Origin of the sequence: Amycolatopsis sp. NPDC021455, assembly GCF_040640995.1 — a bacterium.
In the GTDB taxonomy this organism is placed as follows: Bacteria; Actinomycetota; Actinomycetes; order Mycobacteriales; family Pseudonocardiaceae; genus Amycolatopsis.
In genome coordinates, this window is the sequence record NZ_JBFACT010000008.1 from 1 (window position 1) to 55546 (window position 55546).

General features: G+C 70.9%; 54 protein-coding genes, 1 tRNA gene and 1 pseudogene (1 of these 56 cut by a window edge). 23 read left to right on the forward strand and 33 right to left on the reverse strand.

The window, feature by feature from the left end:
* Positions 1 to 117: 117 nt before the first annotated feature.
* From AB0G28_RS13285 to AB0G28_RS13295, 3 genes are read left to right on the forward strand one after another with little or no spacing between them, the layout of a single operon-like run.
* Complete coding sequence (locus AB0G28_RS13285) at positions 118 to 366, forward strand: hypothetical protein (RefSeq protein ID WP_361087475.1); 249 nt, start codon at positions 118 to 120, stop codon at positions 364 to 366.
* A gap of 21 nt (positions 367 to 387) precedes the next feature.
* Positions 388 to 1395: an ArsA-related P-loop ATPase gene (locus AB0G28_RS13290; RefSeq protein ID WP_361087477.1), complete on the forward strand. Its 1008-nt coding sequence runs from the start codon at positions 388 to 390 to the stop codon at positions 1393 to 1395.
* Positions 1392 to 2501, forward strand: coding sequence for an ArsA family ATPase (locus AB0G28_RS13295; protein ID WP_361087480.1), 1110 nt, complete (start codon positions 1392 to 1394; stop codon positions 2499 to 2501). The genes AB0G28_RS13290 and AB0G28_RS13295 overlap by 4 nt, the downstream gene beginning before the upstream one ends.
* Before the next feature lie 74 nt (positions 2502 to 2575).
* Here the strand turns inward: AB0G28_RS13295 and AB0G28_RS13300 are convergent, their stop codons facing one another.
* Entirely contained in the window at positions 2576 to 2872 is a 297-nt protein-coding gene (locus AB0G28_RS13300; protein WP_361087482.1) for a WhiB family transcriptional regulator, read from the reverse strand.
* 343 nt (positions 2873 to 3215) lie between these two features.
* On the opposite strand from AB0G28_RS13300, the gene AB0G28_RS13305 reads away from it, so the two are divergent.
* A complete protein-coding gene (locus tag AB0G28_RS13305; protein ID WP_361087485.1) occupies positions 3216 to 5396 on the forward strand; it encodes a transglycosylase domain-containing protein in 2181 nt (726 codons plus the stop codon).
* Positions 5397 to 5445: 49 nt separating this feature from the next.
* Here AB0G28_RS13305 and AB0G28_RS13310 read toward each other — a convergent pair whose 3' ends face one another.
* Positions 5446 to 7050, reverse strand: a complete 1605-nt coding sequence (locus AB0G28_RS13310) for a serine/threonine-protein kinase (protein WP_361087487.1) — start codon at positions 7048 to 7050, stop codon at positions 5446 to 5448.
* Positions 7051 to 7168: 118 nt separating this feature from the next.
* Between AB0G28_RS13310 and AB0G28_RS13315 the strand changes: the two genes are divergently transcribed.
* Positions 7169 to 8149 carry a metallophosphoesterase gene (locus AB0G28_RS13315; RefSeq protein ID WP_361087490.1) on the forward strand — a complete coding sequence of 327 codons (981 nt, stop codon included), beginning with the start codon at positions 7169 to 7171 and terminating at the stop codon, positions 8147 to 8149.
* 29 nt (positions 8150 to 8178) lie between these two features.
* Positions 8179 to 8252, forward strand: a tRNA-Pro gene (locus AB0G28_RS13320).
* A gap of 140 nt (positions 8253 to 8392) precedes the next feature.
* On the opposite strand, the gene AB0G28_RS13325 is transcribed toward AB0G28_RS13320, so the two are convergent.
* Positions 8393 to 9166 carry a methyltransferase domain-containing protein gene (locus tag AB0G28_RS13325; RefSeq protein WP_361087493.1) on the reverse strand — a complete coding sequence of 258 codons (774 nt, stop codon included), beginning with the start codon at positions 9164 to 9166 and terminating at the stop codon, positions 8393 to 8395.
* Positions 9167 to 9205: 39 nt separating this feature from the next.
* Between AB0G28_RS13325 and AB0G28_RS13330 the strand changes: the two genes are divergently transcribed.
* The gene (locus AB0G28_RS13330; RefSeq protein WP_361087496.1) at positions 9206 to 11056 is read left to right on the forward strand and encodes a prolyl oligopeptidase family serine peptidase; all 1851 of its coding nucleotides are present in this window, start codon (positions 9206 to 9208) and stop codon (positions 11054 to 11056) included.
* A 64-nt stretch (positions 11057 to 11120) separates the two neighbouring features.
* Here the strand turns inward: AB0G28_RS13330 and AB0G28_RS13335 are convergent, their stop codons facing one another.
* Genes AB0G28_RS13335 through AB0G28_RS13360 form a run of 6 tightly spaced genes read right to left on the reverse strand, consistent with a single transcriptional unit; the run spans position 11121 to position 16204 of the window.
* Positions 11121 to 11306: a tautomerase family protein gene (locus tag AB0G28_RS13335; protein WP_013230573.1), complete on the reverse strand. Its 186-nt coding sequence runs from the start codon at positions 11304 to 11306 to the stop codon at positions 11121 to 11123.
* Positions 11307 to 11321: 15 nt separating this feature from the next.
* Positions 11322 to 12359 carry a GNAT family N-acetyltransferase gene (locus AB0G28_RS13340; protein ID WP_361087498.1) on the reverse strand — a complete coding sequence of 346 codons (1038 nt, stop codon included), beginning with the start codon at positions 12357 to 12359 and terminating at the stop codon, positions 11322 to 11324.
* Positions 12353 to 13393: a GNAT family N-acetyltransferase gene (locus tag AB0G28_RS13345; RefSeq protein WP_361087501.1), complete on the reverse strand. Its 1041-nt coding sequence runs from the start codon at positions 13391 to 13393 to the stop codon at positions 12353 to 12355. The genes AB0G28_RS13340 and AB0G28_RS13345 overlap by 7 nt, the downstream gene beginning before the upstream one ends.
* Complete coding sequence (locus AB0G28_RS13350) at positions 13390 to 14454, reverse strand: hypothetical protein (protein ID WP_361087503.1); 1065 nt, start codon at positions 14452 to 14454, stop codon at positions 13390 to 13392. Before AB0G28_RS13350 ends, AB0G28_RS13345 begins: the two co-directional genes overlap by 4 nt.
* Entirely contained in the window at positions 14451 to 15482 is a 1032-nt protein-coding gene (locus AB0G28_RS13355) for a GNAT family N-acetyltransferase (protein ID WP_361087506.1), read from the reverse strand. Before AB0G28_RS13355 ends, AB0G28_RS13350 begins: the two co-directional genes overlap by 4 nt.
* Positions 15479 to 16204, reverse strand: coding sequence for a hypothetical protein (locus AB0G28_RS13360; protein WP_361088002.1), 726 nt, complete (start codon positions 16202 to 16204; stop codon positions 15479 to 15481). The genes AB0G28_RS13355 and AB0G28_RS13360 overlap by 4 nt, the downstream gene beginning before the upstream one ends.
* A gap of 309 nt (positions 16205 to 16513) precedes the next feature.
* On the opposite strand from AB0G28_RS13360, the gene AB0G28_RS13365 reads away from it, so the two are divergent.
* The 5 genes from AB0G28_RS13365 to AB0G28_RS13385 are packed head-to-tail and all read left to right on the forward strand — an operon-like array spanning position 16514 to position 22531.
* Positions 16514 to 17524 (forward strand): glycosyltransferase family 2 protein, encoded by a 1011-nt coding sequence (locus tag AB0G28_RS13365; RefSeq protein WP_361087509.1) that lies wholly within the window; start codon positions 16514 to 16516, stop codon positions 17522 to 17524.
* Positions 17521 to 18762, forward strand: a complete 1242-nt coding sequence (locus tag AB0G28_RS13370; protein ID WP_361087512.1) for an ATP-grasp domain-containing protein — start codon at positions 17521 to 17523, stop codon at positions 18760 to 18762. Before AB0G28_RS13365 ends, AB0G28_RS13370 begins: the two co-directional genes overlap by 4 nt.
* Positions 18759 to 20006 carry a hypothetical protein gene (locus AB0G28_RS13375; protein WP_361087514.1) on the forward strand — a complete coding sequence of 416 codons (1248 nt, stop codon included), beginning with the start codon at positions 18759 to 18761 and terminating at the stop codon, positions 20004 to 20006. The genes AB0G28_RS13370 and AB0G28_RS13375 overlap by 4 nt, the downstream gene beginning before the upstream one ends.
* 24 nt (positions 20007 to 20030) lie before the next feature.
* Complete coding sequence (locus tag AB0G28_RS13380) at positions 20031 to 21842, forward strand: carbamoyltransferase C-terminal domain-containing protein (RefSeq protein WP_361087515.1); 1812 nt, start codon at positions 20031 to 20033, stop codon at positions 21840 to 21842.
* On the forward strand, positions 21839 to 22531 hold the full coding sequence (locus AB0G28_RS13385) for a hypothetical protein (RefSeq protein ID WP_361087518.1): 693 nt from the start codon (positions 21839 to 21841) through the stop codon (positions 22529 to 22531). The genes AB0G28_RS13380 and AB0G28_RS13385 overlap by 4 nt, the downstream gene beginning before the upstream one ends.
* Here AB0G28_RS13385 and AB0G28_RS13390 read toward each other — a convergent pair.
* From AB0G28_RS13390 to AB0G28_RS13410, 5 genes are all read right to left on the reverse strand, one after another.
* Positions 22497 to 23123 (reverse strand): TIGR03085 family metal-binding protein, encoded by a 627-nt coding sequence (locus tag AB0G28_RS13390; protein ID WP_361087521.1) that lies wholly within the window; start codon positions 23121 to 23123, stop codon positions 22497 to 22499. The genes AB0G28_RS13385 and AB0G28_RS13390 overlap by 35 nt on opposite strands.
* Before the next feature lie 84 nt (positions 23124 to 23207).
* A complete protein-coding gene (locus AB0G28_RS13395; protein WP_361087523.1) occupies positions 23208 to 24596 on the reverse strand; it encodes a glutamate decarboxylase in 1389 nt (462 codons plus the stop codon).
* Between the two features lie 85 nt (positions 24597 to 24681).
* Positions 24682 to 25158 (reverse strand): DNA starvation/stationary phase protection protein, encoded by a 477-nt coding sequence (locus AB0G28_RS13400; RefSeq protein WP_361087527.1) that lies wholly within the window; start codon positions 25156 to 25158, stop codon positions 24682 to 24684.
* A gap of 44 nt (positions 25159 to 25202) precedes the next feature.
* On the reverse strand, positions 25203 to 25625 hold the full coding sequence (locus AB0G28_RS13405; RefSeq protein ID WP_361087530.1) for an organic hydroperoxide resistance protein: 423 nt from the start codon (positions 25623 to 25625) through the stop codon (positions 25203 to 25205).
* 135 nt (positions 25626 to 25760) lie between these two features.
* A complete protein-coding gene (locus tag AB0G28_RS13410) occupies positions 25761 to 26333 on the reverse strand; it encodes an NADPH-dependent FMN reductase (RefSeq protein WP_361087533.1) in 573 nt (190 codons plus the stop codon).
* Positions 26334 to 26460: 127 nt separating this feature from the next.
* On the opposite strand from AB0G28_RS13410, the gene AB0G28_RS13415 reads away from it, so the two are divergent.
* Complete coding sequence (locus AB0G28_RS13415) at positions 26461 to 27513, forward strand: alpha/beta hydrolase (protein ID WP_361087535.1); 1053 nt, start codon at positions 26461 to 26463, stop codon at positions 27511 to 27513.
* 153 nt (positions 27514 to 27666) lie between these two features.
* Here AB0G28_RS13415 and AB0G28_RS13420 read toward each other — a convergent pair whose 3' ends face one another.
* The 3 genes from AB0G28_RS13420 to AB0G28_RS13430 form a co-directional block, all read right to left on the reverse strand.
* Positions 27667 to 28191, reverse strand: a complete 525-nt coding sequence (locus tag AB0G28_RS13420; protein ID WP_361087538.1) for a hypothetical protein — start codon at positions 28189 to 28191, stop codon at positions 27667 to 27669.
* A gap of 393 nt (positions 28192 to 28584) precedes the next feature.
* Positions 28585 to 29184 carry a TetR family transcriptional regulator gene (locus AB0G28_RS13425; protein ID WP_361087541.1) on the reverse strand — a complete coding sequence of 200 codons (600 nt, stop codon included), beginning with the start codon at positions 29182 to 29184 and terminating at the stop codon, positions 28585 to 28587.
* Positions 29165 to 30691 carry a DHA2 family efflux MFS transporter permease subunit gene (locus AB0G28_RS13430; RefSeq protein ID WP_361087544.1) on the reverse strand — a complete coding sequence of 509 codons (1527 nt, stop codon included), beginning with the start codon at positions 30689 to 30691 and terminating at the stop codon, positions 29165 to 29167. Before AB0G28_RS13430 ends, AB0G28_RS13425 begins: the two co-directional genes overlap by 20 nt.
* 125 nt (positions 30692 to 30816) lie before the next feature.
* Between AB0G28_RS13430 and AB0G28_RS13435 the strand changes: the two genes are divergently transcribed.
* A complete protein-coding gene (locus tag AB0G28_RS13435; protein ID WP_361088005.1) occupies positions 30817 to 32013 on the forward strand; it encodes an MFS transporter in 1197 nt (398 codons plus the stop codon).
* A 126-nt stretch (positions 32014 to 32139) separates the two neighbouring features.
* Here the strand turns inward: AB0G28_RS13435 and AB0G28_RS13440 are convergent, their stop codons facing one another.
* Together AB0G28_RS13440 and AB0G28_RS13445 are read right to left on the reverse strand one after the other, a co-directional pair.
* Complete coding sequence (locus AB0G28_RS13440) at positions 32140 to 32520, reverse strand: hypothetical protein (protein WP_361087547.1); 381 nt, start codon at positions 32518 to 32520, stop codon at positions 32140 to 32142.
* A gap of 16 nt (positions 32521 to 32536) precedes the next feature.
* Positions 32537 to 33727 (reverse strand): RtcB family protein, encoded by a 1191-nt coding sequence (locus tag AB0G28_RS13445; protein WP_361087550.1) that lies wholly within the window; start codon positions 33725 to 33727, stop codon positions 32537 to 32539.
* A 345-nt stretch (positions 33728 to 34072) separates the two neighbouring features.
* Between AB0G28_RS13445 and AB0G28_RS13450 the strand changes: the two genes are divergently transcribed.
* Both AB0G28_RS13450 and AB0G28_RS13455 read left to right on the forward strand, forming a co-directional pair.
* Positions 34073 to 35554, forward strand: coding sequence for a M48 family metallopeptidase (locus tag AB0G28_RS13450; protein ID WP_361087553.1), 1482 nt, complete (start codon positions 34073 to 34075; stop codon positions 35552 to 35554).
* Between the two features lie 9 nt (positions 35555 to 35563).
* Entirely contained in the window at positions 35564 to 36661 is a 1098-nt protein-coding gene (locus AB0G28_RS13455) for a DUF4034 domain-containing protein (protein WP_361087556.1), read from the forward strand.
* A gap of 52 nt (positions 36662 to 36713) precedes the next feature.
* On the opposite strand, the gene AB0G28_RS13460 is transcribed toward AB0G28_RS13455, so the two are convergent.
* Positions 36714 to 37754 carry an aspartate-semialdehyde dehydrogenase gene (locus AB0G28_RS13460; RefSeq protein WP_361087559.1) on the reverse strand — a complete coding sequence of 347 codons (1041 nt, stop codon included), beginning with the start codon at positions 37752 to 37754 and terminating at the stop codon, positions 36714 to 36716.
* Positions 37754 to 39019 carry an aspartate kinase gene (locus AB0G28_RS13465; protein ID WP_361087562.1) on the reverse strand — a complete coding sequence of 422 codons (1266 nt, stop codon included), beginning with the start codon at positions 39017 to 39019 and terminating at the stop codon, positions 37754 to 37756. Before AB0G28_RS13465 ends, AB0G28_RS13460 begins: the two co-directional genes overlap by 1 nt.
* A 228-nt stretch (positions 39020 to 39247) precedes the next feature.
* Here AB0G28_RS13465 and AB0G28_RS13470 point away from each other — a divergent pair, with 228 nt between their 5' ends.
* Positions 39248 to 39838 carry a nitroreductase family protein gene (locus AB0G28_RS13470; RefSeq protein ID WP_361087565.1) on the forward strand — a complete coding sequence of 197 codons (591 nt, stop codon included), beginning with the start codon at positions 39248 to 39250 and terminating at the stop codon, positions 39836 to 39838.
* Positions 39839 to 39901: 63 nt separating this feature from the next.
* Here AB0G28_RS13470 and AB0G28_RS13475 read toward each other — a convergent pair whose 3' ends face one another.
* Positions 39902 to 40267 carry a hypothetical protein gene (locus AB0G28_RS13475; RefSeq protein WP_361087568.1) on the reverse strand — a complete coding sequence of 122 codons (366 nt, stop codon included), beginning with the start codon at positions 40265 to 40267 and terminating at the stop codon, positions 39902 to 39904.
* A 273-nt stretch (positions 40268 to 40540) separates the two neighbouring features.
* On the opposite strand from AB0G28_RS13475, the gene leuA reads away from it, so the two are divergent.
* Both leuA and AB0G28_RS13485 read left to right on the forward strand, forming a co-directional pair.
* Positions 40541 to 42301: a 2-isopropylmalate synthase gene (leuA, locus tag AB0G28_RS13480; RefSeq protein ID WP_361087571.1), complete on the forward strand. Its 1761-nt coding sequence runs from the start codon at positions 40541 to 40543 to the stop codon at positions 42299 to 42301.
* On the forward strand, positions 42298 to 43275 hold the full coding sequence (locus AB0G28_RS13485; RefSeq protein WP_361087573.1) for a YafY family protein: 978 nt from the start codon (positions 42298 to 42300) through the stop codon (positions 43273 to 43275). The genes leuA and AB0G28_RS13485 overlap by 4 nt, the downstream gene beginning before the upstream one ends.
* Here the strand turns inward: AB0G28_RS13485 and AB0G28_RS13490 are convergent.
* Entirely contained in the window at positions 43266 to 44168 is a 903-nt protein-coding gene (locus tag AB0G28_RS13490; RefSeq protein WP_361087576.1) for an SDR family oxidoreductase, read from the reverse strand. The two genes, AB0G28_RS13485 and AB0G28_RS13490, sit on opposite strands and share 10 nt — an antisense overlap.
* A gap of 130 nt (positions 44169 to 44298) precedes the next feature.
* Between AB0G28_RS13490 and AB0G28_RS13495 the strand changes: the two are divergent.
* Positions 44299 to 44912 (forward strand): annotated as a pseudogene (locus AB0G28_RS13495) (DedA family protein).
* On the opposite strand, the gene AB0G28_RS13500 reads toward AB0G28_RS13495, so the two are convergent.
* Positions 44899 to 45540, reverse strand: a complete 642-nt coding sequence (locus tag AB0G28_RS13500) for a peroxiredoxin-like family protein (protein ID WP_361087579.1) — start codon at positions 45538 to 45540, stop codon at positions 44899 to 44901. The pseudogene AB0G28_RS13495 and the gene AB0G28_RS13500 sit on opposite strands and share 14 nt — an antisense overlap.
* A gap of 59 nt (positions 45541 to 45599) precedes the next feature.
* Here AB0G28_RS13500 and AB0G28_RS13505 point away from each other — a divergent pair, with 59 nt between their 5' ends.
* On the forward strand, positions 45600 to 46205 hold the full coding sequence (locus tag AB0G28_RS13505; protein ID WP_361087580.1) for a TetR/AcrR family transcriptional regulator: 606 nt from the start codon (positions 45600 to 45602) through the stop codon (positions 46203 to 46205).
* Here the strand turns inward: AB0G28_RS13505 and AB0G28_RS13510 are convergent.
* Together AB0G28_RS13510 and AB0G28_RS13515 are read right to left on the reverse strand one after the other, a co-directional pair.
* Complete coding sequence (locus AB0G28_RS13510; RefSeq protein ID WP_361087584.1) at positions 46195 to 47100, reverse strand: LysR family transcriptional regulator; 906 nt, start codon at positions 47098 to 47100, stop codon at positions 46195 to 46197. The genes AB0G28_RS13505 and AB0G28_RS13510 overlap by 11 nt on opposite strands.
* A gap of 84 nt (positions 47101 to 47184) precedes the next feature.
* Positions 47185 to 47853, reverse strand: coding sequence for a TIR domain-containing protein (locus AB0G28_RS13515; RefSeq protein WP_361087586.1), 669 nt, complete (start codon positions 47851 to 47853; stop codon positions 47185 to 47187).
* Between the two features lie 154 nt (positions 47854 to 48007).
* Here AB0G28_RS13515 and AB0G28_RS13520 point away from each other — a divergent pair, with 154 nt between their 5' ends.
* Complete coding sequence (locus AB0G28_RS13520; RefSeq protein ID WP_361087589.1) at positions 48008 to 48898, forward strand: EamA family transporter; 891 nt, start codon at positions 48008 to 48010, stop codon at positions 48896 to 48898.
* On the opposite strand, the gene AB0G28_RS13525 is transcribed toward AB0G28_RS13520, so the two are convergent.
* The 3 genes from AB0G28_RS13525 to AB0G28_RS13535 form a co-directional block, all read right to left on the reverse strand.
* Positions 48895 to 49542 carry a DedA family protein gene (locus AB0G28_RS13525; RefSeq protein WP_361087592.1) on the reverse strand — a complete coding sequence of 216 codons (648 nt, stop codon included), beginning with the start codon at positions 49540 to 49542 and terminating at the stop codon, positions 48895 to 48897. The genes AB0G28_RS13520 and AB0G28_RS13525 overlap by 4 nt on opposite strands.
* 150 nt (positions 49543 to 49692) lie before the next feature.
* Positions 49693 to 50877 carry a DUF6596 domain-containing protein gene (locus tag AB0G28_RS13530; RefSeq protein WP_361087594.1) on the reverse strand — a complete coding sequence of 395 codons (1185 nt, stop codon included), beginning with the start codon at positions 50875 to 50877 and terminating at the stop codon, positions 49693 to 49695.
* A complete protein-coding gene (locus tag AB0G28_RS13535; protein WP_361087597.1) occupies positions 50874 to 51245 on the reverse strand; it encodes a YciI family protein in 372 nt (123 codons plus the stop codon). The genes AB0G28_RS13530 and AB0G28_RS13535 overlap by 4 nt, the downstream gene beginning before the upstream one ends.
* Before the next feature lie 26 nt (positions 51246 to 51271).
* Between AB0G28_RS13535 and AB0G28_RS13540 the strand changes: the two genes are divergently transcribed.
* Positions 51272 to 51466 (forward strand): hypothetical protein, encoded by a 195-nt coding sequence (locus tag AB0G28_RS13540; RefSeq protein ID WP_361087600.1) that lies wholly within the window; start codon positions 51272 to 51274, stop codon positions 51464 to 51466.
* A 66-nt stretch (positions 51467 to 51532) separates the two neighbouring features.
* Here AB0G28_RS13540 and AB0G28_RS13545 read toward each other — a convergent pair whose 3' ends face one another.
* The 4 genes in view from AB0G28_RS13545 to AB0G28_RS13560 are tightly spaced (at most 7 nt apart) and all read right to left on the reverse strand, a layout consistent with a single transcriptional unit that may run on beyond the window.
* Positions 51533 to 52645: an oligopeptide/dipeptide ABC transporter ATP-binding protein gene (locus AB0G28_RS13545; RefSeq protein WP_361087603.1), complete on the reverse strand. Its 1113-nt coding sequence runs from the start codon at positions 52643 to 52645 to the stop codon at positions 51533 to 51535.
* Positions 52642 to 53637 (reverse strand): ABC transporter ATP-binding protein, encoded by a 996-nt coding sequence (locus tag AB0G28_RS13550; protein ID WP_361087606.1) that lies wholly within the window; start codon positions 53635 to 53637, stop codon positions 52642 to 52644. Before AB0G28_RS13550 ends, AB0G28_RS13545 begins: the two co-directional genes overlap by 4 nt.
* Before the next feature lie 7 nt (positions 53638 to 53644).
* Entirely contained in the window at positions 53645 to 54568 is a 924-nt protein-coding gene (locus AB0G28_RS13555) for an ABC transporter permease (RefSeq protein ID WP_361087609.1), read from the reverse strand.
* Positions 54565 to 55546: the 3' portion of an ABC transporter permease gene (locus AB0G28_RS13560; protein ID WP_361087611.1), read on the reverse strand. The gene runs 20 nt beyond the window's last position; 982 of the gene's 1002 nt are visible here — the last part of the coding sequence; its start codon lies off the right edge, out of view — the gene reads right to left on this strand; its stop codon occupies positions 54565 to 54567. The genes AB0G28_RS13555 and AB0G28_RS13560 overlap by 4 nt, the downstream gene beginning before the upstream one ends.

Sequence of the window (55546 nt, forward strand, 5' to 3'; positions counted from 1 at the left end):
CGCCTTTGGCCCACTTCTGGGGGTTTGGTTGGTTTGGCCCCCCATTTGGTGTGTTTGGGTGCGCGCCCCCCCCCCCACGCCACATTGGGGCGCTTCGGGACGGCTAGCGTGAGCGGGGTGGAAACGTGGCGCGTGATCGCGACGGCGCTGCTCGCGGCGGCCGGGCTGCCGCTGGTGCTCGTCGTGATGGCCAAGGTGCGCGACCGGACGCAGAGCTCCGGCCAGGTCGCCCTCGGCGGGGTCATCACCTTCACCCTGCTGGTCGTGGTGGGCGTGCTCACCCTCACCGTGCTGCCCGGCGTCGTGAGCTGGGTGCTCGTCGCGGCGGTCGCGGCTGCGGTCAGCGTCATGCTGCTGGCCAGCTGAGCGCTGATTTAGGGTGAAGAAGTGACCATTCCCCATGCCGGCTGGACCGACGAGCTTGCCCGCGCCCGGCTGCACTTCGTCACCGGCAAGGGCGGGACCGGCAAGACGACGCTGGCCGCCGCGCTCGGCCTCGCGCTCGCCCGCGAAGGCCGTCGCGTGCTGCTCATCGAGGTCGAAGGCCGCCAGGGCATCGCCCAGCTCTTCGACACCGAGCCGCTGCCCTACGCCGAGCAGCGCATCGCGTCCGTCCCCGGCGGGGGCGAGCTGCGCGCGCTGCACGTCGACGTCGAAGCCGCGTTGCTCGAGTACTTCGAGATGTTCTACAACCTCGGCTTCGCCGGCCGGACGCTGCGGCGGATGGGCGCGATCGAGTTCGCGACCACCCTGGCCCCGGGCCTGCGGGACGTCCTGCTCACGGGGAAGATCAAGGAGTGCGTCGGCCGGACCGAGTCCGACGGGCGGCACACCTACGACGCCGTCGTCGTCGACTCGCCGCCGACCGGCCGGGTCGTCAAGTTCCTCGACGTCACCAAGGCTTTGACGGACCTCGCGAAGACGGGCCCGATCCGCGGCCAGGCCGAGGGCGTCGTGCGGCTGCTGCACTCCGGCGAGACCGTGATCCACCTGGCCACGCTGCTGGAGGAGATGCCGGTCCGGGAGACCGTCGAGGCCGTGGCCGAGCTGGACGGCGCCGACCTGCGCCCGGGCGCGGTGCTGGTCAACCGGGTCCGGCCGCCGCGGCTGCCCGCCCGGTCGGTGACCGCCGCCGCGGACGGCCGCGTCGACGCCTCCCGCGTCCGCTCCGGGCTCGCGTCGGCCGGCCTGAAGCTGCCGCAGGAGACCCTGGACGCGCTGGTCGACGAGACCGTCGAGCACGCCGTGCGGGTCGCGGCCGAGCAGCGGGCGCGCGAGCAGCTCGCCGAAGCCGACCTGCCCACCCTCGAGCTGCCGGACCTGACCGACGGCGTCGACGTCGCCGCCCTGTACGACCTGGCCGAGGCCCTGACCGACCAGGGGGTGCGGTTGTGACCACCATCGACATCGACGCGCTGCTCGACGACCCGGAAAGCCGCGTGATCGTCTGCTGCGGCTCCGGCGGCGTCGGGAAGACGACCACGGCGGCGGCGCTGGCTCTGCGCGCGGCCGAGCGCGGCCGCCAGACCGTGGTGCTGACGATCGACCCCGCCCGGCGGCTGGCGCAGGCCCTGGGGCTCCGCGAGCTGGGCAACCACCCGAAGCAGGTGCAGGTCGAAGGGTTCGAGCCCAAGGGCGAGCTGTGGGCGATGATGCTCGACATGCGCCGCACCTTCGACGACATGGTGCGCGTGCACGCCGGCCCGGAACGCGCCGAGCAGCTGCTGCAGAACCCCTTCTACCAGACCATTTCCACGTCGTTCTCCGGCACGCAGGAGTACATGGCGATGGAGAAGCTGGGCCAGCTCGCGGCCACCGGCGACTGGGACCTGATCGTCGTCGACACCCCGCCGAGCCGGTCCGCGCTGGACTTCCTGGACGCGCCGACGCGGCTTTCGTCCGCTTTGGACGGCCGGATGATCCGGCTGCTGACGGGCCCGGCCAAGGCCGGCGGCTGGGGCCTGCGCAAGGTCGTCAACGCCGGGTTCTCGATGTTCGCCAAGGCCGTGTCGACGATCATCGGCGGCCAGCTGCTGACCGACGCGTCGGCGTTCATGCAGGCCTTCGACAGCATGTTCGGCGGCTTCCGCGAGCGCGCCCGCAAGACCGCGGAGCTGCTGCGCTCGTCCGGGACGTCGTTCCTGGTCGTGGCCGCCCCGGAGCCGGACGCGCTGCGTGAGGCGTCCTACTTCGTCGAACGGCTGTCGGCGGAGTCGATGCCGCTGGCCGGGCTGATCGCGAACCGGACGCACCCGGTGCTCGCGAAGCTGTCGGGGGCAGAGGCGCTGGCCGCGGCGGAGTCCCTGCAGAACGCGCCCCTGGCCGAGGCCGTGCTGCGGCTGCACGCGGACCGCGTCGACCTGGCGGCCCGCGAAGAACGGCTGCTGGCCCGGTTCACCCGGGCCCACCCCGAGGTGGCGCTGGCGAAGGTGCCGGCACTGGCCGGCGACGTCCACGACCTCGACGGCCTGCGCGACATCGGCACCAAGCTCGCCGGCTGAAGCCGAGCTTTCACGTGAAAGCTCGGCCCGCAGGTGGGAGCTTTCACGTGAAAGCTCCGCTACCGCCGCTCGGGTCAGCCGACCTTGACCCGTTCCGTCGCGTCGCGCTTGGCCGCTTCGAGCAGGTCGGCCCAGCTCTCCACGTCGGGACGGCGGCGCAGCAGCGCGCGCCGCTCCCGTTCGGTCATGCCTCCCCACACGCCGAAGTTGATCCGGCCGTCGAGTGCTTCGGCGAGGCATTCCGTGCGGACCGGGCAGCCCATGCAGACGGCTTTCGCCCGGTTCTGCTCCGCACCCCGGACGAACAGGCCGTCCGGATCGGCGTCCCGGCAGGACGCGTTGATTCGCCAGCTCGACTGGTTGGTTTCCATACCCCCAGCTCCCTACCCTGGTGATCGACGCACCAGCGGGGAAAGGCACTGCGCTCCCTGCCCCCGCGAGCGTGTCTCCCTCAGCTCACGTCGGTTACCCGGGCACCTCCCCGGTGCCGGTGCCGCCGTTCGGACCAAGCGGACTCCCACCCGCGTTGATCCATCCGTCGGCTTTTCTTCGTGAGACGTTGACGGACTGTAGGGGCCTTCGGTTCCCCCCGCCAAGCCCAGAATGCCTTCCGTCACCAGTTGTCACCAAAGGGGGTCGGTTTTGTCACTGATCCCACACCTCCGGGGACACGGCGTCACCGGCGCCCGATTCACTCCGGGTAGCCTGGCCCTCGTGCGAAAAGCGGATGGTTTGTTCAAGCTCATCGGCCTCTGTCTGCTCGCGGGGGTGCTCGTCGCCGGCATGCTCTTCCCGGTCGTGGGGGCCGCCGGTGTCATGTCCAACCAGGCCAGCGAGACGGTGGAGAAGACGTCGTCCGACCTCGCCGACATCCCGCCGCCGCTGGTCACGACGGTCACCGACAACACCGGCCAGGCGATCGCGACCCTCTACGACCAGTACCGGCTGCCGATCAACGAGACCCAGATCAACGAGGCCATGAAATGGGCCCTGGTCTCGGTCGAGGACAAGCGGTTCTACGAGCACCACGGCGTCGACTGGCAGGGCACGCTGCGCGCGGCCGTCAGCAACAGCGCCGGCGCCGACACCCAGGGCGCCTCGACGCTGACCCAGCAGTACGTGAAGAACTACCTGATCAACGTCGTCTACCGGAACGACCAGATCGGCCAGAAGAAGGCTCAGGAGCAGTCGATCGCCCGCAAGCTCAAGGAAGCGCGGATCGCGATCCAGCTCGAGACGAAGCTGACCAAGCAGCAGATCCTGGCCGGCTACCTGAACATCGTCGAGTTCTCCCGGCAGATCTACGGCATCGGCGCGGCGGCGCACGCGTACTTCGACACGACTCCGGAGAAGCTCACCGTCCCGCAGGCCGCGCTGCTGGCCGGCCTGGTGAACAACCCGATCAACAACGACCCGTGGAAGCACGCGGACAAGGCCACCGCGCGCCGCAACCTGGTGCTCGACCGGATGGTGGAGAACAAGAAGCTGGCCAAGGCCGACGCCGACCGCTTCAAGGGCGAGCCGCTGGGCGTCGTGGCGGACGGCCCGAAGAAGGGCGCGGCCAACTGCATCGGCGCGGGCGCCGAGGACGGGTTCTTCTGCCAGTACGTCGAGGACTACCTGATCAAGGCCGGGTTCTCCAAGGACCAGCTCTACACCGGCGGCTACACGATCAAGACCACGCTCGACCGGCGCGCCAACCACGAGGCGAAGGCCTCGGCCGAGGCGCAGGTCGACAAGACCCAGCCGTACATCGCGAACACGTTGTCGCTGGTCAAACCGGGTAGGGACCGGCACGAAGTGGTCGCGCTGGCGTCGAACCGCGACTACGGCCAGAACCCGGACGCCGGCCAGACGACGTACACCCTGCCCGCCGGCGTCTACAACTCCGGCGGCGCCGGCTCGTCGTACAAGGTCTTCACCACCGCCGCGGCGATGGAGAAGGGGCTCGTCGGGATCTACACGCCGGTCGACGTGCCGGACACCTACGTGTCGCACGTGTTCACCGGTGGTGGCGACAGCTGCCCGCAGACCGGGCCGCCGCTGCGCTCGCGCTGGTACTGCGTGGGCAACGCCGGTGACTACAGCCGGGTCGCCCAGGGGGCGACGATCCAGACCGCGCTCGCTACGTCGCCGAACACCACGTTCGTCGAGCTGGAGGACCGGCTCGGCAGCACGGCGCCAGCCATCGACATCGCCCGGCGCCTCGGCATGCGCGACACGATGGCGAGCACGATCGGCGGTGGCACGGTCGACCCGAAGTCCCCGGACGAGAAGAAGCGGCTCAGCCAGGCGCAGGTCTACGGGCCCAACGGCAACAACCCGGGCTACGGCGCCTTCACCCTCGGCTTCAGCCCGCTCAGCGGCCTGGAGCTGGGCAACGTCGCGGCGACCATCCTGTCCGGCGGCGTCTGGTGCCCGCCGACGCCGATCGGCGGGGTGACCGACCGCAACGGCAAGCCGGTGCCGGTCAAGGAAGCGCCGTGCGAACAGGCCGTGCCCGAGGGCCTGGCGAACACCCTGGCCGTCGGCATGTCGAAGGACGACCAGCCGGGTGGCACCTCGTACAAGGCGGCCAGCGGCGCCGGCTGGAACCGGCCGAGCATCGGCAAGACGGGCACGACGCAGGCCAACGTGTCGGGTGCCTTCTTCGGTGGCACCCCGCAGCTGGCGGGGGCGGCGATGACCTTCAAGTTCGGCGGTGGCCGGGGTGGTATCTGCGACAGCGGGCCCGGCAACGTCAGCCTCTGCCCCGGCGGGCGTGACGGCAACATCTTCGGTGGTCACGCGCCGGCCCGCACGTTCTTCGGCGCGATGACGAAGATCCTGGAAGGCCAGCCGCCGGCGGAACTCCCGCAGCCGGACCCGCAGTACATGGGCGGCGGCGCCCGCTAGCCGTTTCATCCGAAGGCCCTCGCGCTCCGGCGCGGGGGCCTTCGTCGTGTCAGGCGCCCGGCATGGCGGACAGGATCTGTTCGTTCCACCAGTAGTAGAGGTCTTCCAGCTCGTCGGCGTTGGTCACCTTCGCCGACTTCAGCAGGCCCGCCATCAGGTTCCGCTTGTCCGTCCACACGAGCATCGCCGGGTCGCCGAGGTAGCACGTCAGGTACTCGCCGTCGACCGGGTGCCGCGTCTCGGCGCGGTAGTAGGTGCCCCAGATCTTCGGTGCCTTCGTCGGGTGGCACGCGCCCCGGGCGTCGTTCCTCGTCAGTCCCTGCGCCTTGACGATGCCCTGGAAGAACGCGTCCATCGCCGCGGCGTCGGGGAACCGCAGGAACCGCGCGCCGGTCGGCTGCTTGAAGACGACGTTGCCGGACGGGGTGTCGCCGACGTTCGAGTCCACGCACTCCACCGCCGCCACGGCGCCCGCGTCCGGTGGCGCGTCGCCGCAGGTGGCGTTGCCCTTGTAGGCCGCGGGAATCGCGTCGTTCAGTTTCGCGTCATGCGGCGTCTTCGATTCCGAAGTGGACGGTCGTTCCGTCGATGTCTCCGTCGCGGGTGCCGGAGAGGACGTGGTAGGCAGCGTGGTCTGCGGGCCGGGCCCGGCCGTCTGCCCTGTGTGGCCTTTCGTGATCAGGTACGTGACCAGCAACGCGACCACGACGACACCCGCGAGCGCGGCGCACAGCACGATCCACCGGTTCCGCTGAGGTGACGGCTGAGGTGACGGCTGGGGCGGGCGCGGCGGGGCCGCCACGGTGTGCTGCCACGTCGGGATCGGCGGAGGCGGCGGAGGCGGCGCGGTCACGGCCGCGCGGACGGCGTCGGCGAACGCGCCGGCCGTCGGGTACCGGCCGGCCGGGTTCTTCGCCATGCCGCGCGCCACGACGGCGTCCAGGGCCGTCGGCAGGCCCGGCCGCACCTGGGACGGCCGCGGCGGCGGCGCGGCCAGGTGCGCGCCCATTTGCGCGGCCGCGCCCTCGGCGGGGAACGGGCGGCGTCCGGTGAGGCACTCGAAGAGCACGCACGCGAGCGCGTAGACGTCGACGAGACCGGTGATCGGGGCGTCGCCGAAGCGTTCCGGCGCCATGTAGTCGAGGGTGCCGATCACGTTGCCGGTGCCGGTGATCGACGTCCCTTCGGCGGTCATCGACCGCGCGATGCCGAAGTCGACGAGGTACACGAAATCCGAGCTCGTGACGAGGATGTTCGACGGCTTGACGTCGCGGTGCACCAGCCCGTCGGCGTGGGCGGCGTCGAGCGCGCCCGCGACCTGGGCGACGATCCCGGCGGCCCGTACGGGGTCGAGCGGCCCGTGCGCCAGGAGTTCCTTGAGGTCGCGGCCTTCGACGAGCCGCATGTCGAGGTACAGGCGGCCGTCGATCTCGCCGTAGGCGTGGATCGGGATGACGTGCGGTTCCCGCAGCCGCGCGACGATCTGCGACTCGCGGCGAAAGCGCGCGCGGAACGCCTCGTCGGAGCCGAACGGGTCGGACAACAGCTTCAGCGCGACGACGCGGTCGTGCGCGGTGTCGTAGGCGCGGTGGACCTCACCCATCCCGCCGCGGCCGAGCAGGCCCTCGATCCGGTACGGCCCGAACTGCTCCATCGTTCTCCCCAAGCCCCCCGGCCTGTTTCCCGTCTCCGGGCCGACGCAGATGCTAAGCGGCAGGTTCCCCGGAACGGGGGCGAAGTCACCCAACCGTTGAGCACGTATCCTGGGTTTCGTGAGCACGCTCAGTAACACACGCACGTCGGGGGCGACCGCGAAGCGCCTCGCCGCGGGGACGCTGGCGCTCGGCGCCGCGACCCTCGGTTACGCCGTCGGCATCGAACGGCGCCACTGGACCCTCCGCACCGCCGAACTCCCGGTGCTGGCGCCCGGGTCGCGGCCGTTCACCATCCTGCACATTTCGGACCTGCACATGCTGCCCGGCCACCACAGCAAGCAGCGCTGGGTGGCCGCGCTCGACGAGCTGAACCCGGACCTCGTCGTCAACACCGGCGACAACCTGTCGCACCGGACGGCCGTCCCGGCGGTGCTGCGCGCGCTGGGCCCGCTGCTCGACCGGCCCGGCGTGTTCGTCTTCGGCAGCAACGACTACTACGCGCCCAAGCCGAAGAACCCGGCCCGCTACCTGATGCCGCAGGGCAAGAAGAAGCGCATCCACGGCGTCCAGCTGCCGTGGCGCGACCTGCGCGCGGCGTTCGTCGAGCACGGCTGGACCGACCTGACGCACGTCCGCCGCACGATCGACGTCGGCGGGCAGCGCGTGTTCGCGGCCGGCGTCGACGACCCGCACCTGCGCCGCGACCGCTACGCCGACATCGCGGGCCCGGCCGACAGCGGCGCGGCCGTCCGCATCGGCGTCACGCACTCGCCGGAGCCACGGGTGCTGGACACGTTCGCCACGGACGGTTACGACCTGGTCCTGGCCGGCCACACCCACGGCGGCCAGCTCCGCCTCCCGGGCTACGGCGCGATCGTCACCAACTGTGAGCTGGACCGCAGCCGGGCGCGGGGGGCCTCCCGGTGGGGGGCGCACATGTGGCTGCACGTGTCGGCCGGGTTGGGGACGTCGCCGTGGGCGCCCGCGCGGTTCGCCTGCCCGCCCGAGGCGAGCCTGTTGACGCTGGTCCCGCGCGGATCGGGGTCCGACGAACCCCATAAGTCGGCCCCCCGTAAAGCCCGCGACAGCGTCCGCTAGACTTCTCCACGACCCGTTAAGCAGTACCTCGGGGTGTGGCGCAGCTTGGTAGCGTGCCTCGTTCGGGTCGAGGAGGTCGTGGGTTCAAATCCCGCCACCCCGACGAGATGGTCCTTGGGGGCCGCGTGTTCGCAATTGCGCGAACCTACGCGGCCCCCTCGGTATTTTCTGGGGGTCGAACCCCCAGGCCCCCGCCAGGGGGCTTCGCCGCCCTGGACCCCCTGCGCGGCCGCGCGTTCTCACTCAGGGCCGGGTGGCGGTCACCTCGACCCAGCACTGGCTGAAATCACCGTCGCCACCGCGGGTCCAGACCCACGCCGAACGCGCCGCGCTCGCCAGCTGGTCGCGGTCGCGCCCGAACTCCGGGTCCGCGATCGCCGCGTCCAGGCGGGATTCCACGTACTTCGCCAGGTCGCGGTAACTCATGTCCTCGCGGTACCGCACCCGCGAAACCACCTCCGTGAAGCCCGCCCGCGCGCACTCGTCCGCGATGTGGCGGCCCGCGAACGGGTCACCGCCCGCGCGGCGGCGCAGCAGGTAGTGCCCTCTCAACGCCGCGTCGACGTTCGCCGTCTTCGGGCGCAGGCGGGCCTTGCTCCAGTCCGATGTGGACAGCGCCAGCTTCCCGCCGGGACGCAGGACCCGGCGCAACTCCGCCAGCGCGTCGGCCGGGCGGGCGAGGTGTTCGAACAGCGCGTGCGAGAACGCCACGTCCACGCTGCCGGAAGCGAACGGCAGGTCGTACGCCGACGCCACCAGGAAGTCCACTGTGGACCTTCCGGCGCGGCGGGCCGCCGCCCGGGCCAGCGCCACCTGGCCCGCGTCGACGTCGACGCCCGCCACCCGTGACTCGGCGGCCAGGCCCAGGGTGATCGCGCCGGGACCGCAGCCCAGGTCGACCACCCACGTACCCGGCCGGAACAGGGGCTGGGCGAACGTCGCGCGCTCCGCGGCCGTGCGCGCGGCCATCATCGAAACCGCGTCTCGCCCGTAGCCCGGCGCGTAACCCTCCAGCACCCCGCACACAGTACGGCCAGAAGGTGGCAGGATCGAGGGGTGAGCACGCAGTCAGCCAAGCAATATCCGCCCGCGGTGGTCCCGGACCGGCTGTTCGACGACGCCGAAGCCGAGAACCGCTGGCGCGCCCGCTTCCACGCCCCGCGCATCTCCGTGCCCGAATGGGCACGCGACGCCCCCGAAGCCAACGTCTACGTCTCCAACGCCAGCGGCGTCTGGGAGGTCTACGCCTGGAACCGCGCGACGGACGAGCACCGCCGCGTCACCGACCGGCCCAACGGCACCCTGCACGCCACGCCGTCGCCCGACGGCGAGTCGATCTGGTGGTTCGACGACACCGACGGCGACGAGTTCGGCTCCTGGGTCCGCGAGCCGTTCGCCGCGACCGAGGGCAGCGAGCCGGAGAAGGCCGTCCCGGACGTCCACGACGGCTACCCGGCCGGCCTCGAGATCGGCGCGAAGATCGTCGCGGTCGGCGTCTCGACCGACGACGGCAGTGAGCTGTTCGCCCGCGTCGGCGGCGAGACGCACCGCTTCTACAGCCACGCGGACGACGCCGGCATCGCCTCGCTCTCCCGCGACGAAAGCCTGATCGCCATCTCGCACTCCGAGCACGGCGACTCACGCCACCCCGCGTTGCGGGTGCTCGCGGCCGACGGGTTCGGGACCGTCGCCGAGAAGTGGGACGGCGAGGGCAAGGGCCTGACCGCCCTCGAATTCTCGCCGCTGCCCGGCGACCAGCGGCTGCTGGTCCTGCACGAACGCCGTGGCCGCGAAGAGCTGCTCGTCTGGGACGTCCGGGCCGACACCGAGACCGAGATCGAGCTGGACCTGCCCGGCGAGGTCGTCGCCGGCTGGTACCCGGACGCGCGAGCCCTGCTCGTCGTCCACTTCCACGAGGGCCGCAGTTCGTTGTACCGCTACGACCTCGACACGGCCGAACTGTCCTCAGTGGACACCCCGGCCGGGCGGATCGGCGGTGCCGGCGTCCGTCCCGACGGCACGGTCGAGTACTCGTGGTCGAGCGCCGCCGAGCCGACGGCGGTGCGGGCGCGGACCACCGACGGCACCGACTCGATCCTGCTCGAACCGCCGGGTGAGCGGGCGCCGGGCTCGGAGCCGGTGACCGACGCGTTCGTCGAGGGTGTCGGCGGGCGGATCCACGCGCTGGTCTCACGGCCTTCGGGCGCGCCGGACGGCCCGCTGCCGACGGTGTTCTCCCTGCACGGCGGCCCGCACTCGGCGGACGAGGACCGGTTCTCCGCCTACCGCGCCACCTGGCTCGACGCCGGGTTCGCCGTCGTCGAGGTCAACTACCGCGGCTCGACCGGCTACGGCTCGGCCTGGCGTGACGCCATCGAGGGCCGTCCGGGCCTGACCGAGCTGGAGGACGTCGCCGCGGTCCACGACTGGGCCGTCCAGAGTGGACTGAGCGACCCGGCGAAGTGCGTCGTGAACGGCGCTTCGTGGGGCGGCTACCTGTCCCTGCTCGCGCTCGGCACCCAGCCGACGCGGTGGGCGGCGGGTGTCGCCGGGGTGCCGGTGGCGGACTACGTCGCGGCGTACGAGGACGAGATGGAGCAGCTGCGCTCGTTCGACCGCGCGCTCTTCGGCGGCTCGCCCGACGAGGTGCCCGCGGTGTACCGGGAGTGCTCGCCGATCACGTACGTCGACGCGGTCAAGGCGCCGGTGCTCGTGCTGGCCGGCGACAACGACCCGCGCTGCCCGATCCGGCAGATCGAGAACTACCTCGACCGCCTCGGCGGCCGCGACCTGCACCACGAGTTCTACCGCTACGACGCCGGCCACGGCTCGCTGGTGATCGCCGAGACGATCAAGCAGACGTCGATCGAGGTCCACTTCGCCCTCCGCGCGCTCGGCCTGCGCTGACCCGCAAGTCCGTGAAGGCCTCCTTGCCGGCTCTTATGGCCGGGAAGGAGGCCTTCACGGCTTTTCAGCGCTCGGAGTGCAGGACGCCGCCGGTGGCCCAGTGGTCCGCGCCGACCTCGACGAGCGTCACCTGGACGCCTTCCGGCTTGCCGCCGCAGGTGCGGATGAACGCGTCCGTCAGTTCCCGGACCAGGGCGCTCTTCTGGGCGGGCGTGCGGCCGGGGAACATGGCAACGCTGATCATCGGCATGGCGGGCTCCTGCTGCTAGGCGTGACGCCGCGAAGGTAACACCGGGACAGCCGCCGCGTACTGCGGGACGAGGCGCGCGCCGAGCGTCGCCTTCATCTCCGTCATCTTCTTGCCGAACACCACCGACGTCCGCCCGTTCGCGATCGCCCAGCGCACCGCCTCGCCGTAGAAGTGGAAGTACAGGTTGGGCCGGCCGCCGTCCTCCGGCCCCAGCGCTCCCCAGTGCCGCGCGATCGGCAGCACCGGGTGGTCGAGCAGGGTCGCGACGGCGAGCAGCCGGCCGGTGCGCGTGTCGCGGTACTCGATCACCCAGACGTCCGGCTGCCGCAGCAACGCCGTCAGGTAGCCGACGAAGTGGGGCAGCGGCACGATCGGCACGTCGTGGTGCTTGCGCTCGTTGCAGCGCAGGACCTCCGCGACGGCGACCGGGTCGGCCTCCTTCCCGGACGCCCACCGCACCTCGACCGACGGGTCGGCGTCGAACGTGCGGAAGATCTTGCGCAGGTTCTGCTTCCGCTTCCGGGCCAGCGAGTTCATCCAGTCGTCGCGGGAGCCGAACCCCGCGACGTCGAGCACCGCGACGTCCTCGGTCCGGCGCACCAGCCGGAACCGGCCGCGGACGGCCGCCAGCCCCGGCTCGCCGACCTGCCGCACCAGCATCCCGCCGAATCCCCGCCCGAGCTCCGCCCGCATGGCCGGGACGTACGTCTCCAGCAGGCGCGTCACCCCGCCGTCGTCGCCCGCGTCCGCGAACCACCAGCCCGGCTGCGAACTGGCGCCCGGCCCGCGGACGTCGAGGCCACCGAACCGGCCCCGGCCCGCTCCCGCGAACCGGTACCGCCGCGTGCGGCCGGTCACCCAGGCGGCACTGACCACCCCGCGTGGTTCGGCGCCCTCCCGCAGCACGGTGACCGGCTGCGGCGTCCTCGCGGCCCAGGCCTGGGTGACGAGCACCTCCCAGCTCCAGTCGGCCCGCAGCCCGGCCCGCTCGCGCAATGCCGTCCAGTACGCCGGTTCCGCGGCGTGCCGCGGGTCGAGCACGTCGATCACCACCGCGTCACCGGCCTCGGCACGATCACGCCGACCATCGGGCTCGGCGCGAACCCCAGCGACATCTTGAGGTCGGTGACCCCACGGCCCAGCGACAGGAACTTCCGCTGGTTTTCGATCATGTGCCGCACCCCGCGCACCACGACGTCGAAGTAGAGGTGCTTCGGCCGCCCGTCGGCCGGCGGCAGCGCGGCCCAGTGCTGTTGCAGCGGCATCACCGGGTGGTCGAGCCGGTCGGTGAAGCCGAGCAGGCGGCCCTGGTCGTCGTGGTAAGTCGTGGTGACGACGTCGGGACGCCGGACGAGCGCGCCGAGGTACTCGGCGGTGACGGGCCCGCGCTGGTCGAACTTCACCGGTCCCTTGGCTTCGCGGTGGGCCCGCAGCATCTCGGCCAGCTCCTCCGGGTCGAGGTCGTCTCGGGCGGTTCCCTCGCGGACGACCACCGCCGGGTCGGCGGCGATCTTGCGGATCTGGCCGCGCAGGCTCGAGCGCCGGTTCTTGCTCAACGACGCGAGCCAGCCGTCGAGGTCGGTGAAGGTGTTCTCGAGGACCAGGTTGGGCTGGATCTCGCGGACGAGCCTGCCTCGCCCGGCCACCAGCCCGGTGGTGTCCGGCGTGACCGCGCGGTACACCACACCGAGGCAGCCCGGGCCGGTGCGCCGGCAGGCCGCGCGCTCGAACCGGCGCAGGATCTCACGGCGCGCGCCGGCGTCGAGCTCTTCGGCGAACAGCCACGCCGGGTAGCACGACAACCAGGCGTGCTGGACCTCCAGCCAGCGCGGTCCCCACCGGGCGGGACCTCCGACCGGACCGGGGTCCGAGCCGCGGGGGCGGCACACCATGGCGAGCACCGCGGCGACGAGCTCTTCGCCGTCGGCGACCACGGTGAGCAGGTACGGGCTGCGGGAACTCCGGGATTCCGTGCTCAGCAGGCCGTAGTCCCACGTCAGCGGGGCCTGCTGGGTTTCGAGGAAAGCGGCCCAGCCGGCGGGCGCGGGATCGGTGCGCGGGTCGAGCACCCGGACGGTCCAGGTCATCGGCCCAGCACCGGCCGCGGCACGGCCACCGAGAACAGGCTGCGCGTGCCGAAGCCCAGCGCGGCCTTCTCCGGCAGCATCGCCCGGCCGGCGGTCAGCTCCGGGCGTCCTTCGGCGATCATGTGCGCCACACACCGCGCGTAGCAGTCGACATAGAGACCTTTCCGGCCGCCGTCCGCGCTCGGCAGCGCCGCCCAGTGGTGGACCGCGCACCCGCGCTCCTGGTCGAGCATCGTGTTGAAGCCGAGCAGCCGTCCGGCGCCGTCGCGGTAGGTCCGCGTCAGCACGTCCGGCCGCCGGACGAGCGCGTCGAGGTAGGCGGCCGCGACCGGGCTGCGGGTGTCCATGTGCAGCCCGGCGACCCGCGACCGCTGCCCGTCCGCCCACGCGCGTTCGTCCTGCCGCGCGCGGTGGGCGTTGAGCAGCGCGGCCAGCTCGTGCGGGTCGAGGTCGGTGCGGCCGAACGCCGCTTCGGTGGCGACGCCGGCGTGGAGGTACCGCCGGACCTCCGGGGCGAGCGAGGCCGCCCATTCGTCCACAGTGGAATAACGGTTGACCAGCACGGCCACCGGGTCGATCTCGCGCGTCACCCGGCCGCGGCCCTCGAGCGCCGGGACCAGCCCGGCGTCCATCGCCCGGTAGATCACGCCGAGCAGGCCGGGCCCGACGTACGCCCGCAGCGCTCGCTCGAACTCCCGGATCGCCGCCCGCCGCTCGGCGAACTCCTCGTCGAACACGCACGCCGGGTAGCCGCTCAGCAGCGGGAGGTAGACCTCCGCCCAGCGCGGCCGCAGACGTCCGCGACCGAGCGGCCCGAAGTCCGTCGCCCGCCAGCTCCGGCAGAGCATCACCGAAAGCGCGCCGACGACCAGCGAGCCCCGTCGGACGACGGCGAGCACCGGCGGGTTCTTCGCCAGCCACGCTTCCCGGCGCAGCAGCTCGTAGTCCCACACCGGCGGCAGGCACCGGGCGCGGAACGCGGCCCAGCCCTCCGGTGGCGGGTCGACGCGGGGGTCGTGGACGTCCACTTGCGACACGGTGGTCGCGGCCGGTGCGCTCATCGGCCCAGCACCGGCCGCGGCACCGCGGCCGTGTAGATGGTGCGGGTCCGGAAGCCCAGCTGCTCCTTGAGCTCGACCATGCCGCGCCCGGCGGACAGCTCCTTCGCCCCGCGCTGGGTGAGCAACCGCACCGCGTTGACGTAGGAGTCGAAGTACAGGCCCTGTGGACCGCGCTCGGGCAACGGCAACGCCGCCCAGTGCTGCATGGTCGGGCTGTCCGGGTGGTCGAGCAGCGTGTTCACCGCGAGCAGCTTGCCGTCCGCGGTGGCGTAGGTGAGGGTGTGCACGTCCGGGCGGCGGAGAAACCGGTGCAGGAAGCCGGCCGACGGCAGCGTGCGCGTGTCCAGCTTCAGCGCTCCGTAGCGCGCGCGGTGCTCCCGGATGAGCCCGGCGACGACGGCGCTGTCGACGTCGTCGCGGCCCGGGCCGCTCCGCACCACCAGGTCCGGGTTCTCCTCGATCCGGCGGCGCCGCCGCCGCAGCGCGGACCGCCGGGCGCTCGGGAGGGAGGCGAACCAGTCCTCTTCGGACTCGAACCGGTTCTCCAGCACGGTCGTCGGGTCGACGCGCTTGACCACGCGGCCGCGGCCGCCGATCCCGGCGGCCAGGTCTTCGCCGATCGCGCGGTAGACCACGCCGAGCAGACCCGGCCGGAGGTGCCGGGCCAGCCGCCGTTCGAACTCCCGCACCAGCGGGAGCCGGTCGGTGAAGCCGGGGGCGAACACGATCCCGGGGAACCCGCTCAGCCACGGCTGGTACACCTCGGCCCAGACCGGCCCGAGCGGCCGCCGTCCCGGCACGGGCCCGAACCGCGGCGACAGGCGGGGACGGCAGAGCATGACGGACAGGCCGGCGACGAGCTCGTCGCCCTCGGTCGCGACGACCAGCAGCTGCGGGTTGCGGGCACCCCAGGCTTCGAGGCCCATCAGCTCGTAGTCCCACACGGGGTGTAGCCGCGCGGCGCGGGAGAACGTGGCCCAGCCGTCGGGGGCCGGATCGACGCGGGGATCGTGGAACGCGAACCTCATGTGAGGACGACCGGGGTGCCGTGCCTCGGGCAGGACGCGACTTCGCCGCGGACGCCGCCGGCCGGGATGACGTCCACGAACCGCGGGGAATCCTGGCGCAGCAAGGTGAACGCGAGCCCGCCGGACGTCCGCCGCGCGTAGACGTGCGGCCAGTCGAGGTGCCACCGGCCGCAGGCGCCCAGCGCGCCGAGGTAGCCGAGCGCGGGGTCGTGCAGCACGCCGTACGGCCCGGCGTCCAAAGAGTCCAGTTCGCGGTGCGGCACGGCTTCGACGCGGTGCGCGAGGTCGTCGGGCACCGCGGCGGTGAACGCGGTGAGCGCCTTGTCGTCGCCGACCGCGAGCACGCGGTGGCCTCGCCGCAGGACCGCCGTCACCTCGCCGAGCACCGCCGCGGACGGCGAGTCCGGGTCGGTGACACAACCGCGCACGCCCTTCGGCAGGTCGGTCGGCGGCCGCAGGCCGTCCGGGCCGAGCAGGACGACGAGACTGTCGCGGCCGGGCAGCCGGGCCATGCGCAGCACCCGGCCGAGCCCGCGGCCGGGCTCGGTCCGCTGCGTGCCACCCGCCAGCGGGACCAGGTCGACGACCTGGTGCAAGGCCTCGGCGAGCGAGGCCGCGCCGCCGTCCGTTCCGGTGCGACCGGGCACCAGAACGGGATCTTCACGGCCGTCGAGCGCCCAGCGCTCGCGGTAGAACGGCACCGTGGCGAACGCCGACCGCACCGCCCGCAAATAAGCGGCGCGCCAGAGCACCGCCACCCCCGGATTCCCCATGGCGCGCAGTCTGTGTCACCCGGCGCGGCTTGGGAAGCGCTCCCGAGGCAGAACACGCCGAATGCCCTAACATCGCGACTTCTTCCTTGGGCTGAAAGGACGAATTCCGGTGTTTGCGGTCCCCAAACGGAAGGTTTTCTGCTTATAACTCGCTGGTCGCACAGCTTTATCGGATCCAGCTGGGGGATTCATGAGGAGTAATGCCACGGTCGGTGACCGTGCGGACACAAGACCGGATCCACGGCCTTGGTCCACCAGATGACAAGTACTTTCCCCGGACCAGACCAAGGTGGACTCAGCGTAGTCATTCCGTGCTTCAACGAAGTCGAGAACGTCGAACCGTCCTATCGGGAAATCACCAACGAACTAGGCCACTACTCGCTTGAACTGTTTTACGTCGACGACGGGAGCAGCGACGGAACGCTCGACAAGATCCTCGCCCTCGCCGCGGCCGACCCGCGCGTGCGGTATGTGTCCTTTTCGCGCAACTTCGGTTTCGAGGCGGCCTTCTCGGCCGGCTACCGGTACGCGACGAAGCCGTGGATCCTGCACGTCGACGCCGACCAGCAGTTCCCCGCCGCGGAGGCGGAGAAGCTGATCGCGGCCGCCGCACAGGGCCACGACGCGGTCTTCGGCGTCCGCACCAACCGCCAGGACCCGCGGCTGCGGCGGTGGGGCACCGCCGCGTTCCACTTCCTCGGCCGCCGCGTGCTGCGCATCGAGATCCCGCAGGGCGCCACGGCGTTCCGGCTGGTCCGCGCCGAACTGGCCCGCAAGATCGTCGACCTGAAGCTCGGCACGCCGTACTTCCTGGCCACGGTCCCGCGGCTGACCAGCCGGTACACCTGTGTCCCGGTGGCGCACCGGGCCCGCGAGCGCGGCGAGTCCAAAGTGGGCATGGGCTTCCTGACCTCGCACGCCATCGAGCTGTTCGTCGGCTTCACCCGCAGGCTGACGACGGCGGCGTCCGCGACGGCCCTGTTCGCCGCGGGCATCGGCGTCCTGGCGGCCGGCACGGCGGCGTTCGGCCTGCTCGGCGCGAGCGCCTCGGCCGCGGTGCTGTTCGCGCTGCTCTCCGTGCTGCTGCTGGTCCTCTCGCTGACCGTGCGCTACCTCGTCGTGGTCGGCGCCGGGCAGCCGCGGCCGCGCCAGTTCTACATCCGGGAAGCGAACGTCGTCGTCGACGCCGAAGACCGGCTCTTCACGGCCGAGGACCAGGGGGGTCCACGGCTCATCGATGTCCAACTGGGGAAAGGCGTTTCAGCGTGACGAGTTCCGAAGAGGACCCGACGAGAACCCTGGTGATCCTGGGGGGCGCGGACGGTTCGGTCAGCACCTACGAGCGGGCGAGGGAGCTGGGTTTCCGCACGATCTGCGTCGACGTCCGGCCCGGCGCGCCCGCGGTGGCTTGCGCGGATGAGTTCCTCCAGGTCAGCGTGCGCGCGCCGGAGCAGATCGCGGCGGCGCTCGACGGACGCCGCGACCTGGCCGGCGTGCTGTGCCCGGCCAGCGACGTCGGGCTGCCGACGCTGGCCTGGCTGACCCGGCACTGGGGCATGCCGGATCCGCTGCCGGAGTACGCGGTGAAGGCGTCGACGGACAAGTCCGTGTTCCGCGCGCTGTGCGACCACCTCGGACTGCCGAGCTACCGCAGTGTCGGCGGCCGTCCGGGACCGGAACTGGTGACCGCCGCCCAGCAGCTGCGCTTCCCCGCGCTGGTCAAGCCGGTCGACTCGTCCGGCAGCCGCGGGGTCGTCTCGTGTTCCGGCCCGGGCCGGCTGACCGCGGCGTTCACCGAGTCCCTCGCGTTCTCGCCGTCGGGCCGGCTGGTGGTGGAGGAACACCTCGACGGCGCGCACTTCACCATCGAGGCGCTGGTCGTCGACGGCCGGATCGTCTTCCACGCCGTCACCGACCGCACGCTGACGCCGCCGCCGTTCTTCGTGACGTCGTCGCACCTGCTGCCCGGCGCGCTGCCCGCGGACGTCGAGCTGCAGCTCATCGAGGCGCTCGACCTGATCTGCACCGAGCTCGGCTACCGCACCGGCCCGCTCACCCTGGACGCCGTCCTCGGCCGGGACGGGCGGCTCTACCTCATCGAGATGGGCGCGCGGATGGGCGGCAACGGCCTGGCGGAGGCCATCGAGCACTGCTACGGCGCCGACCTGATCGCCGCCGGGATCGCGGCCGCCACCGGCGGCGAGGTGCGGCTGGACCTGCACGAGCCGAAGCCGACCCTGGTGCACATCCTCGCCTCCGACCGCGGCGGCCATCTGTCCCGTGTGGACGGTGTCGACGACGTGCGCGCGATGCCCGGCCTGGTCGGGCTGCACCTGTTCGCCGAGGCGGGCTCCTTCGTGCGGCCCTACGAGCAGGCCGGCTACAAGCTGGGTTACGTCGTGCTCACCGCCGATTCGGTGCCCGAGCTGCTCGCCGCGGAGAACGCCGTGCGCGGCACGCTGAAGTTCCTGCTGCACGAACAGGACATGGCGGTACCGCTGCCGTGACCGTGCCGTCCACCGCACCGCCGGTCGCGGCCTCGCCGCGGCCGGCGGTCGTGCTGCGGCTGCTCGCCGGCCGCGGCGCGTTCCGGTTGGCGGTCCAGCTGATGGGGCTGGTCCTGATCACGGCGTGGGGTGCCCACGACTACGGGCGGTTCGCGAACGCGCTCGGCCTGATGGGCTGGCTGAACTTCGTGCCGTCCGCCGTGGAGAAGTCCGCGCTGAAGTGCCTGCCGCGGCTGCGGCTGACCCGGGACGCCGTCGCGGCGCTCGCGGTCCGGCTCGCCGCCGCGCCGGTGCTCGCGGTGCTGGCCGCGATGGTCGTCGCGCTGGTGACGGCCCCGCGGTCGGACGCGGCGCTCTACCTGACGGCGGCGGCCTGGTCGATCTGCGGTGGGCTGCTGATGACCGTGTCCGGACTGCACCGGTTGCGCGAAAAGTCCACTTTGGACGCACTGGCGTTCACCGCCGGCGCGGTCGTGGTCGGCGTCGTCACCTGCGTGACGTGGGCGGTGCGCTGGTCTCCCGAGACGCACCTGGCGCTGCTGCTCGGCGGGATCCTCGTGCTCGTCGGTGCTTCGGTGGCCCTGCTGCCGAGGCCGTGGCTGCGCGGCGGCGGGGTCACCGGGCACCGGCTGCTGCCCGCGTTCGGGCGCAGCACGGTCCTGCTCGGCCTGACCGAGCTGCTCGACGTGATCTCGACGTCAGTGGTGTTCGCCGTGCTCGCGCTGTCGGGCCGGACCACCGACAGCGGCCCGTTCTACCTGGCGCTGCTGTTCTCCAGCGCGTTCTGCTCGCTGCTGTTCTACCAGCTCAGGCTGCACCAGCCGGCGGCGTCGCGGCGGATGCGGGGCACCGGCGCGGCCGCCGGGCGCGCGCGGGCGACGGACCTGCTGCGGTTCGTCGAACGGGCCGGGATCGTGTTCGTCGTAGCGCTGGGCATCGGTCTCGCCGTGCCCGCCACCCGGACGCTGCTCACCGCCGAAGACGCCTATGTCGCCCTCGGCGTGCTCGTGCTCGTCGAAACGGCGTTGTACGCGATCGGCCTGTACGCGGGCTTCCTCATCGAAAACACCAACAGCAAGGTGCTGACGCTGACGTCGGGCACCGCCGTCGTGTCACTGGCCGCCACCGTCGTGGCCGCGGTGCTGCTCGTCCCCCCGCTGGGTCCGGTGGGCGGCTTCGCCGCGCTCGTCTTCGCCCTCGCGGTCAAGGCGGCGGCCCTGCGACGCCTGCTCCGCCGCCACTGAAGTTTGAGTCACTGGGAGAAAGTCATGTACGTACTGGGCATCAGCCGGGTCCACGACTCGGCGGCGGCACTCGTGCGCGACGGCGAGATCGTCGCGTTCGCCGAGGAGGAACGCTTCACGCGCGTGAAGCACGACGGCGGCTTCCCCGCCGAAGCCATCAAGTTCTGCCTGGAGCGCGGCGGGATCACCCTGGCCGACGTCGACCACGTCGCCTACTACTGGCAGCGCTGGAAGGAAGGGATCCACGCGGCCAAGGTGTTCGCGCGATACTTCCCGGGCACGCTGGACGTCTTCCGCAACGCGAACGGCGACGAGGGCGGTAAGTCGGCAGGGTTGGTCGATACCTTCAAGACCGGCGGCGGCACGGGCAGCGACGACTACCACGTCGGCGGCGCGGTGCTCGCGCACCTCAAGCGGTCCTACACGCTGGAGAAGGACGTCAAGGAAGCCGCCGGGTGGACGGGCCCGACGAAGTTCAAGACGCACCTGGTCGACCACCACCGCGCGCACGCGGCCAGCGGGTACTTCATCTCGCCGTGGGACGAGTCGGCCGTGCTCACCTTCGACGGCATCGGCAGCGACGGCACGGCGACCTACCTCGCGCACGGCCGCGGCGACAAGATCGTCGACCTGCGGCGGATCAAGTTCCCGCACTCGCTCGGCGCGATGTACGCCGGGGTCACCGGCTACCTCGGCTTCTACCCGACCCGCGACGAGGGCAAGATCATGGGCCTCGCGCCGTTCGGCGAGGACACCTACGTCGACGCGTTCAAGCAGCTGATCCACCTCGACGACGACGGCGGCTTCGAGCTGGACCTGAGCTGGTTCGGCCACCACCGCACCGGCAAGCACGTGATGTCGAAGAAGTTCACCGACACCTTCGGCCCGGCGCGGCCGAAGACCCGCGTCACGGCCGAGAACCCGGTGCCGCAGCACTACCGCGACATCGCGTACGCGCTGCAGGTGACGCTCGAAGAGGCGGGCCTGCACCTGGCGCGGTGGCTGCAGCGCGAGACCGGCTCGAAGCGGCTCTGCGTCGCCGGCGGTGTCGCGCTGAACAGCGTGATGAACGGCCGGATCCTGCTGGAGACGCCGTTCGAGGACTTCTTCGCCCAGCCCGCGGCCGCCGACGACGGCTGCGCGCTCGGGGCCGCGCTCGAGGTGTCGGTCGGCAAGTACCGCCGGCCGCGGCCGCGGGACGGCTACACCTACACCGGCCCGGACTACACCGAAGCCGAGATGGAACAGGCGCTGCAGGACGCCGGCGTCGAGTACACGCGCGTCGACGACATCGCCGCGCACACGGCCGCGAAGGTGGCCGACGGGCGGATCGTCGGCTGGGTGCAGGGCCGGATGGAGTGCGGCCCGCGGGCGCTGGGGAACCGGTCGCTGGTCGCCGACCCGCGCGACCCGGAGTCGAAGACGCGGATGAACGAGAAGGTCAAGCACCGCGAGGCGTTCCGGCCGTTCGCGCCGTCGTGCCTGGTGGAGCGGGCGGGCGAGTACTTCGTAAGCGACTACCCGTCGCCGGTGATGCTGCTCGTGTTCGACGTGCTGCCGCACAAGCGCGACGAGGTCCCGGCGATCACCCACGTCGACGGCACCGCGCGCGTGCAGACGGTCAGCGAGGAGGACAATCCGCTGTACTGGCGGATGATCAGCGAGTTCGAGAAGCTGACCGGCGTGCCGATGGTCGTCAACACGTCGTTCAACGACAACAACGAGCCGATCGTGGCGAGCCCTGCCGATGCGATCGCCTGCTACCTGAAGACCGACGTCGACGCGCTGGCCCTCGGCCCGTTCTGGGCGGAGAAGCCGCGGCTGGAGGAAGAGTGACGGTCCTGGACTCGCCGACCTGGGTCGGCGCGCTGTACCGGCGGCGGCAGTGGCTGTGGCTGGTGGCCGCCGTCCCCGCCGTGGTCACCACGCTGCTGATCATGGTGGTGCTGCCGCCGGACCAGACGCTGGACAACGTCGGCGAATGGGCGTTCAAGCTGTGCCCGTTCGTGTTCTCGGTGCTCACGGTGGCGCTGTTCCCGCGCGGCCGGTTCGGGCCCGCGTTGATCGTGTTCGCCGTGTTCGTCTACATGTCCTATTTGGACACGGAACTGGTGCTGCGGATCCAGGAGTTCGGCCGGTCTCCCGACCAGGATTTCCAGCCGGTGTACCAGTTCGAGCTGTTCGTCACGACGTTCATCGTGCTGTTCGGGCTGCTGGCCTACCGCCTCGGCGGCGGCCGCACGGCGAACGTGCTCAAGATCGGCGTGGCGTCGATCCTGGTGGTGATCTCGGGTGTCAACGACCTGACGTTCTGGGCGCTCAACGACGTCTGGGCGGCGGGCTCGAAACCGGTGGAACTGAAGTGGGCGTCACACATGATCGTGTTCCTCGGCGGGCCGCCGAGCGTGCCGGCCGCGGTGGTGTTCATGACCGTGCACCTGGTGCTGGCCGCGGTCGTCGTCGCGCTGCCGGTCGGCCGGTGGGTCTCGGTCAGAGTCCCCGCTTCGCCGCCTGCAGCTTCGTGACGGCGGAGGCGTCGCCTTTGAACTCGAGCCGGACGGCGTCGCGGCCGAAGACGAACAGCAGCAGGTCCACCGGCTCGCCGACGATGGTGACCGGGTCGGGCCCGGTCTTGACCGCGGCTTCCTGACCGGTCGGAGTCCGGAGGGTGACGCCGACGGGCGCCTTGCGCAGGTTGAGCTTCGCGGCCTGCTTCGCCGAACGCCACGCGGCGGCGTCCCGGGTCGGGTCGGCGGGCCGCGGCTGCCAGTCCGGCTGCGCCCGCCGGACGTCTTCGTGGTGCACGAGGAACTCGGCGGTGTTGGTCAGCTCGTCGAGCGAGCCGATCGAGGTGGGCCAGAACCTCGACGGCCCGGTCCGGACCTGCTCGACCAGGCTCGCCCACGGCTTCGCGGCATAGCGGTCCTGGACCTTCTGGGTGTACCCGGCGAGCGCGGGCACCACGATGCCGGGCGCGGCGTCCGGCCGGTGCTCGCGCACGACGAGGTGAGCGGCGAGATCCCGCGTGGTCCAGCCCTCGCACAACGTCGGCGCGTCGGGCCCGAGGTCATCGAAAAGCGCACTCAGCGCCCGGCGTTCGTCAGCAGCGACACCCATGCCGACGACGTTACCCGCTGGTAGCCCCCGCTGGCGACGAGAAGAGACCCCGGGCACGCCGAGCTTTCACGTGAAAGCTCGGGCTCAGTGGTGGAACGCCGTGGCCTTCGACGTGTCCTTCGGGTGGCCGCCCTCCTTCTCGAGGTCCGGGAGGAGGCGTTTCAGGTCGGCCAGCAGGAGGTCCGCGAGGTCGTGGGTGAAGCCGTTGCGGACCACGATCCGCAGGACCGCCAGGTCAGTCCGGTTCTCCGGGAACGTGTACGCCGGCACCAGCCAGCCCCGCTCCCGCAACCGGCGCGACACGTCGAAGACGTCGAAACCCGCGTCCGCACGGGTCGTGAACGCGAACACCGGCAGCTGGTCGCCGCGGGTCAACAGCTCGAACGGCCCGAGCGCGGCGATCCCGGACGACAGGTGCGTAGCGACGTCCCGTGAAGCCTGTTGCACGGCCTCGAAGCCCGAGCGGCCGAGGCGCACGAACGTGTAGTACTGGGCCGCGACCTCGGCGCCCGGGCGGGAGAAGTTCAACGCGAACGTCGGCATGTCGCCGCCGAGGTAGTTGACGTCGAACACCAGCTCGGACGGCAGCGCCGCCTTGTCACGCCAGATCACCCAGCCGACGCCCGGGTACACGAGCCCGTACTTGTGGCCCGAGGTGTTGATCGACGCCACCCGCGGCAGCCGGAAGTCCCAGACCAGGTCCGGGTCGAGGAACGGCGCGATCATCGCGCCCGAAGCGCCGTCGACGTGCACCGGGATGTCCCAGCCGGTCCGCCCCTGCAGCTCGTCCAGCGCCGCCGCGATCTCCGCGACCGGCTCGTAGCTGCCGTCGAACGTCGAGCCGAGGATCGCGACCACGCCGATGGTGTTCTCGTCGCAGCGCGCCACCGCTTCCGAAGCCGTGAGGTGGTAGCGGTCGCCCTCCATCGGCACCAGCCGCGGCTCGACCTCCCAGTACTCGCAGAACTTCTCCCAGCACACCTGGACGTTCGCGCCCATCACCAGGTTCGGCTTGCCACCGCGGCCCAACCGCGCCCAACGCCGTTTCAGCGCCATCCCAGCGAGCATGCAGGCCTCCGACGAGCCGGTCGTCGAGCAGCCCATGATGTCCGTGGGATCGGGCGCGTTCCACAGGTCGGCGAGGATGTTCACGCAGCGCCGCTCGAGCTCGGCCGTCTGCGGGTACTCGTCCTTGTCGATCATGTTCTTGTCGACGCACTCCGCCATCAGCTCCCGCGCCTGCGGCTCCATCCACGTGGTGACGAAGGTGGCGAGGTTGAGCCGCGCGTTGCCGTCGAGCATCAGCTCGTCGCGCACGAGCTGCAGCGCGGTGTCCGGCGGCAGCGAGTCTTCGCGCAGCTTGTCGTGCGGCATGACGAACCCCGCCGCCAGCGCCGGGTTCGCCCCGGCGTACAGCGGGTTCGTCCCGGCCGTGCGGTCCGGGCGGGCGGCTTTCCCCTGATGCAAGACCATGTCACCGAACCTACTGCGAGTCGTCTCACCCGCCACGCGCGAAACGGGCCCTTCCGTGCCGGAAGGGCCCGTTCGTGGCGAAATGTCAGGCCTGCTGGGCCTGCCACATCCAGTGCGCCTCTTCCAGCGCCCGGGTGATCTCGATCAGCAGGTCCTGCGTCACCAGGTCGCTCTTGTCGGTCTCGTCGATGCGCTGGCGGAGCCGCTCGATGAGCGCCGCGAGGATGTCGACGATCGCGGCGACCGTGGACTCGACCGACTGCCAGTTGTCCGGGTACTCGGGCACGCCCGAGCTCTCGACGACGGTCTTCGCCTTGCCGTTCGGCGAGACGCCGATGGCGTTCGCCCGTTCCGCGACCTCGTCGACGTACTGGCGCGCGGTGTTGACCAGCTCGTCGAGCTGCAGGTGCGCGCTGCGGAAGTTCGAGCCGACGACGTTCCAGTGCGCCTGCTTGGCGATGAGGGAGAGGTCGACCAGGTCGACCAGCGTCGCCTGCAGGGCGTTGCCGGTGATCTCCTTGTCGGCCTCGGACAGCGGGCTCTTGATCGGAGACTTGCTCATCTGGACATCCCTTCCTCGGACTGGTTCGGACCGGACGCGGCGGGTCAGACGGCGGCGGAGAGCGCGACCTCGATGTTCCCGCGGGTCGCGTTCGAGTACGGGCACACCTGGTGGGCCTGCTCGACGAGCTGGTCGGCCTGGGCCTGGTCGAGACCCGGCAGCGACACCTTCAGCGCGACGCCGAGGCCGAACCCGACCTCCTGCTTGAGCACGCTGACCTCCGCGGTCACCGTCGAGCCGTTCAGCGGCACCTTGGCCTGGCGGGCCACCAGCTGCAGGGCGCTGTGGAAGCAGGCCGAGTAACCGGCGGCGAAGAGCTGCTCGGGGTTGGTCTTGTCGCCACCCGGGCCGCCCATCTCCTTCGGGATGGCCAGCGACTCGTCGATGACGCCGTCGGAGGACGTCACTTCGCCGTTGCGGCCGTCGCCGCGTGCCGTCGCCACCGCGGTGTAAAGCGCCTGACCCATGCTCAGCCTGCCTTCGGTTCCGGACGCCCCACAGCGGACGTCTCACTGGGCACAACATCCCGTAGTACCGGAACGGTGCCCCCACATGGCAGGCATCACGTCGTTTTATTTACCCGGCGCCCCCCGGGCAAAACCTCATGCGGTACGCGTCACCGCGAATTCCGCGACCTGCCGCCCGATCAGGCGAAGGGTGCGGACGCTCTTCTCGTCCGACGCGCCGCCGGCCTCGTCGAACTTGGTCTCGGCCGAGTTGATGGAACCGCCGAGCGGGGTGGCCCAGCCGCGTAGCGCGTGCGTGATCGTGCGCAGCTGTTCGAGCGTGGTGACCGCGGCCTGCCAGCCGTACGCGACGGCGGCGAGGCCGACCGCGCGGCCGTCGAGGTAGGGACGGGTGTCCTGGCGGAGGTCTTCGACGTAGTCGAGGGCGTTCTTGACCAGGCCGGACAGCGCGCCGTGGTAGCCGGGCGAGACGACGATGAGCCCGTCCGCCTGCCGGATGGCCTCGACGAGCCGCGTCGCGCGCTCGTCGCGCTCGGGCACGCCGGCGTCGTAGAACGGCAGCACCAGCTCCGGGCCGGGGATCAGCCGGGTCCGGACGCCGATTTCGGCCGCGCCGTCGAGCGCGATCTGCAACGCGCGTTCGGACTGCGAGCCCTCGCGCAGAGAGCCGCCGATCCCGAGCACGTTCACCGTCCTGGCTGAAGTCACGTTTTCCAGGCTAACCCCTCTACTTAACTGGAGGACCAGACTCTGGGACCGAGGTCCCGGTCACAGCTGGACCTGTTACCTACTGGCAAGTAACGTCCTGGGCGGCCCCGACGCTCCAGGAGGAACCATGGCGATCCCGCTCCCGACCCGTGTCCAGGCGGCCGCGTCCCAGCTCGCGTTCTGGCTGCCCACGCCGGTGCGGCGCGCGGTCGCGGGCCGCCCGGTCCGCATCGACGGCCAGGACCTCGCGCTCGACGCCCAGCTGCTGCTCCGGCTCCAGAAGATCGCCCGCGCCGAGCTCGTGCGCGGCTCGGTCGAGAAGTCGCGCGCGCTGCTCGACCAGGGCAGGCACCTGGTCAGCGGCAAGCCGATCGAACCGGTGTCGGTACGGGAAATCGCCGTGCCGACTCCGGATGGCGACCTGCCTGCGACGCTGTACACGCCGGTCGGGCTACCCGAGAAGTCGCCGCTGCTGGTGTTCTTCCACGGCGGCGGCTGGGTGATCGGCACCCGCGCGAGCCACGACAACGCCGTCCGGTTCCTGGCCAAGCACGCCGGGGTGCGGGTGCTGTCGATCGAGTACCGGCTGGCCCCGGAGTTCCCGTTCCCGGCGGCGACGGAAGACGCGCTGGCGGCGTTCGAATACGCGGTGGCCAAGGCGGGCGACCTCGGGGCCGACCCGGCCCGGATCGCCGTCGGCGGGGACAGCGCGGGCGGCAACCTCGCCGCCGTCACCGCCCAGCAGGCCGTGCGGCGCGGCGGCCCGGCCCCGGCGTTCCAGCTGCTGATCTACCCGGCGACGGACTTCGCGCGGCGCTACCGCTCGCAGGACCTGTTCGCCGAGGACCTGTTCCTGACCGACGTGCACATGAAGTGGTTCGAAGGCCACTACGTGCCCGAAGGCACCGACCTGACCGACCCGCGGCTGTCACCGCTGCACGCGGACGACCTGAGCGGCCTGCCGCCGGCCCTGGTCGTCACGGCCGGGTTCGACCCGTTGCGCGACGAGGGCGAGGCGTACGCCCAGAAGCTGCGCGAAGCGGGCGTCGACGTCGCTCTCCGCCGCCACGACGACCTGATCCACGGGTTCATCAACTTCACCGGCGTCGGCACCCGCTTCCGCGAGGCCCTGGCCGAGATGGCCGGCGCGCTCCGGCAGGGTCTGTCCAAACGGGACTGACGCCGCCGCCGGATGTCCTGAACGACTCGTTCAGGTCGTCGGATGTCCTGAACGAGTCGTTCAGGACATCACAACCCCCGGAACGGGACGAACCCGGAGCCCGGCGCGGAGAAATGTCCGCGGCCGGGCTCCGGGCCCCCCTGTTTTCGGTGGCTACGACCCTGGCACCGGCAGCGGTGGCAGCGGCAGCGGCGGCACCGGCAGCGAGCCGAGCAGACCGCTCAGGATGCCGGTGAGGGCACCCAGCAGGGCCTTCAGGAGGTCGCTGACGATCTTCAGCGGACCGGGCAGGTCCGGGATCGGCGGCAGCGGCAACGGCGGCAGCTGGCGCGGCTTCGCCGTCGGGTTGGCCAGCAGCCGGGCGGACTCGTCGGCCCGGCCCTTGGCCAGGCCGGCCAGCTGCTCGGTGTCGGTCTGGACCGTGTAGCGCTTCCCGGCCGCGATGTCCGCGAGCACCGGGCTCAGCTGCCCCAGGTCCGCACGGGTGGCGCCGACGTTGCTCGCGTAGGCCACCTTGGTCAGGTCGTCACGCATCTGGAGCACTTGGGCGGCGAGGGCCTGGGTGCTGGAGGAACCCTTGCCCCCCTCGGGGCTGGCCGACGCGATCCCCGCCGTCGCGACCGCGAGCAGACTGCCTGCGGCCACCATGGCGATGGATCGACCGATCTTGCCTTTCATTCCTAACCTCCTGCCTCGGGAGACCTGACGGGATAAATCGATACCCCCCGTGTCGGAGATAAGCCACCCGATCACCGGTTAGAGACGTTTTCTAACCCTTACGTGCCGGATGCGAATGAAGGGAACTGAACCGCAATTGATTAACGGCGAAACCTTGCCCGTCCCCCTGAAGATCATCATGACCGATTCCGAGGATCACTACTGGTAGCCTGGGTCCACTATGGAGCAGCGCGGTCACTCACGCGAGTGTAAACGGTGATCATTTAGCTTCATCACTCCGTCGGACCGCGTGTCACGACTGCTCCAGATGGGGCGTCCCCCACGCTCGCATCGCCACCCACACGGTTCTCCCCGAGGTGGAGGCGGAAATGCGAAATCAATTCCCGTCTCCGGTCAGAGCGGCAGCCCCGCGTCCAGGTGAGCCAGCGCCTGGTCGAGGATCACCAGGGTGTCGGCCTCGGGATCCGCCGCGGCACCGGCGAACGCGGCCATGACGACGCCGACCACCGCCCCCGCCCAGTTGCGGACCTCGAAGTCGTCCACGGCCCGCCCGGTGCGCCGCGCGGCCATCCCGGCCAGCAGGTCGATCCCCTCGGCGAACTTGTCCATCACGGCGGTGCGCAGCTCCGGCTCCCGGAACACCAGCACCTGCCGCTCGCGTTCCCGCTCCCAGTCTTCGGGCGGGATCTGCGTGCGGATGGCGTCCGCGGTCGCCCGCAGCGCGGCGGTCGGGCCGAGCTCGGCCGGCTGGGCCAGCGCGGCTTCGATGAGCACCGGGTCGAACGGGTCGTAGAGGACGGTCGCCTCCTTCGTCGGGAAGTACCGGAAGAAGGTGCTGGGCGAGATCTCCGCCGCGGCCGCGATCTGCTCCACCGTCGTCGCGCTGTAGCCCTGCTCGTGGAACAGCCGCAACGCGTGCCGCTGGATCGCGGCACGCGTCCTGGCCTTCTTCCGTTCGCGCAGTCCCTGCGGCTCAGATGGCGACGACGTCATGCTCCGATTCTCGCGGCTGCACTCCCGCGGCTTCCCGCCCGGGCAGGAACAGCAGCGCCAGCACGGCGGCGGCCACGCCGAGACCGGCGCACACCCACAGCGTCGCGGCCATACCGTCGGTGAACGCGACTCGCGCGGACTCCGCCAGTGCGGGCAGGTGCAGCTTCTCCGCGACGGCGACCGCACCGGACGCGCTGCCGCGCACCGCGTCGGCCACCGGCCCGGGCAGACCGCCGACGGCGACGCCGTCGCGGTAGACGCCGTTCAGCACGGTCCCCAGCACCGCGACGCCGATGGTGCCGCCGACCTGGCGCAGCACCTGGATCAGCGCCGAACCCGCCCCCGACCGGCCCTCGGTGAGCGCGCCCATCGCCATGGTCATCAGCGGCGGCAGCGTGCAGCCGGTGCCGAGGCCGATGACGGTCTCCCAGCCGGCGGTGGCGCCGTAGCCGTCCGACGGCGAGGTCGTCGAACCCCAGGCCAGCCCGGCCGCGAGCAGCACGAACCCGCCGGTGACGACCACGCGGACGCCGAGCACCGCGACCAGCCGCTCGGCGATCTTCGCCGCCACCAGCATCCCGCCGATCAGCGGCAGCAGCCGCACGCCGGTCTGCAGCGCGTCGGCGCCCTGGACCGCCTGGAACAGCTGCGGGAGCACGAACAACAGGCCCATCAGCGCGAAGGACGCCATCGTGGCCAGCACCGCGCCCCAGACGAACCGTGGTTCGCGGAACAACGCCAGGTCGGTGAGCGGCGCGGCCACCCGCGTCTGGGTCCAGCAGAACACCGCCACGAGCGCGGCGCCCAGCGCGATCAGGCCGTACGTCACCGGGTCGGCCCAGCCGTGCTCGCCGGCGTGGACGAAACCGTAGGTCAGCGCGACCAGCCCGGCCGCCGAGAGCGCGATGCCGGCGAAGTCGATCCCGCCCTGGCCGGAGCCCCGGGTGAGCGGCACGAGGAACAGCACCGCGACCACGCCGACCACGGTCAGCGGGACGTTGACCAGGAACACCGAGCCCCACGCGAAGTGGTCCAGCAGCCAGCCGCCGAGCAGCGGACCGAGCGGGATGCCGAGGAACATCGCCATCACCCACGTCGTCAGCGCCTTCGCCCGCTCCTCCGGCGGGAACAGGATGTTCAGCAGCGAGAGCGACAGCGGGATGAGGAACGCGGCGCCGGCACCGAGCACGACGCGGGCGGCGATGAGCTGCCCCGGTGAACCGGCGTAGGCGCACCCCAGCGAAGCCAGCCCGAACACCAGGAGGGCGCCGAGCAGCAGTTTCTTCGGGCCGAACCGGTCGCCGAGCAGGCCGGCCGGCAGCAGCAGGGCGGCCAGCGCCAGCGTGTAGGCGTTGCCGAACCACTGCAGCTGCGTGGTCGTGGCGCCGAGGTCGACGGCCAGCGTCGGCACGGCGACGTTGAGCACGGTCAGGTCGAGGCCGACGGTCAGCAAGCTCACCGCGAGCGCGCCGAGTGCCCACCACCTGCGGGGATGTGGTTGAGTCATAGCGACCCCCAATTGATAGTGACTACCAAATGAGAGTAGCTCTCAAAATCTCCGGACGCCAGGGGTTGAGCACGTAAACGAGTTGCACGCGCGTACCACCTTGGGTTCTCATCGAAGGCGTGTCGATGCAGCCGTACCGCCGGGTCCTCTCCGTCCCCCGCGTCCCGTCGACGATGGCTCTGATGTTCCTGGCGCGGCTGCCGATGACCATGAACGGCGTGCTGATGACGCTGTACATCGTCACCGGGCTCGGCCGCGGCTACGGCGCCGCCGGGCTGGTCGGCGCCGGTGTCACGCTCGGGATGGCGGCCGGCGCGCCGCTGCTCGGCCGTTGCCTGGACCGGTACGGGCTGCGCCCGGTGGTCGCGGTCTGCGGTATCGGGACGACGGTGTTCTGGGCCGCCGCACCGCACCTGCCGTACCCGGCGCTCGCCGCGGTCGCGGTTCCGGCGGGGATGCTTTCGGTGCCGGCGGGCTCGCTGGCCCGGCAGGTCCTGGCGGCGCTGGTACCGCTGTCGGAGCGCCGGGCGGCGTATTCGCTCGACACCATCTCGATCGAGGCGACGTTCATGATCGGCCCGGCGGCGGGCATCGCGGCGATCACGGCGTTCTCCCCGACCTGGACGCTCACCGCGCTCGGCGTGCTGTTCGGCGGCACGGCGTTCCTCATCTGGCTGGTCGACCCGCCGCTCCGCGAGGAGGTGGCCGAGCCGGAGCCGGCCGGCGCCCGGCCACGGCTGCGCAGCTGGCTCACCGGACGGCTGGTGGCCACGCTGCTGATCGCCGCCGGCGCGTTGTTCGTGCTGGTCGGCACCGAGCTGGCGACGCTGGCGGCCCTGCGCGCGAACGGCGACCTCGAGGTGACGGGGCTGGTCATCGCGGTGATGTGCGCGGCCTCGATCCTCGGCGGCATCGTGCACGGCGCGGTGCGGCGGTCGCTGCCCCAGGGCGTGCTGATGTTGCTGCTGGCGTTGCTGGTGGTGCCGGTCGGGCTGGCCGACCACCCGTGGTGGCTGCTGATGCTGGTGCTGATCCCGACGAACCTGGTCTGCGCCCCGACCCTGGCGGCGACGACGGAGACGGTCAGCCGGATAGCGCCGCCGCAGGTCCGCGGCGAGGCGATGGGGTTGCAGGACGCCTCGACCCGGCTGGGCCTGGCCCTGGGCGGCCCGGTGGTCGGCTTCGCGATAGACCACTCGAGCCCGGCGTGGGGTTTCGCGGCGGCGGGACTGGGCGGCCTGGTCCTGGCGGCGGCCGGCCTGCTGCGCCGCCGCTCACCGGCCCCCGCCCCGGAACCGGCCCTGGCCGACAGCCGCAGCTAGCGGGCTCGCGTCCCGGGCCGGCTCATGCGCCCCAATGTGGCGTTCGGTGCGTCTGACGCACCGAACGCCACATTGGGTGCGTCCAACGCAACCAACGCCACATTGGGGCGCTTGGGGATCAGGTCGCTAGCCGCAGGCCGCGCGCAAAGCGTCGAGCTTCTTGACGTTGCGCTGCACCCACTTGGCCACGACGCCCGCGTCCTCGATGCGTTCCTTCTGCACCTCGACGTACGAATCGGCCATGCCGAGCAGCGCGTTCTTGACGTCCTGGTCCTGGACGTTCCCCGCCAGCTCGCGCAGCCGCCGCTCCTTGTCCTCGGCTCGCGCCTTGAACTTCGCCGGGTCGACCAGCGGGTTCAGGTCGGCCAGGCCGAGCGCCTCCGCGCACGTGCCGACCTTGTCCGCCGTCTTGCTCCCCTGGTCGACCGCGCTGCCGACCTGGTCACAGCCGCTCAGCAGCAGAGCCGCCGCGGCCAGCAGCGCGGCCGTCGTTCCACCCCTCGTCATCCGGCCAAGGTACCGCTCAGCCCTTGACGCAGACCACCTGCTTGAGGTGCGCCACCACCTCGACCAGGTCCGTCTGCGCGCGAATCACCGAATCGATGTCCTTGTACGCCGCCGGGATCTCGTCGACCACGCCGGAGTCCTTGCGGCACTCGACGCCCGCCGTCTGCGCCGCGAGGTCGTCGGCGGTGAACAGCTTCTTCGCCCTGGTCCGCGACATCCGGCGGCCCGCGCCGTGCGAAGCCGACTGGAACGACGAGTCGTTGCCCAGGCCGCGGACGATGTACGAACCCGTCCCCATGCTGCCGGGGATGATCCCGAGGTCACCCGAGCCCGCCCGGATCGCACCCTTCCGGGTGACGAGCAGCTCGACGCCGTCGTAGGTCTCCTCGGCGACGTAGTTGTGGTGGCAGGAGATCGCGTCGTCGTAGGTGACCTGCGGAAGCTCGTCCCGGACCGCCTGCTTCACCAGCGCGACCATCGTGGCGCGGTTGCGCGCCGCGTAGTCCTGCGCCCAGAACAGGTCGCGCCGGTACGCCGCCATCTCCGGCGTGCCCGCGACGAACACCGCGAGGTCCCGGTCGGGCAGGTCGGCGTTGTGCGGCAGCTTGCGCGCGACGGCCATGTGCCGCTCGGCCAGCTCCTTGCCGATGTTGCGCGAACCCGAGTGCAGCATGATCCAGACCCGGCCCTCGTCGGCACCGCCCTGCTCGAGGCAGATCTCGATGAAGTGGTTGCCGCCGCCGAGGCTGCCGATCTGCCGCGCGGCGCGGTCGTGCAGCTCCTGGACGCCGGGGTGCAGCTCGCCGAAGCCCTGCCAGAACGCGTCCCAGCCGCCGACGCCGTGCACCTTGGCCGGGTTCACCGGCGTCTTGTGCAGCCCGAACCCGACCGGCACGGCCGACTCGACGCGCCGGCGCAGCTTGCCGAGGTCGTCCGGCAGATCGCTCGCGGTGAGCGACGTCCGGACGGCGCTCATCCCGCAGCCGATGTCGACCCCGACGGCGGCCGGCGAAACGGCGTCGCGCATGGCGATGACGCTGCCGACGGTCGCGCCCTTGCCGTAGTGCACGTCGGGCATCACGGCGACGCCGTGCACCCACGGCAGGTTCGCGACGTTGTGCAGCTGCCGCATGGCCTGGTCCTCGACCGACGCGGGGTCCGCCCACATCCGGATCGGCACGCGGGCGCCGTCGACAGCGGTGTACATGGTTTCCTCCCCTTGAAGTGCTTGCGGGGCCCAGGATCCCCCGTGGGATCGGATCGGACAAGGCGATTTCCGATCGTCCACTGTGGAGGACATCGGGCTTCGGGGTGGTGGGCTCTCAGCGATGGTCCGATGTCCTGAACGACTCGTTCAAGACGCCCGACGACAGGAACGAGTCGTTCAGGACATCGCGAACCCGTCCCCGGCGGACGGCTTTGCCGGAGCCGCGGCGTTGCCTTGGCTGGGACGCGATTTCTTCGTGAGCAAAAAGAAATCCGCCGGATCGATCCTTCGTGCACAATGAGCCGACCGTCCGGGGAGGGGCGGCTTGGGGAGGATCGATCCATCGTGAAGACTTCGTGGCGCGCGCTCGTCGCCGTCGCCCTGCTGGCCGGGTTCCCGGCTCTCGTGTTCCTGGTCGTCGGCGGCCTGGCCGTGGCCGAGTACTTCTTCTTCGTCCACCACTCCGGCATCCTGGCGATCAAGCTCGGCATCGTCGCGGTGCCGGTGTCGTACGCGCTGCTCAAGGCCCTGTTCGCGATCGAGCGGACGCGGGGGGACGCCGGGAGCGGCGTGCCGGTGACGCGGGCGGACGAGCCGGCGCTGTGGGCGCTCGTCGAGGAGCTGGCCGCCGCGGTCGGCACCCGGCCGCCGGACACGATCACGCTGGTCAGCGAGGTCAACGCCGGGGTGCGCGAGCGGACCGGGTGGCTCGGCCTGCGCGTGCGGCGGCGCGAGATGTTCATCGGCGCGCAGCTGCTCGCCGGGCTGCGGCACGACCAGCTGTGCGCCCTGCTCGGACACGAACTCGGCCACTACGGCAACAACGACACCCGGCTGGCCGGGCTGACCTACCGCGGCCGCCGGTCGATCGAGCGCGCACTGATCGGCCTCGGCGGCGACGGCTGGTTCGAAGGCCTGGTCCGCAAGCTGTTCGTGCTCTACGCGAAGCTGTACTTCGCGGTCTCCGCCGCGGTCTGCCGCCGCCAGGAGCTCGCCGCCGACGCCGCCGCGGCCCGCGTCGCCGGCACCTCGGCGATGACCAGCGCGCTGCGCGAGATCGAAGTCCTCGACGTCGCCTGGAACTTCTATTTCGACCGCTATGTCCCGATCGGCTGGGACGCCGGCTACCTGCCCGACCGGCTGGCCGGCGGCTTCCAGTCGCTGCTCGCCGACGAAGCACGCGCCGAGGAGTTCGGCCGCGTCCGGCAGCACCCGCCGGCGGAGGAGATTTCCCGCTACGACACGCACCCGCCGACGGCCGAGCGGATCGCGGCACTCGAGGCACTTCCGGAGATCCCGGGTCGCCCGGACGGCGGTCACCCGGCGAGCGAAATCCTCCGTGACGCGGCCACGACGCTGGAGACGGCGATGGCTTCCGACTTTTCGGACAAGGCGAAGGCCAAGCGGCGCATCGGCTGGGACCGGCTGGTGGACCTCGGCGTCCGGCACTCCGTCACGCGCACCGCGGCCCAGATCCTGGGGCCCGGTGGGACGCTGGCGCAGGCCCTCGACCGCATCGACGCCGGCCGCGCCGTCGAGCTGGCCGACCCGGAGCTCGATCCGCCGGCGTCGGCCGGTCCCCGCGCCCGGCGCGAGTTCGCCGCCCCCTCGGTCCGCGAGCGACTGTCCACTGTGGTCGAGGCGTACCTGGCGGAAGCCGAGGTGGCGCACTGGAAGGTGTCCTGGTCCGGCCCGCCCGAATTCGTCGTCGACGAGCCGTACGGCAGCGAGCTGGCCCCGGCCCTCGACGCCGCGTCGGCCGAACACGACACCGCGCCGCTGCGCCGCCTGCTGACCGCCGCCGGCGCGCTGCCCGTCCGTTCTTGAGGAGAAACTGTGCTGTCGTTGTTCAATTCCAAGCGGCGCAAGGCCGCCATCGCGCTGGTGAAGGCCGCGAGGGCCCGCGGGATGAGCGTCGAGGACTACGCGAAGACGCTCTCCCCGGAGGAGCTCGCGCAGTACGTCCCCCAGGACGACAAGCCGAAGGTCGAGATGCCGGACGTCGCGCTGTGGGGTCTCCCGCCGGACAAGGAGGTGACGGCGGCGAAGTTCGTCGCCGACGCCCGCGTCGCCGAAGCCGTCGCGGCCTACCGCGCCGGTGACTGGCAGCCGGCGGCCGCGCTGCTCACCGACCTCGGCACCGGCTGGGACCGCCGGGCCTTCGCCGTGCAGCAGCTCGGGGACGCCGCCGCGGACGACGACGGGCCGCTGAAGGCGTGGCAGGCGTCCGGCAGTGCGGACGCCGCCGCCGTCAACGCCCAGGGCCTGGTCGCGCTGGCCTGGCAGATCCGCTCGTCGTACACCCCCGAGCACGTCTCCGAAGAGCAGTGGGCGGGGTTCTTCCGGGTGCTCGAGGACGCCGAAGCCGCGACGCGCGCCGCGACCGAAGCCGCACCCGAGGACCCGACCCCGTGGTGCACCATGCTCACCGTCGCCCGGGGCCGCCAGTACGAGAACGACGACTTCCGCGCGGTCTGGGCCGAGCTGGTGGCCCGCGACCCGCTCCACCGGCCCGCCCACGAGCAGGCACTGCAGTACTGGTGCGCCAAGTGGTTCGGCTCGCACGAGCAGATGTTCGCGTTCGCCGACGAGGCCCTCGAGAAGGCGCCGAAGCTCGCCGGCCTGGCCCTCGTCGCCGCGCACGAAGCGGAGGACAAGGGCGTCGAGGCCTGGAAGAGCGACCGGACCAGGCGCGCCCTGGACGTCGTCCTGCCCTGGCTGGACGGCGAAGGCCGGGACCACCCGGCGAACCTCCGCGACCGCGCGTACGCGGCGAAGGCGCTGGTGGCGAACGACCGCTGCGACGAGGCCGTCGAGCAGTTCAGGGTGCTCGGCGTGCACGCGGACGCGTCCGTCTGGGCCTACCGCGGCCGCCCGGAACGCGAGTTCCTGAAGACGCGCTACCTGGCCTGCTACGGCGCGACCCGGCCGTGAAGCGCGCGAAGGCCCCTCACCGCGACTCGGTGAGGGGCCTTCGGCGTGGTCGTCAGAGCTGCTGCGCCACCAGCTCCGCGATCTGGACGGCGTTGAGCGCCGCGCCCTTGCGCAGGTTGTCGTTCGAGACGAACAGCGCCAGCCCGCGACCGCCGTCGACACCCTGGTCGACCCGGATGCGGCCGACGTAGCTCGGGTCGTTGCCCGCCGCCTGCAGCGGAGTCGGGACCTCCGACAGCTCGACACCGGCCGCGTGCGTCAGCAGCTCCGTCGCGCGCTCGACCGACAGCGGCCGCTCGAACTCCGCGTTCACCGAGATCGAGTGCCCCGAGAACACCGGCACACGCACGCAGGTGCACGACACACCGAGGCCGGGGATGCTCAGGATCTTGCGGCTCTCGTTGCGGAACTTCTTCTCCTCGTCCGTCTCCAGCTCGCCGTCGTCCACAATGGACCCGGCCATCGGCAGGACGTTGAACGCGATCGGGCGGACGTACTTCTCCGGCTTGGGGAAGTCGATCGCCGCGCCGTCGTGGGTCAGCAGCGCCGCGTGCTCGGCGGCCGCCTTCACCTGACCGGCCAGCTCGTCCACGCCGGCCAGGCCGCTGCCGGAAACCGCCTGGTACGTCGACGCGACCAGCCGGACCAGCCCGGCCTCGTCGTGCAGCGGCTTCAGCACCGGCATCACGGCCATGGTGGTGCAGTTGGGGTTGGCGATGATCCCCTTGCGCGCTTCCTTGACGGCCTCGGGGTTGACCTCGCTGACCACCAGCGGCACGTCCGGGTCCATCCGGAACGCCGAGGAGTTGTCGATCACCGTGGCACCGGCCGCGGCGAACCGCGGCGCCTGCGCCTTCGACGTCGCCCCACCCGCGGAGAACAGCGCGATGTCCAAACCGGACGGATCCGCGGTTTCCGCGTCCTCGACCGTGATTTCGGTGTCCCGCCAGGGAAGCTTCGACCCCGCCGAGCGAGCCGAAGCGAAGTACCGGAGCTCGGCGACCGGGAACTCCCGCTCCGCCAGCAGCTTGCGCATTACCGCGCCGACCTGGCCGGTCGCGCCGACCACTCCGACCCGCAGCCCGTCCACCATCAGCGACCACTCCCCGCGTAGACCACAGCTTCCTCGTCCCCGCCCAGCTCGAACGCGTCGTGGATCGCGCGCACGGCGTCGTCCAGCTGCGCGTCCCGGATCAGCACCGAGATCCGGATTTCCGAGGTGTTGATGATTTCGATGTTCACGCCGGCCTCGGCCAGCGCCTCGCAGAACGTCGCCGTGACACCCGGGTGCGAGCGCATCCCGGCGCCGACCAGCGACACCTTGCCGACGTGGTCGTCGTAGAGGACCGACTCGAAGCCGATCTCCGCCTTGACCTTCTCCAGCTCCTTGACCGCCTTGGCGCCGTTGGCCTTCGACAGCGTGAACGTGATGTCGGTGCGGCCGGAGACCGTGCTGGACACGTTCTGCAGCACCATGTCGATGTCGATCTCGGCGTCGGCGATCACGCGGAAGATCCGGGCCGCGGCACCGGTGTGGTCCGGCACCCCGGTGACCGTGATCTTGGCTTCGGAGCGGTCGTGCGCCACACCGGTGATCAGGGCTTGTTCCACGGGGATCTCCTCGATAGAACCGGTCACCGTCGTGCCCGGCTTGTCACTGTAGGAAGAGCGGACTCGGATCGGGACGCCGTAGCGTCGCGCGTACTCGACCGAACGCAGGTGGAGGATCTTCGACCCGCTCGCGGCGAGCTCGAGCATTTCCTCGTAGGTGACGGTGTCGAGCTTGCGCGCGTCCGGCACCACCCGCGGGTCGGCCGTGTACACACCGTCCACATCGGAGTAGATCTCGCAGACGTCGGCGTTCAGCGCGGCGGCGAGCGCGACGGCGGTGGTGTCCGAGCCGCCGCGGCCCAGCGTGGTGATGTCCTTGGTGTCCTGCGCGACGCCCTGGAAGCCGGCGACGAGCGCGATGTACCCCTGCTCGAGGGCCTCGGTGACCCGGCTCGGGGTGACGTCGATGATCCGCGCGTTGCCGTGCACGGACGTCGTCACGACCCCGGCTTGCGAGCCGGTGAACGACCACGCCTCGGCACCCAGGGCCGCGATGGCCATGGCGACCAGCGAGTTCGAGATGCGCTCACCGGCGGTGAGCAGCATGTCCATCTCCCGCTCCGGCGGTGCCGGGTTGACCTGCTGCGCCAGGTCGAGCAGCTCGTCGGTGGTGTCACCCATCGCCGAGCAGACGACGACGACGTCGTTGCCCGCCTTCTTCGTCGCGACGATCCGCTCCGCCACGCGCTTGATCCGGTCGGCACTTTCCAGCGACGATCCGCCGTACTTCTGGACCACGAGGGCCACGCCCGAACCTCCTCGCGGGCCGGGCGGCTCCCTGGTGGGCACCGGAGAGCCCCCGCGTCCCATGATTTGACCAGGAGCCTACCGGGGCTGAGGCGGCCCGCCACCCTGTTGACGTGGGGCGGACTCCCTCGCCGGGTGTCTTGGAAGTAAATCTTCCGCAACACCAACGAAATGCGCGGAGCCCTTCCTCCCGAGTGACGCACAGCACTCGTGGGTAGTCTCGGCGGCGTGCGAAAGCCAGCTGTGACGAGCGTCCCGATCGCGACCCTGATGGCGGAACGGTGGAGCCCGCGGGCGTACGACTCTTCCGCGTCGGTCACCCCGGAGCAGGTGCGGGCGCTGCTGGAGGCGGCCCGCTGGGCGCCGTCGTTCGGCAACACCCAGCCGGCCCGCTACCTGGTCGGCGTCCGGGGAACGCCGGCGTTCGACGCGATCCTGGGCACGCTGAACTCGGGCAACCAGGCGTGGGCGCACCGGGCGAGCCTGCTGCTGATCGGCGTGATGGTGACGACGAACGAGAAGGGTCCGGTGCCGTACGCCGAGTACGGGCTGGGGCTGGCGTCGGAGAACCTCGTGCTGCAGGCGGTGGAGCTGGGGTTGATCGCGCACCAGATGGCGGGCTTCTCGCCGGACGCGGTGCGGGAGGCCTTCGCCCTGCCGTCCGACGCGGTCCCGAAGGTGGCGATCGCGGTCGGCTCCCCGGCCGCACCCGACGTCCTGGAGGATGACTGGCGGATCGAGCGCGAGAAGGCCGAGCGGGTGCGGCTGCCGCTGGAGGAGTTCGCGTTCACGGATCAGTGGGGCAAGCCCGCGCTCTGAAGTCCGTGAAGGCCTCCTTACCGGCTCTTATGGCCGGTAAGGAGGCCTTCACGGACATTGACGTCAGGAGGCTCCACCGACGCGGCGGATGACCTTGGCGAGGATCCCGGACACCACGAGCCAGAAGATCGCCGCGATGCCGTAGTTGACCAGGACGCGCAGCTTTTCGTCACTCGGCGTGAACAGGTCGCTGAAGCCGAGGGCCAGGCTGTCCGCCCAGGACTTGACGAACGAGACGATGCCGTTGTCCGGGTTGGCCGAGCCGACCGTGAAGATCACGTGGATCACCAGCAGCGCGGCGAAGACCAGGCCGATCCAGCGGACGATCGACGCCGCCAGCGAGGCCACCCTGCTCCCGGTCCGGCGCCAGTCGACGGCGGCGCGACGGGAGACTCGCGTCTCCTCCGACGACTCAGCGTGCTCACCCATGCCCGCAGTTTCGCACGGGACCACCCCGATTGCTACCCGCAGGTAACCGTTCTGGGGAACGCAACGCCTCCGTTGAGGGCGGCGGTGGGGGCATGGATGGACACGGTTACATTGCGGCCCGGCTTCCCTCACGCCGCGTTCCGTGGCTATGGTGGGGTCGTGGCGCGTGCTCTCCTGCTTCGCTGCCGCGACGGGGCCTGACCGGACCGGCTCCCCGTCGCGGGGCTTCGTGGTGCCGGTCGCACCCGTCGATCTGGAGACACCCCCATTCCCATGAGCAAGATCCGCAAGCCCTCTCGTCCCGCGCCCGCCGGCCAGCCCGCCTGGAACACCCAGCGCGGCACGTCCATGCCGGTCCACCGCTACCGCCCCTGGTACGACCTGGTCGAGAACATCGACCTGCCGGACCGCACCTGGCCCGAGAAGCGCATCGAGCGCGCGCCGCTGTGGTGCGCCGTCGACCTGCGTGACGGCAACCAGGCCCTGATCGACCCGATGTCGCCCGCGCGCAAGCGCAAGTTCTTCGACCTGCTCGTCCGCATGGGCTACAAGGAGATCGAGGTCGGCTTCCCGGCCGCGTCCCAGACGGACTTCGACTTCGTCCGCGAGATCATCGACGAAGGCGCCATCCCGGACGACGTCAGCATCCAGGTGCTGACCCAGTGCCGCCCGGAGCTGATCGAGCGCACCTTCCAGGCCCTGGACGGCGCGCCGCGGGCGATCGTCCACATCTACAACTCGACGTCGATCCTGCAGCGCCGCGTGGTCTTCCGCGAGGAGCGCGAGGGCATCAAGAAGATCGCGACCCAGGGCGCCGAAATGGTCGTCGACCTGGCCGCGAAGCACCCCGACACGGACTTCCGGTTCCAGTACTCGCCGGAGTCCTACACCGGCACCGAGCTGTCCTACGCGCTCGAGGTCTGCAACGCCGTCACCGACATCTGGCAGCCGACGCCCGAGAAGCCGGTGATCCTGAACCTGCCGGCGACCGTCGAGATGGCCACCCCGAACGTCTACGCCGACTCGATCGAGTGGATGAGCCGCAACCTGGGCCGCCGCGACTCGGTGATCCTCTCGCTGCACCCGCACAACGACCGCGGCACCGGCATCGCCGCCGCCGAGCTGGGCTACCAGGCCGGCGCCGACCGCATCGAGGGCTGCCTGTTCGGCAACGGCGAGCGCACCGGCAACGTCGACCTGGTCGCGCTGGGCATGAACCTCTACAGCCAGGGCATCGACCCGCAGATCGACTTCTCCGACATGGACGAGATCAAGCGGACGGTCGAGTACTGCAACCAGCTGCCGGTCGGCGAGCGCTCGCCGTGGGGCGGCGACCTGGTGTTCACCGCGTTCTCCGGCAGCCACCAGGACGCGATCAACAAGGGTCTCGACGCGCTGAAGGACGCCGCCGACAAGGCCGGCGTACCGGTCGACGAGTACCCGTGGGAGGTCCCGTACCTGCCGATCGACCCGAAGGACGTCGGCCGCACGTACGAGGCCGTGATCCGGGTGAACTCGCAGTCCGGCAAGGGCGGCGTCGCCTACATCATGAAGGCCGAGCACCAGCTCGACCTGCCGCGCCGCCTGCAGATCGAGTTCTCGAAGGTCATCCAGCGCTACACCGACTCCGAGGGCGGCGAGGTCGACCCGACGACGATGTACAACGCGTTCGCGGCCGAGTACCTGGAGCTGAAGACGCCGCTGGAGCTGGTCCGCCAGCACGTCCGCGACAACGGCGACGGCGAGTACGACATCACCGCGACCGTCCGCGTGGAGGGTGACGAGCACGAGATCACCGGCCGCGGCAACGGCCCGATCGCGGCGTTCTTCGACGCGCTGTCGACGGTCGGTTACGACCTGCGGCTCCTGGACTACAGCGAGCACACGCTCTCGCCTGGCGACGACGCGCGAGCCGCGTCGTACATCGAGTGCGCGATCTCGGACCGGGTGTTCTGGGGCATCGGCATCGACGCGTCGATCGTCACGGCGTCGCTGCGCGCGGTCGTCTCGGCGGTGAACCGCGCCAACCGGTGAAAGCGGAGCGGTTGGTCGCGCTGCTGTTCACGCTGCAACGGCGACGCAGCGCGACCGCCGCCGAACTCGCGTCGGAACTGGGCGTTTCCGAGCGCACGATGCACCGCGACCTGGCGGCGCTGCGCGACGCGGGCGTTCCACTGTGGACAGAGCAGGGCCGCCACGGCGGCTTCCGCCTGGTCGACGGCTGGCGCTCCGGGCTCGACGGCCTCACCGCGCGTGAGGCCGTCGCGCTCTTCGCGCTCGGGGTGCCGGACGCGCTCGCGGGGCTCGGCCTGGACACGGCGGGCAGCGCGGCGCGGGCGAAGGTGTCGGCGGGAATGCCCGCTGAGCTGCGGGAACACGCGGCTTTGGTGGCGGGACGGTTCCACCTCGACGCGCCGGGCTGGTTCGGCAGCGCCGACGAACCGCCGGCACTGGCCACGGTGGTCCAGGCGGTTTGGGCCCAACGGCGGCTCTCCGTCAGCTATCGCCGCCGCGACAAGGTCGCCTCGCGGGAGCTGGAGCCACTGGGGCTCGTGCTGAAGGCGGGCGTCTGGTACCTCGTGGCGCGGGTGGTGCCGGACGACGCGCTGCGGACCTACCGCGTCTCGCGGATCCTCTCGGTGGCCCAGCTCGGCTCCGCGTTCGAGCGGCCGCCGGACTTCGACCTGGCGCGTTGGTGGAGTGCGTCTTCGGCGACGTTCGAGCAGGTGGCGCGGCCGTTGCGGGTGAAGGCCCGGCTGCACCGCGTCGCCGTCCGCGAGTTGCGCCGCGTGTTCGGAAGCGAGCACGTGGCGGACACGGTGGTGTCGCTGGGAACGCCGGACGAGCAGGGCTGGGCCGAGGCCGAACTCGCCCTGGAAGACGACGAGATCGGCCTCGGCCAGCTGGTGGCGTTGAGCCCGGGGGTCGAGGTGCTGGAGCCGCCGGAGCTGCGAGCGGCGCTGGCCGCGATCGGCGCGGAAGTCGCCACCCGCAACGCTCAGCGGTAGCCCGTGGTGTCCGCGGGCTTGCCGGCATCGACGACCTCCGTTATGTACCGCCAGCTGTCCGGACGGCTGCCGTCGACGTCGTCCACGCCGTACTCCCTCGCCAGCCGGCCACTGCTCACCGTCCGCCCGGACCACCGGTGCCGGTCCGGGTCCGCGGCCAGCGCCGCCACCGTGCGCCCGCAGAACGTCGGCGTCTCCGACAGTTCCCAGAGGGGGACGCGCTCGCACGCGTCGCGCCAGTTGGCTTCCGTCACCCCGTAGCCCTCCAGCATCGCCTCCGAGCGCAGGTACCCCGGCGTGAACGCGACCGCGGTCGCCCCGAAGGAAGCCAGCTCCGCGGCCTCGCCGATGGCCAGCAGGTGCGCCGACGCCTTCGCGAGGTAGAACGGCAGCGAAGTGCCTTCGCGGTACTTCGCGTTGTACTCGGCCGTGCCGTCGGTCAGCTCGACGACCAGGCCGCCCGGGCGCTTGATCAGCAACGGCAGCAGGAAGTGGCTCGTGATCAGGTGCGCGTCGATGCCGAGGCGGATCATGCGCAGGCCCGCGTCCAGGTCGTGCTCCCACACCGGCTTGGCCCAGCCGAGGTGCTTGTCGCCGCCCCACAGGCCGTCGATCAGGACGTCGAGGTGATCGATCCGCTTGGCCAGCGCCTCGACCTCGTCCGGTACCAGGTGGTCGACGCGGATCGCCTCCGCCTGGCCGCCTGCCTTCTCGATCAGCTCGGCGGTCTCCTCGATCGTCTCGGGACGGTCCACTTCGGACCGTCCGGCGCGGGTGGTGCGGCCGGTCACGTACACGAAGGCGCCCGCACGGCCCAGTTCGACGGCGATCGCCCGGCTCGCGCCGCGCGTCCCGCCCGCCACCAGGGCGACTTTTCCGGAAAGTGTGTCCATGCGCCCAGCGTCACGGCGAACCATGACAACTCCTGGCATGGTTTCGCCGAGTCTGTGGACGAGCTGTCGGGTTGCTGTGAGAACCCGGTGATCGGGAGTGCTTCGCGGCGAGCGGGCGGTTAATGGAAGTGTGGACGGATCGACGGCGGGACTGGTGCTGCTGTTCGTCGTCTCGCTGGTGCCGCTGCTGCCCACCGAGGTGACCCTCCTCGGCATGGGCATCGCGGCGGCACAGGGCGGGACGTCGCTGGCACTGGTGATCGCCGTGGCGAGTGCCGGGTGCCTGGTGTCCGACCAGGCGCTCTACGCCCTCGGCCGGTTCGGTGGCCGGGCGGCGCTGGACCGGCTGAGCCGGCGGAAGAGTTTCGCCGCCGGGCTCGGCTGGCTCGACGGGCGGCTGCAGCGCCATCCCCGGCCGGTGCTGGTGGTCGCCCGCTGGTTGCCGTGTCATCCGGGGCTCCGCCCCGGGCCGGGGGCTCCGCCACCCGGACCCCCGAAAGAGGGTGTAAGGGCGGGACGATCGGCGCCCTCCTCGCCGGATCACTCCGGTGGCCGATGGCGGAGTTCTTCCCCGCGTCGGCCGTCGGCGTCACACTCTGGACGTCCTACGTGGCCTTCCTCGGCTACGCGGGCGGCCGGATGGTCACCGAACCCGGGATCAGCCTGCTGCTCTCCCTCGGCGTGGCGCTGATCCTGGGCTCGGTGATCACCTACAGCGTTCGCCGCAGCGCTAGAGCGATTTGACGGCGTCGAGGATTTCCGCGGGTTCGGTCCGTGTCGTGTAGTCCGGGTGGACGTCGACGAACCGGATCACCCGGTCGCGGCCGACCACCACGACCGACGGGTGGGCCAGTTCCCAGCCGCCGTTGTGCCGGTCGAGGTCGGCACCGATCTTGACCATGGTCGGACGCACGTCCTCATCGACGGTGAACGTCAGCCCGAACGCGCGGGCGACGACGTTGCCGACGTCCGAGAGCACCGGGAAGCCCAGCTCGCCTGCCTCCTTCACGGCCGCCGAGCCGTCCGGCAGCTGCGGGCTGATCGCGGCCAGGCGAGCCCCGTACTTCCCCAGCTCGGGAACCACTTCGACCTGGTACGTCCGCAGCGTCAGGTTGCAGTACGGGCACCACTGCCCGCGGTAGAAGACCAGGACGGCCGGGCCGGCGGCGGTCAGGTCGCCGAGGCTGACGGCGGTGCCGTCGGCATCCGGCAACGTGAAGTCGTCGGCGGTCGTGCCGATGGCGGCGAACTTCGCCGACTTCGCCAGTTCGACCAGGTCCTGCGGATGCTTCGTGAGCGTGGCCACCAGGTCGGCGGGCCACACCTTCATGCCCTGGGTCCGGAAGTCGGTCAGGGCGTCGTTGAGCGTCATGAATCCCCCAAACTCGTTGTACTGATCGGTACAGTGCGGCCGACTGTACTATTCGGTACATGGAGGCGCAAGCGGCGGCCACGACCCCGCGCGGCAAGCGGACCCGCGACGCGATCGTCGACGCGGCGGCCCAGCTGATGTACTTCGACGGCGTCGCGGGCACGAGCGTCGACAAGGTGCTCGCCAAGAGCGGCGCCGGAAAATCGCAGATGTACCACTACTTCAAGAACAAGGAGCAGCTGGTCGCGGCCGTGATCGACCGCTACCTCGAGCAGATCCTCGGCAACCAGCCCGCGATCTTCGAGCTGAGCTCCTGGGCCGACTTCGAGACGTGGACCGAGCAGCTCCTGGACGTCCACCGCCGGGCGGGCGGCCCGATCGCCTGCCCGCTGGGCAACCTCGCCGGAGAGGTGGGCGACAACCCGAAGCTCGCGCCGCTGGTCGACCAGGCTTATCGAAAGTGGGAGTCGCACCTCGAGCAGGGCCTGATCACGTTGCGGGACAAGGGAGAACTCGCACCCGACGCCGATCCGGCGCGGCTCGCCCAGGCCGCGATGACGTCCGTCCAAGGTGGACTGCTGCTGGCCCACATCCGGCACGACATCACGGCCCTCGAGGACGCCCTGCGCATCGCCCTGACGCACCTCCACAGCTTCAGGCCGTGAGCTGGGCGACCTCCGCGCGCAGTTCGTCGATCACCTTGGCGACGGCCGGGCGCTGCAGTGCGCCTGTGCGGCAGACGGCCTCGATGAGCCGGGCCGCGCGGATCCCCGCCAATGGCCGGCCGACCAGGCCACTATCGCGCCGGGTGTCCATTGTGTACCGCGGCAGCAGCGCGATCCCGTGGCCGGCGGCGACCAGCCGCTCGGTGATCCGGAAGTCGTTGATCCGCTGCACCACGACCGGCCGCACGCCGGTGCGGATCGTCAGGGAGCGCAGCACGTCGTCCACCGGGAAGCCGAAGTCGACGCTGATCCAGCGTTCGTCCGCGAGCTCGGCGAGCTCGACGCGGCGGTGACCGGCGAGCCGATGACCGGCCGGCAGCGCGACGTCGAGGGGTTCCCTCAGCAGCGGGACGACGTCGAGGCGTCCCGAATCGAACTCCGGCGCGTGCTCGTCGCGGTGCGCCACGACGACGTCGTAGTCCGCGACCAGGCCGGGCACCTCGGCAGGCGTCATGTCGACATCGCGGACGTCGACCTCCAGGCCGTCGTACCCGGCGACGCGGGTCAGCAGCCCGGGCAGCAGCATCAGCCCGGCCGACTGGAAGATCGCGATCCGCACCCGCCCGCGCGGCGCGCTGCGGTAGGTGTCCAGCTCGGACTCGGCCCGCTCGAGCGCGGCGAGCACCTCGTCGGCCCGGGCGACGAGCGCGCGACCGGCGTCGGTCAGCCGCAGTCCCCGCCCCGCCGGTTCGGTGAGCGGCAGGCCGACCTCGCCCTGCAGCGCACGCAGCTGCTGCGAAACCGCCGACGGCGTGCAGTGCAGCGCCCGCGCGGCCGCCGTCACGCTCCCGCGGTCGGCGAATTCCCGGAGCGTGCGCAGGCGACCCAGATCCACGGCGTCAGCCTACCGTGAAGTTCCACTACAAGGTTCCCCGGATTTCGGTGGCCACCACTTCAAGATCGTGATCTCTGGTTCACATCAGCCGCCCTCCAACATGGCCTCCAGGTCCGCGAGGTCACGTTTCATCTGGCTCAATTTCATCGAATCGATCATCGGGCCGAACTGCGACGAAATTATGTCCAATTCCACTTTTCGAGATCTGGCCAGGAGGCGAATGAGCGATTGCATGGTGGCACCCACTCCCTCGACATTGAGAGCGGCTCTCTCGAGATCTCTGATCCGTTCGTCTTCCGTGCGGCCGAGCTTCTCCACCACACCCCGGATCTTCGTGCATGGCGCGCCGAGAGCCGCTATCAGATTTCCATTGCGATGTGGCGTGTACGTAGCCGCGGTGATGCCTGCCAGGTCCGAAGGCAGCCCCGGAGGGTCAGAGCGATCGAAGATCATGAACGTGCGCTCGCGGCCGAGCGCACCAATGAAGAGACCGAGCTCGAACAGAACATTGTCCCTGGCGACAGCTCTTTCCTCGCCACGGGAAACCGTCAAGTCGTCTGCCGTCAGGACCAACAATGCGAAATCGAAACGGGACACAGCCAGGACCAAAGACTCCAGCGTTCCTTGCATCAGCCCGAAGATGCCCTGCGTCCAGAGCTCGACCTCACAGAACGGCTCCAGGACGACCTGGATCGCCTCGGCGACAGCCAGCCCCTCTGACGAGGATCCGACGAACAAGGCAGGACGACTCATCTGGCTCTTCCTTCGCCGTCGTGTTCCCCCGCGCCTCAGTCGGCGTTGGCAGCCGACTTGTTACGAGCAGCCAGGCTCACTGTGAAGTACCGCTACAAGGTTCCTGAAAATATTCTCGCTGGTTCTTCAACGTCGACGTTGCCAGAGTGAAGGCATGCCCACCCGTGATCGTCTGCTCGCCGTGCTCGTGGCCGTGCTCTGGGGCCTCAACTTCCTCGCCATCCACGCCACGCTCGGCCAGTTCCCGCCGGTGTTCGCGGGGGCGCTGCGGTTCGCCGTGATCGCCGTGCCGACGATCCTGTTCGTGCCGTGGCCGAAGGTGAAGGTGCGGTACCTGCTCGGCTACGGCCTCGGTTTCGGCACCGGGCAGTTCGCGTTCCTGTTCATCGCGATGGACACCGGGATGCCGACCGGCCTCGCGTCGCTGGTGCTGCAGGCGTCGGCGCCGTTCACCGTGCTCCTCGGCGCCGTCTTCCTGCGCGAACGCGTCACGCCGCACCAGCTCGCCGGGATCGCGCTCGCCGTGGCCGGGATGGCCGCGATCGCGTGGCAGCGGTCCGCGCACGCGGCGCTGCTGCCGATGATCCTGACGTTGCTGGCCGCGCTGAGCTGGGCGTTCGGCAACCTCAGCACGCGCAAGGCCGCGCCGGACAACCCGCTGCACTTCACGCTGTGGATGTCGGTGGTGCCGCCGCTGCCGATGTTCGCGCTTTCGCTCGTCATGGAGGACCCGGCCGCCCAGTGGCGGTCGCTGACGACGCTCGGGACGCCGACGGGCCTGACCGCGCTCGGCGGGCTGGCCTACGTCGTGCTGATCGGCACGGTCGTCGGCTCGGGCCTGTGGACGACGCTCATGCGCCGCAACGCGGCCGGCGTCGTGTCACCGTTCTCGCTGCTGGTGCCGGTGGTCGGGCTGACGGCGTCGTTCGCGCTGCTGGGCGAGCGGCCGAGCGGCCTGGAGATCGGCGCGGCCCTGGTCGTGATCGCCGGCGTGCTCCTGGGCTCGCTCCGGACGGCGCCCCAGCGCGAACTCGTCAAGGTCTAGGCCGCGGTCTCTTCCTGCTGCGGGGCTTCCGCGTCGCTCTTGTGCTCGCGGCCGAGGCGCTTCTTCATGACGACGAACACGACGGCGCCGATCACGACGGCCGCCACCAGGCCGTACTTGGAGAAAGCACCGAGCCACTTCTCGGCGACCTCGCCGACGTAGTAGATGAGGGCGGTCGTGCCGCCCGCCCAGGCGATGCCGCCGAGAGCGTTGGCGATCAGGAACTTCGGGTAGTGCATGCGCAGCGACCCGGCGAGCGGGCCGGCGAGGATGCGCAGGAACGCGATGAACCGGCCGAAGAACACGGCCCACATGCCGCGTTTGTTGAAGATCCGTTCGGCGTTGGCGATGTGCGTCGGCCCGAAGTGCTTCGGGAATTTCCGGCCGGCCCAGGCGAACAGCCGCTGCCCCCCGGTTTTCCCGATCAGGTAGCCGATGCTGTCGCCGATGATGGCGCCGGCACTGGCCACGACGCCGACCCACAACGGGCTCAGGGTGGGGTGGCTCAGGGTGAGCAAGGCGGCGCTGACCAGCACGACCTCGCCGGGGAGCGGGATGCCGAGGCTCTCGATCATGATCACCGCACCGACGATCAGGTACACCGAAAGCGGCGGGATCGTCTCCAGCCATTGGTCGATGTGCACTGCTCGTACCCCCTGGGTTCCGGAATCCGCTTTTTCGCAGAATACCGGGGGCCACGCGCTGCGGGCGGCCTACTCAGGTATGGGCCCGGGTCCTCCTCAAGGAGGGGTCCGGAGTTGTCCACAGGCTTCACCCCCATGTGGACAACCGGGTCAGCGGCCGGCCAAGGCGGCCGCCCGGGAGCGCAGGTACTCCTGCTCCGGCAGGCTCAACGTCCGCCCCGCCGCGGCCAGGTACGCCTCCCGAGCCCCCTCGATCTCCCCCGACAGTTCCAGCAGATGCCCCCGCACGGCATCCACCCGATGGTGTAAAGCCAACGCCGGGTCCGACGCCGCCGAAGACAGCTCCGCCAGCCCCGCCGCGGGCCCGTGGACCTGGGCGAACGCCACCACCCGGTTCAACGTCACCATCGGGCCCGGTGCCACCACCCGCAGCAGGTCGTACAGCGTCAGGATCTCCGCCCAGTCCGTTTCCTCCGCCGTGGGTGCCTCGTCGTGGACCGCCGCGATCGCCGCCTGCAGCTGGTACGGGCCCACCGGTGCCGACGACAACGCCTTCGTGATCAGCGAAACGCCCTCCTCGATGAACTCGGACATCCAGCGGGACCTGTCCTGCCGCGCCAGCGGCACCAGCGCCCCGGTCGCCGACACCCGGGCCGGGCGGCGGGCTTCCGTCAGGAGCATCAGCGCCAGCAGGCCCGTGACCTCCCCGTCCGTCGGCAGCGAAGCGTGCAGCTGACGGGTCAGGCGGATCGCCTCCGTCGTCAGCTCGACGCGGTTCAGCGCGTCACCCGAGCTGGCCGTGTGGCCCTCCGTGAAGATCAGGTACAGCACCTGCAGCACCGCGGAAAGGCGGTCCGACGACGGTGACTCGAACCGCTCGCCGCGCAGCGACCGCTTCGCGCGGCTGATCCGCTGGCCGATCGTGGCCTCCGGGACCAGGAACGCCCGCGCGATCTCCGCCGTCGTCAGGCCGCCCACCGCACGCAGGGTCAGCGCCACCTGTGACGGCTGCGTCAGCGCCGGGTGGCAGCACAGCAGCAGCAACGTCAGCGTGTCGTCGACCCCGGACACCGGTGGCGGATCCGGTTGCCAGGCCGCCGCCTCCTCACGCCGTTGCCGGGCCGTGTCGCTGCGCCACTGCTCGATCCGGCGCCGGGACGCCGTCGTGATCAGCCACCCTTTCGGGTGGTCCGGGACCCCCGAGGACGGCCACTGCCGGAACGCCGCCAGCAACGCCTCCTGGGCGGCGTCCTCGCACGCCTCGAAGTCGCCGTAGCGCCTGACCAGCGCCATCGTGACCTGGGGCGCCAGCGAGCGCAGCAACTCCGGGATCACAGGTCCGTCCCGTGCAGCCCCATCACCGGCCGCACCTCCACCACCCCGAACGACGCCTCCGGGATCCGCGCGGCGATCTCCACCGCCCGGTCGAAATCCGCGCAGTCCAGCAGGTAGAAGCCGGCGAGGAACTCCTTGGCCTCGGCGAACGGCCCGTCGGTCGTCAGCGGGGCACCACCCGAGACGCTGACCCGCTTCGTCATTTCCGGGAAGGCGAGCCGCTCGGAGACGATACGCTCACCGGACGCGTCGAGATCGTCGTTGAGCTGCTGGTAGTAGGCCAGCCCGGCGGCCTGCTGTTCGTCGCTCATCCCCTCCCACGCCCGGCGGGACTCGGGATTGCCGTAGATCAGGACCACGTACTTCATCGTCGCCTCCCGGAAAGAAGAATGGCATGACCGGGCACGACGAGAAGCAGATTCGCGCGCTGATGGCGGCACGTGAGGTGGCGATGGCGGAACGTGACGCCGAAACCCTCGGGTCGCTCTACTCACCGGACGTCGCGGCGTTCACCCTCGCGCCACCCCTCGTCCAGCCCGGCACGGACGTCACCGCGGGCTTCGACCCAGCCGTCGACCTGACGCCCTGAAACGTCTTGAACGACTCGTTCCTGTCGTCTGGCGACAGGAACGAGTCGTTCAAGACAACCGCGGCTTCAGAGGATTTCGGCGGAGGTGCCGATGTCCGGCGGGCCCAGGTCGGGGTTCAGCGCCCCGGTGAGCTCCACCAGCTCCGGCTCCACCTCGTGCGGCTGGATGCGCCCGTCGCGGATGTCCTCCGCGTAGTGGCACGCCACCCGGTGACCGCCGCCGATTTCGCGCAGCTGCGGGCGGTCGGTGTCGCACAGGCTCGCCTGCCGCCACGGGCAGCGCGTGTGGAAGCGGCAGCCCGACGGCGGGTTCGCCGGCGAGGGCAGGTCACCGGCGAGCAGGATCTGCTCGCGGGTGTCCTCGACCTGCGGGTCCGGCACCGGGATGGCCGACAGCAGCGCCCGCGTGTACGGGTGCAGCGGCTCCCGGTACAGCGAGTCCGCGTCGGTCTCCTCGACCAGCGCACCCAGGTACATCACGCCGATGCGGTCGGAGATGTGCCGCACCACCGCGAGGTCGTGCGCGATCACCACGTACGTCAGCCCGAGCTGGTCCTGCAGGTCCTCCAGCAGGTTCACCACCTGGGCCTGCACCGAAACGTCCAATGCGGACACCGGCTCGTCGGCGACGATCAGGTCCGGCTCCACGGCCAGCGCCCGCGCGATGCCGATGCGCTGGCGCTGCCCGCCCGAGAACTCGTGCGGGTACTTCCGCAACGCCGTCTCGGGCAGGCCGACCGCCGACAGCAGCTGCCGCAGCCGCCGCTGGGTGGCCTCCTTGTCCTTGTCGAGGCCGTGCGCGCGCATGCCCTCGAGCAGGATGGACTCGACCGACTGGCGAGGGTCCAAACTGGACAGCGGGTCCTGGAAGATCATCTGCATCCGGCGCCGGGCCTTCCGCAGTTCCTCACCCTTGAGGTGGGCGACGTCGGTGCCGTCGAACACCACGTGGCCGTCGGTCGGCTCGTTCAGCCGCAGGATCGCGCGGCCCAGCGTCGACTTGCCGCAGCCGGACTCGCCCACCAGGCCGTAGGTCTCGCCGCGGCGGATGGCCAGGTCGACGCCGTCGACCGCGAAGACGTGGCCGACCGTCCGGTCGAACACGACACCGCTCTTGATCGGGAAGTGCACCTTGAGGCCGGTGACCTCGAGGAGCACTTCACCACCGGGACGGGTCATCGGGTTCCTCCTCCCGCGGCGACCGCGGGCCGCACGGGGTTGTGACAGCGCAGCAGGCCGCCCTGGTCGGGCACCAGCCGCGGCTGGACCTCGCGGCAGACCGGCAGCGCGTTCGGGCAGCGCGGGGCGAACGCGCACCCGTGGTCCCACGGGATGTTGTCGGCCACCGAACCCCGGATGGGGATCAGCTTCTCGCCGCGGCCCGCGTCCAGGCGCGGGATCGACGCGAGCAGGCCGTGGGTGTACGGGTGCCGCGGCTCGGCGAACAGCTGGTGCCGCTGCGCCCGCTCGACGATCTTGCCGCCGTAGAGCACGTTGACCTCGTCGCAGAGCCCGGCGACGACGCCGAGGTCGTGCGTGATCATGATCAGCGCGGTGCCGGTGTCCTGCACCAGTTCCCGCAGCAGCGCGAGGATCTGCGCCTGGATGGTGACGTCCAGCGCCGTGGTCGGCTCGTCGGCGATGAGCAGCCGCGGGCGGCACGCCAGCGCGATCGCGATCAGCGCGCGCTGCCGCATCCCGCCGGAAAGCTGGTGCGGGTACTCGGAAAGCCGCCGTGACGGGTCCGGGATGCCGACCTTGCCCAGCAGGTCCACCGCTTCGACGGACGCCGTCTTGCGCGACATCCCGCGGTGGCGCTCCAGCACCTCGGTGATCTGCAGCCCGATCGGGATGACCGGGTTCAGCGAGGACAGCGGGTCCTGGAACACCATGCCGAGGTCGCGGCCGCGGCGGTCGCGCATGTCCTTGTCGGACAGCTTGAGCAGGTCCGTGCCTTCGAACCGCACGGAACCGCTGACCTTGTTGCCGCGCCTGGCGAGCAGCCGCATGATCGCCAGCGACGTCACGGACTTGCCGCAACCGGACTCGCCGACGAGCCCGACCGTCTGGCCGGGTTCGACGTCGAAGCTGATGCCGTCCACCGCGGTGAACGGCCGCTCGCCACGGCGGACGAAGTCGACCTTCAGGTCGCGGACTTCGAGGAGTGCCATGGGGAAATCACCGCCTGTTCTTCGGGTCGAGGGCTTCGCGGAGGGACTCGCCGAGCAGCGTGAACCCGAGCGCGACGACGATGATCGCGATCGCCGGGTAGTACGCGAGCTCCGGGCGGACGTCGAGGAACTGGTGCGAGGCCTTGCCCAGCATCAGCCCCCACTCCGCCCGCGACGGGTCCGGGTCGCCCAGACCGAGGAACGACAGCGCCGCGGCCTCCAGGATGGACGTCGCCAGCGTCAGCGTCGCCTGCACGATCACCGGGCCGAGCGAGTTCGGCAGCATGTGCCGGAACACGATCGTCCCGCGCTTGACGCCCAGTGACGTCGCCGCCAGCACGTGGTCGGCGTCGCGTTGCGAGAGCATGGAACCGCGCAGCAGCCGGGCGAAGATCGGCACGCCGATCATCGACACGGCCAGGATGACCGTCCACTGGCTCGGCTTCGCGAACAGCGCCGCGATCGAGATCGCCAGCAACAGCGACGGGAACGACAGCATGACGTCGACCAGTCGCATGAGGACGGTGTCGACCCAGCCGCCGAACGCGCCGGCCACGCCGCCGATGATCACGCCCAGCAGCACGCCGACGAGCGTCGCGAGGACACCCACGACGAGGGTCTGCTGGGCGCCGGCGATCAGCCGCGACAGGAAGTCGCGGCCGAAGTCGTCCACGCCGAGCGGGAAGCCGGCCTGCGCGCCCGGGATGTAGTTCGGCCGGATCTGGTCGCCCAGGTAGTGGACGTCGGGGTCCTTCGGCTCCAGCAGGGGCGCGAAGATCGCGACGATGAGGAACAGGCCGGTGATGACACCACCGGTGATCGCGACCGGGCTGCGCAGCATCCGGCGAAGCGCTTCCCCGCCGAGGCTGCGCCCGCTCGCCGCGGCGAGCTTGTCGATCGGTTCCTTCTTCTTGTTGAGCAGAGTGTTCATCGCACACGCACCCTCGGGTCGATGATCCCGTACGAGATGTCGACCAGCATGTTCACCAGCACGTACACCACCGCACCGAACAGCAGCAGCGCCTGCAGCCGCGGGTAGTCACGCCGTTCGATCCCTTCGGCCAGCAGGAAGCCGAGACCGCGGAAGTTGAACACCCGCTCGGTCAGCACCGCGCCGCCGAGCAGCGCGCCGGTCTGCAGGCCGATGGTGGTGACCACCGGCAGCAGGCCGTTGCGCAGGACGTGCCGGCGGCGCACCACCGGCTGCGTGAGGCCCTTCGAGTTCGCCGTGCGGATGAAGTCCTCGTTGAGGACGTCGAGCACGGACGCGCGGGTGATCCGGGTGATCACCGCGAGCGGGATCGTGGCCAGCGCGAACGCGGGCAGGACCAGGTGCCGGATCGCGTCCCAGACGGCGTCCCACTCGCTCGTCATGATGCCGTCGAGGATGGCGAAGTTCGTGATGGACGTGGCGTCGAGCCCGGCCGCCTGCCTGCCCTGGGACGGCAGGCCCAGCGGCGCGGCCAGGACGTCTTGCATCATGTAGCCGAGGAAGAACACCGGCACCGCGACGCCGATCAGGCTGAGCACGATGATCACGTTGTCGACGGCGCCACCGCGGTAGCGCGCGGACAGGTAGCCGGCGGGGATGCCGATGACGACCGCGATGATCATCGCGGAGAGACCGAGCTCGATGGTCGCCGGCAGGAACGTGGCGATCTCACCCATCACGGGCTGGGTCGACACGAGCGAGTTGCCGAAGTTGCCGGTGAACGCCCGGCCGAGGAACCCGAAGTACTGGATGAAGATCGGCTGGTCGAGGCCCAGCACGTGGTTGAGGTCAGCGACCTTCTCCGGCGTGGCCTTGTCCCCGAGCAGTGCGGCGGCGGGACCGCCGGGGAGGGACCGGAGCCAGGCGAAGACCAGGATGGACAGGATGAAGAGCGTCGGGATCGCTTGTAGCAGCCGA

What these genes read in the sequence shown, in the direction of transcription:
- AB0G28_RS13345 (WP_361087501.1), bottom strand. Translation starts at nt 13,393, where the DNA reads ATGACCTGGACCGTCCGGGTGCTCGACCCGCGCACCGATCCCGCGCCC.
- AB0G28_RS13515 (WP_361087586.1), bottom strand. Translation starts at nt 47,853, where the DNA reads ATGAGTCGTCCTGCCTTGTTCGTCGGATCCTCGTCAGAGGGGCTGGCT.
- AB0G28_RS13555 (WP_361087609.1), bottom strand. Translation starts at nt 54,568, where the DNA reads ATGAACACTCTGCTCAACAAGAAGAAGGAACCGATCGACAAGCTCGCC.
- AB0G28_RS13435 (WP_361088005.1), top strand. Translation starts at nt 30,817, where the DNA reads ATGCAGCCGTACCGCCGGGTCCTCTCCGTCCCCCGCGTCCCGTCGACG.
- AB0G28_RS13475 (WP_361087568.1), bottom strand. Translation starts at nt 40,267, where the DNA reads ATGGGTGAGCACGCTGAGTCGTCGGAGGAGACGCGAGTCTCCCGTCGC.
- AB0G28_RS13500 (WP_361087579.1), bottom strand. Translation starts at nt 45,540, where the DNA reads ATGACGCTCAACGACGCCCTGACCGACTTCCGGACCCAGGGCATGAAG.
- AB0G28_RS13535 (WP_361087597.1), bottom strand. Translation starts at nt 51,245, where the DNA reads ATGAAGTACGTGGTCCTGATCTACGGCAATCCCGAGTCCCGCCGGGCG.
- AB0G28_RS13540 (WP_361087600.1), top strand. Translation starts at nt 51,272, where the DNA reads ATGACCGGGCACGACGAGAAGCAGATTCGCGCGCTGATGGCGGCACGT.
- AB0G28_RS13490 (WP_361087576.1), bottom strand. Translation starts at nt 44,168, where the DNA reads ATGGACACACTTTCCGGAAAAGTCGCCCTGGTGGCGGGCGGGACGCGC.
- leuA (WP_361087571.1), top strand. Translation starts at nt 40,541, where the DNA reads ATGAGCAAGATCCGCAAGCCCTCTCGTCCCGCGCCCGCCGGCCAGCCC.
- AB0G28_RS13415 (WP_361087535.1), top strand. Translation starts at nt 26,461, where the DNA reads ATGGCGATCCCGCTCCCGACCCGTGTCCAGGCGGCCGCGTCCCAGCTC.
- AB0G28_RS13390 (WP_361087521.1), bottom strand. Translation starts at nt 23,123, where the DNA reads ATGGGTGTCGCTGCTGACGAACGCCGGGCGCTGAGTGCGCTTTTCGAT.
- AB0G28_RS13335 (WP_013230573.1), bottom strand. Translation starts at nt 11,306, where the DNA reads ATGCCGATGATCAGCGTTGCCATGTTCCCCGGCCGCACGCCCGCCCAG.
- AB0G28_RS13365 (WP_361087509.1), top strand. Translation starts at nt 16,514, where the DNA reads ATGACAAGTACTTTCCCCGGACCAGACCAAGGTGGACTCAGCGTAGTC.
- AB0G28_RS13420 (WP_361087538.1), bottom strand. Translation starts at nt 28,191, where the DNA reads ATGAAAGGCAAGATCGGTCGATCCATCGCCATGGTGGCCGCAGGCAGT.
- AB0G28_RS13405 (WP_361087530.1), bottom strand. Translation starts at nt 25,625, where the DNA reads ATGGGTCAGGCGCTTTACACCGCGGTGGCGACGGCACGCGGCGACGGC.
- AB0G28_RS13355 (WP_361087506.1), bottom strand. Translation starts at nt 15,482, where the DNA reads ATGAGGTTCGCGTTCCACGATCCCCGCGTCGATCCGGCCCCCGACGGC.
- AB0G28_RS13425 (WP_361087541.1), bottom strand. Translation starts at nt 29,184, where the DNA reads ATGACGTCGTCGCCATCTGAGCCGCAGGGACTGCGCGAACGGAAGAAG.
- AB0G28_RS13550 (WP_361087606.1), bottom strand. Translation starts at nt 53,637, where the DNA reads ATGGCACTCCTCGAAGTCCGCGACCTGAAGGTCGACTTCGTCCGCCGT.
- AB0G28_RS13380 (WP_361087515.1), top strand. Translation starts at nt 20,031, where the DNA reads ATGTACGTACTGGGCATCAGCCGGGTCCACGACTCGGCGGCGGCACTC.
- AB0G28_RS13460 (WP_361087559.1), bottom strand. Translation starts at nt 37,754, where the DNA reads ATGGTGGACGGGCTGCGGGTCGGAGTGGTCGGCGCGACCGGCCAGGTC.
- AB0G28_RS13545 (WP_361087603.1), bottom strand. Translation starts at nt 52,645, where the DNA reads ATGACCCGTCCCGGTGGTGAAGTGCTCCTCGAGGTCACCGGCCTCAAG.
- AB0G28_RS13520 (WP_361087589.1), top strand. Translation starts at nt 48,008, where the DNA reads ATGCCCACCCGTGATCGTCTGCTCGCCGTGCTCGTGGCCGTGCTCTGG.
- AB0G28_RS13300 (WP_361087482.1), bottom strand. Translation starts at nt 2,872, where the DNA reads ATGGAAACCAACCAGTCGAGCTGGCGAATCAACGCGTCCTGCCGGGAC.
- AB0G28_RS13400 (WP_361087527.1), bottom strand. Translation starts at nt 25,158, where the DNA reads ATGAGCAAGTCTCCGATCAAGAGCCCGCTGTCCGAGGCCGACAAGGAG.
- AB0G28_RS13310 (WP_361087487.1), bottom strand. Translation starts at nt 7,050, where the DNA reads ATGGAGCAGTTCGGGCCGTACCGGATCGAGGGCCTGCTCGGCCGCGGC.
- AB0G28_RS13445 (WP_361087550.1), bottom strand. Translation starts at nt 33,727, where the DNA reads ATGTACACCGCTGTCGACGGCGCCCGCGTGCCGATCCGGATGTGGGCG.
- AB0G28_RS13430 (WP_361087544.1), bottom strand. Translation starts at nt 30,691, where the DNA reads ATGACTCAACCACATCCCCGCAGGTGGTGGGCACTCGGCGCGCTCGCG.
- AB0G28_RS13350 (WP_361087503.1), bottom strand. Translation starts at nt 14,454, where the DNA reads ATGAGCGCACCGGCCGCGACCACCGTGTCGCAAGTGGACGTCCACGAC.
- AB0G28_RS13395 (WP_361087523.1), bottom strand. Translation starts at nt 24,596, where the DNA reads ATGGTCTTGCATCAGGGGAAAGCCGCCCGCCCGGACCGCACGGCCGGG.
- AB0G28_RS13440 (WP_361087547.1), bottom strand. Translation starts at nt 32,520, where the DNA reads ATGACGAGGGGTGGAACGACGGCCGCGCTGCTGGCCGCGGCGGCTCTG.
- AB0G28_RS13505 (WP_361087580.1), top strand. Translation starts at nt 45,600, where the DNA reads ATGGAGGCGCAAGCGGCGGCCACGACCCCGCGCGGCAAGCGGACCCGC.